Annotated in this window: 54 protein-coding genes, 5 tRNA genes and 1 pseudogene (1 of these 60 cut by a window edge); 43 read left to right on the forward strand and 17 right to left on the reverse strand. The window is 70.8% G+C overall.

Annotated elements, in window-relative coordinates; genetic code table 11:
• The first annotated feature begins 217 nt into the window (after positions 1-217).
• From OG472_RS30540 to OG472_RS30550, 3 genes are all read left to right on the forward strand, one after another.
• Positions 218-346, forward strand: a complete 129-nt coding sequence (locus OG472_RS30540; protein ID WP_327416609.1) for a hypothetical protein — start codon at positions 218-220, stop codon at positions 344-346.
• Positions 347-424: 78 nt separating this feature from the next.
• Entirely contained in the window at positions 425-1,465 is a 1,041-nt protein-coding gene (locus OG472_RS30545; protein WP_401612167.1) for a 3-isopropylmalate dehydrogenase, read from the forward strand.
• A gap of 229 nt (positions 1,466-1,694) precedes the next feature.
• The gene (locus OG472_RS30550; RefSeq protein ID WP_327416611.1) at positions 1,695-2,780 is read left to right on the forward strand and encodes a branched-chain amino acid aminotransferase; all 1,086 of its coding nucleotides are present in this window, start codon (positions 1,695-1,697) and stop codon (positions 2,778-2,780) included.
• A 71-nt stretch (positions 2,781-2,851) separates the two neighbouring features.
• Here OG472_RS30550 and OG472_RS30555 read toward each other — a convergent pair whose 3' ends face one another.
• The gene (locus OG472_RS30555; RefSeq protein ID WP_405942272.1) at positions 2,852-4,279 is read right to left on the reverse strand and encodes a cytosine permease; all 1,428 of its coding nucleotides are present in this window, start codon (positions 4,277-4,279) and stop codon (positions 2,852-2,854) included.
• A gap of 155 nt (positions 4,280-4,434) precedes the next feature.
• Between OG472_RS30555 and ureA the strand changes: the two genes are divergently transcribed.
• From ureA to OG472_RS30585, 6 genes are all read left to right on the forward strand, one after another.
• Positions 4,435-5,145, forward strand: coding sequence for an urease subunit gamma (ureA, locus tag OG472_RS30560; RefSeq protein ID WP_405942273.1), 711 nt, complete (start codon positions 4,435-4,437; stop codon positions 5,143-5,145).
• Positions 5,142-6,875, forward strand: a complete 1,734-nt coding sequence (locus OG472_RS30565; RefSeq protein ID WP_405942274.1) for an urease subunit alpha — start codon at positions 5,142-5,144, stop codon at positions 6,873-6,875. Before ureA ends, OG472_RS30565 begins: the two co-directional genes overlap by 4 nt.
• Before the next feature lie 34 nt (positions 6,876-6,909).
• On the forward strand, positions 6,910-7,956 hold the full coding sequence (locus OG472_RS30570) for an agmatine/peptidylarginine deiminase (protein ID WP_401613358.1): 1,047 nt from the start codon (positions 6,910-6,912) through the stop codon (positions 7,954-7,956).
• A gap of 29 nt (positions 7,957-7,985) precedes the next feature.
• Positions 7,986-8,606 carry a TetR/AcrR family transcriptional regulator gene (locus OG472_RS30575; RefSeq protein ID WP_401613356.1) on the forward strand — a complete coding sequence of 207 codons (621 nt, stop codon included), beginning with the start codon at positions 7,986-7,988 and terminating at the stop codon, positions 8,604-8,606.
• A gap of 419 nt (positions 8,607-9,025) precedes the next feature.
• The gene (gene cimA, locus OG472_RS30580) at positions 9,026-10,654 is read left to right on the forward strand and encodes a citramalate synthase (RefSeq protein ID WP_401613354.1); all 1,629 of its coding nucleotides are present in this window, start codon (positions 9,026-9,028) and stop codon (positions 10,652-10,654) included.
• A 59-nt stretch (positions 10,655-10,713) separates the two neighbouring features.
• Positions 10,714-12,060 carry a hypothetical protein gene (locus tag OG472_RS30585; protein WP_405942275.1) on the forward strand — a complete coding sequence of 449 codons (1,347 nt, stop codon included), beginning with the start codon at positions 10,714-10,716 and terminating at the stop codon, positions 12,058-12,060.
• A gap of 29 nt (positions 12,061-12,089) precedes the next feature.
• Here the strand turns inward: OG472_RS30585 and OG472_RS30590 are convergent, their stop codons facing one another.
• Positions 12,090-12,713, reverse strand: a complete 624-nt coding sequence (locus OG472_RS30590) for a YceI family protein (protein ID WP_401613350.1) — start codon at positions 12,711-12,713, stop codon at positions 12,090-12,092.
• A gap of 279 nt (positions 12,714-12,992) precedes the next feature.
• On the opposite strand from OG472_RS30590, the gene OG472_RS30595 reads away from it, so the two are divergent.
• Complete coding sequence (locus OG472_RS30595) at positions 12,993-14,576, forward strand: acyl-CoA carboxylase subunit beta (RefSeq protein WP_362813625.1); 1,584 nt, start codon at positions 12,993-12,995, stop codon at positions 14,574-14,576.
• A 23-nt stretch (positions 14,577-14,599) separates the two neighbouring features.
• Positions 14,600-14,800, forward strand: coding sequence for an acyl-CoA carboxylase subunit epsilon (locus OG472_RS30600; RefSeq protein ID WP_351287646.1), 201 nt, complete (start codon positions 14,600-14,602; stop codon positions 14,798-14,800).
• 162 nt (positions 14,801-14,962) lie between these two features.
• Here OG472_RS30600 and OG472_RS30605 read toward each other — a convergent pair whose 3' ends face one another.
• From OG472_RS30605 to OG472_RS30640, 8 genes are all read right to left on the reverse strand, one after another.
• Positions 14,963-15,550, reverse strand: coding sequence for an ATP/GTP-binding protein (locus OG472_RS30605; protein WP_215149809.1), 588 nt, complete (start codon positions 15,548-15,550; stop codon positions 14,963-14,965).
• Positions 15,531-16,073 (reverse strand): DUF742 domain-containing protein, encoded by a 543-nt coding sequence (locus OG472_RS30610; protein ID WP_383563521.1) that lies wholly within the window; start codon positions 16,071-16,073, stop codon positions 15,531-15,533. The genes OG472_RS30605 and OG472_RS30610 overlap by 20 nt, the downstream gene beginning before the upstream one ends.
• A gap of 93 nt (positions 16,074-16,166) precedes the next feature.
• A complete protein-coding gene (locus tag OG472_RS30615) occupies positions 16,167-16,580 on the reverse strand; it encodes a roadblock/LC7 domain-containing protein (RefSeq protein ID WP_030037347.1) in 414 nt (137 codons plus the stop codon).
• 10 nt (positions 16,581-16,590) lie between these two features.
• A complete protein-coding gene (locus tag OG472_RS30620) occupies positions 16,591-19,773 on the reverse strand; it encodes a nitrate- and nitrite sensing domain-containing protein (RefSeq protein ID WP_401613345.1) in 3,183 nt (1,060 codons plus the stop codon).
• A 334-nt stretch (positions 19,774-20,107) separates the two neighbouring features.
• Positions 20,108-20,692, reverse strand: coding sequence for an ATP/GTP-binding protein (locus OG472_RS30625; protein ID WP_383563527.1), 585 nt, complete (start codon positions 20,690-20,692; stop codon positions 20,108-20,110).
• Positions 20,673-21,065, reverse strand: coding sequence for a DUF742 domain-containing protein (locus tag OG472_RS30630; protein WP_030014827.1), 393 nt, complete (start codon positions 21,063-21,065; stop codon positions 20,673-20,675). The genes OG472_RS30625 and OG472_RS30630 overlap by 20 nt, the downstream gene beginning before the upstream one ends.
• A 152-nt stretch (positions 21,066-21,217) precedes the next feature.
• A complete protein-coding gene (locus OG472_RS30635) occupies positions 21,218-21,631 on the reverse strand; it encodes a roadblock/LC7 domain-containing protein (protein WP_030708442.1) in 414 nt (137 codons plus the stop codon).
• 9 nt (positions 21,632-21,640) lie between these two features.
• Entirely contained in the window at positions 21,641-25,267 is a 3,627-nt protein-coding gene (locus OG472_RS30640) for a nitrate- and nitrite sensing domain-containing protein (RefSeq protein ID WP_405942276.1), read from the reverse strand.
• A 579-nt stretch (positions 25,268-25,846) separates the two neighbouring features.
• On the opposite strand from OG472_RS30640, the gene OG472_RS30645 reads away from it, so the two are divergent.
• From OG472_RS30645 to OG472_RS30690, 10 genes are all read left to right on the forward strand, one after another.
• Positions 25,847-26,032, forward strand: a complete 186-nt coding sequence (locus OG472_RS30645) for a hypothetical protein (RefSeq protein WP_373918621.1) — start codon at positions 25,847-25,849, stop codon at positions 26,030-26,032.
• Positions 26,033-26,128: 96 nt separating this feature from the next.
• Positions 26,129-26,917 (forward strand): fumarylacetoacetate hydrolase family protein, encoded by a 789-nt coding sequence (locus OG472_RS30650; protein ID WP_030708445.1) that lies wholly within the window; start codon positions 26,129-26,131, stop codon positions 26,915-26,917.
• Positions 26,910-28,385 (forward strand): glutamate--tRNA ligase, encoded by a 1,476-nt coding sequence (gltX, locus tag OG472_RS30655; RefSeq protein ID WP_401613340.1) that lies wholly within the window; start codon positions 26,910-26,912, stop codon positions 28,383-28,385. Before OG472_RS30650 ends, gltX begins: the two co-directional genes overlap by 8 nt.
• A 158-nt stretch (positions 28,386-28,543) precedes the next feature.
• Positions 28,544-29,209 carry a DUF4241 domain-containing protein gene (locus OG472_RS30660; protein WP_401613370.1) on the forward strand — a complete coding sequence of 222 codons (666 nt, stop codon included), beginning with the start codon at positions 28,544-28,546 and terminating at the stop codon, positions 29,207-29,209.
• A 10-nt stretch (positions 29,210-29,219) separates the two neighbouring features.
• On the forward strand, positions 29,220-29,948 hold the full coding sequence (locus tag OG472_RS30665; RefSeq protein WP_405942277.1) for an HAD family hydrolase: 729 nt from the start codon (positions 29,220-29,222) through the stop codon (positions 29,946-29,948).
• Between the two features lie 86 nt (positions 29,949-30,034).
• Positions 30,035-30,106: transfer RNA gene (locus OG472_RS30670), tRNA-Gln, on the forward strand.
• A 27-nt stretch (positions 30,107-30,133) separates the two neighbouring features.
• Positions 30,134-30,206: transfer RNA gene (locus OG472_RS30675), tRNA-Glu, on the forward strand.
• Positions 30,207-30,267: 61 nt separating this feature from the next.
• Positions 30,268-30,340, forward strand: a tRNA-Glu gene (locus OG472_RS30680).
• Positions 30,341-30,364: 24 nt separating this feature from the next.
• Positions 30,365-30,436: transfer RNA gene (locus tag OG472_RS30685), tRNA-Gln, on the forward strand.
• A gap of 23 nt (positions 30,437-30,459) precedes the next feature.
• Positions 30,460-30,532: transfer RNA gene (locus OG472_RS30690), tRNA-Glu, on the forward strand.
• 197 nt (positions 30,533-30,729) lie between these two features.
• Here the strand turns inward: OG472_RS30690 and ndgR are convergent.
• Positions 30,730-31,446 carry an IclR family transcriptional regulator NdgR gene (gene ndgR, locus OG472_RS30695; RefSeq protein WP_007266782.1) on the reverse strand — a complete coding sequence of 239 codons (717 nt, stop codon included), beginning with the start codon at positions 31,444-31,446 and terminating at the stop codon, positions 30,730-30,732.
• A gap of 184 nt (positions 31,447-31,630) precedes the next feature.
• Between ndgR and leuC the strand changes: the two genes are divergently transcribed.
• From leuC to OG472_RS30715, 4 genes are all read left to right on the forward strand, one after another.
• On the forward strand, positions 31,631-33,055 hold the full coding sequence (leuC, locus tag OG472_RS30700; RefSeq protein WP_401613336.1) for a 3-isopropylmalate dehydratase large subunit: 1,425 nt from the start codon (positions 31,631-31,633) through the stop codon (positions 33,053-33,055).
• 3 nt (positions 33,056-33,058) lie between these two features.
• Positions 33,059-33,652 (forward strand): 3-isopropylmalate dehydratase small subunit, encoded by a 594-nt coding sequence (leuD, locus tag OG472_RS30705; RefSeq protein ID WP_319722185.1) that lies wholly within the window; start codon positions 33,059-33,061, stop codon positions 33,650-33,652.
• Between the two features lie 137 nt (positions 33,653-33,789).
• Positions 33,790-34,017, forward strand: a complete 228-nt coding sequence (locus tag OG472_RS30710; protein ID WP_030009267.1) for a hypothetical protein — start codon at positions 33,790-33,792, stop codon at positions 34,015-34,017.
• Positions 34,018-34,161: 144 nt separating this feature from the next.
• Positions 34,162-34,842 carry an HU family DNA-binding protein gene (locus OG472_RS30715; RefSeq protein WP_383563549.1) on the forward strand — a complete coding sequence of 227 codons (681 nt, stop codon included), beginning with the start codon at positions 34,162-34,164 and terminating at the stop codon, positions 34,840-34,842.
• Positions 34,843-35,139: 297 nt separating this feature from the next.
• Here the strand turns inward: OG472_RS30715 and cofC are convergent.
• A pseudogene (gene cofC / locus OG472_RS30720) lies at positions 35,140-35,745 on the reverse strand (2-phospho-L-lactate guanylyltransferase); the annotation flags it as partial.
• A 269-nt stretch (positions 35,746-36,014) separates the two neighbouring features.
• On the opposite strand from cofC, the gene OG472_RS30725 reads away from it, so the two are divergent.
• The 3 genes from OG472_RS30725 to OG472_RS30735 are packed head-to-tail and all read left to right on the forward strand — an operon-like array spanning position 36,015 to position 38,971.
• A complete protein-coding gene (locus tag OG472_RS30725; RefSeq protein ID WP_383563552.1) occupies positions 36,015-36,767 on the forward strand; it encodes a lysophospholipid acyltransferase family protein in 753 nt (250 codons plus the stop codon).
• On the forward strand, positions 36,764-37,774 hold the full coding sequence (locus OG472_RS30730; RefSeq protein ID WP_401613333.1) for an NAD(P)H-dependent glycerol-3-phosphate dehydrogenase: 1,011 nt from the start codon (positions 36,764-36,766) through the stop codon (positions 37,772-37,774). The genes OG472_RS30725 and OG472_RS30730 overlap by 4 nt, the downstream gene beginning before the upstream one ends.
• Before the next feature lie 39 nt (positions 37,775-37,813).
• Positions 37,814-38,971, forward strand: coding sequence for a D-alanine--D-alanine ligase family protein (locus OG472_RS30735; RefSeq protein WP_351593031.1), 1,158 nt, complete (start codon positions 37,814-37,816; stop codon positions 38,969-38,971).
• 95 nt (positions 38,972-39,066) lie between these two features.
• Here the strand turns inward: OG472_RS30735 and OG472_RS30740 are convergent, their stop codons facing one another.
• Both OG472_RS30740 and OG472_RS30745 read right to left on the reverse strand, forming a co-directional pair.
• Positions 39,067-39,558, reverse strand: coding sequence for a DUF3515 domain-containing protein (locus OG472_RS30740; protein WP_401613330.1), 492 nt, complete (start codon positions 39,556-39,558; stop codon positions 39,067-39,069).
• Between the two features lie 23 nt (positions 39,559-39,581).
• Complete coding sequence (locus OG472_RS30745) at positions 39,582-39,815, reverse strand: Lrp/AsnC ligand binding domain-containing protein (protein WP_351287705.1); 234 nt, start codon at positions 39,813-39,815, stop codon at positions 39,582-39,584.
• Between the two features lie 245 nt (positions 39,816-40,060).
• Between OG472_RS30745 and OG472_RS30750 the strand changes: the two genes are divergently transcribed.
• Both OG472_RS30750 and thiD read left to right on the forward strand, forming a co-directional pair.
• Positions 40,061-41,044 (forward strand): thiamine-phosphate kinase, encoded by a 984-nt coding sequence (locus OG472_RS30750; RefSeq protein ID WP_401613328.1) that lies wholly within the window; start codon positions 40,061-40,063, stop codon positions 41,042-41,044.
• On the forward strand, positions 41,041-41,841 hold the full coding sequence (thiD, locus tag OG472_RS30755; RefSeq protein WP_405942278.1) for a bifunctional hydroxymethylpyrimidine kinase/phosphomethylpyrimidine kinase: 801 nt from the start codon (positions 41,041-41,043) through the stop codon (positions 41,839-41,841). Before OG472_RS30750 ends, thiD begins: the two co-directional genes overlap by 4 nt.
• 88 nt (positions 41,842-41,929) lie before the next feature.
• Here thiD and rpmB read toward each other — a convergent pair whose 3' ends face one another.
• On the reverse strand, positions 41,930-42,115 hold the full coding sequence (gene rpmB, locus OG472_RS30760; RefSeq protein ID WP_007266795.1) for a 50S ribosomal protein L28: 186 nt from the start codon (positions 42,113-42,115) through the stop codon (positions 41,930-41,932).
• A gap of 240 nt (positions 42,116-42,355) precedes the next feature.
• Between rpmB and OG472_RS30765 the strand changes: the two genes are divergently transcribed.
• The 9 genes from OG472_RS30765 (at position 42,356) to mutM (ending at position 51,313) form a co-directional block, all read left to right on the forward strand.
• Entirely contained in the window at positions 42,356-44,017 is a 1,662-nt protein-coding gene (locus OG472_RS30765; protein ID WP_401613324.1) for a DAK2 domain-containing protein, read from the forward strand.
• A gap of 26 nt (positions 44,018-44,043) precedes the next feature.
• On the forward strand, positions 44,044-46,239 hold the full coding sequence (recG, locus tag OG472_RS30770; RefSeq protein ID WP_401613322.1) for an ATP-dependent DNA helicase RecG: 2,196 nt from the start codon (positions 44,044-44,046) through the stop codon (positions 46,237-46,239).
• A 73-nt stretch (positions 46,240-46,312) separates the two neighbouring features.
• Positions 46,313-46,891: a 16S rRNA (guanine(966)-N(2))-methyltransferase RsmD gene (gene rsmD / locus OG472_RS30775; RefSeq protein ID WP_401613320.1), complete on the forward strand. Its 579-nt coding sequence runs from the start codon at positions 46,313-46,315 to the stop codon at positions 46,889-46,891.
• A 14-nt stretch (positions 46,892-46,905) separates the two neighbouring features.
• Complete coding sequence (coaD, locus tag OG472_RS30780; protein WP_401613368.1) at positions 46,906-47,385, forward strand: pantetheine-phosphate adenylyltransferase; 480 nt, start codon at positions 46,906-46,908, stop codon at positions 47,383-47,385.
• Positions 47,386-47,488: 103 nt separating this feature from the next.
• Entirely contained in the window at positions 47,489-48,517 is a 1,029-nt protein-coding gene (locus tag OG472_RS30785; protein WP_405832132.1) for a cell division initiation protein, read from the forward strand.
• A 111-nt stretch (positions 48,518-48,628) separates the two neighbouring features.
• Entirely contained in the window at positions 48,629-49,297 is a 669-nt protein-coding gene (locus OG472_RS30790; protein WP_383563581.1) for a YceD family protein, read from the forward strand.
• Between the two features lie 2 nt (positions 49,298-49,299).
• The gene (gene rpmF, locus OG472_RS30795; RefSeq protein ID WP_003965982.1) at positions 49,300-49,473 is read left to right on the forward strand and encodes a 50S ribosomal protein L32; all 174 of its coding nucleotides are present in this window, start codon (positions 49,300-49,302) and stop codon (positions 49,471-49,473) included.
• Positions 49,474-49,492: 19 nt separating this feature from the next.
• Entirely contained in the window at positions 49,493-50,338 is an 846-nt protein-coding gene (rnc, locus tag OG472_RS30800; RefSeq protein WP_327416644.1) for a ribonuclease III, read from the forward strand.
• 114 nt (positions 50,339-50,452) lie between these two features.
• Positions 50,453-51,313, forward strand: a complete 861-nt coding sequence (gene mutM, locus OG472_RS30805) for a bifunctional DNA-formamidopyrimidine glycosylase/DNA-(apurinic or apyrimidinic site) lyase (RefSeq protein WP_405832133.1) — start codon at positions 50,453-50,455, stop codon at positions 51,311-51,313.
• Here the strand turns inward: mutM and OG472_RS30810 are convergent.
• Positions 51,286-51,690: a winged helix-turn-helix transcriptional regulator gene (locus OG472_RS30810; RefSeq protein WP_405832134.1), complete on the reverse strand. Its 405-nt coding sequence runs from the start codon at positions 51,688-51,690 to the stop codon at positions 51,286-51,288. The genes mutM and OG472_RS30810 overlap by 28 nt on opposite strands.
• Positions 51,691-51,829: 139 nt before the next feature.
• Here OG472_RS30810 and OG472_RS30815 point away from each other — a divergent pair, with 139 nt between their 5' ends.
• The gene (locus tag OG472_RS30815) at positions 51,830-52,435 is read left to right on the forward strand and encodes a flavodoxin family protein (protein ID WP_383563588.1); all 606 of its coding nucleotides are present in this window, start codon (positions 51,830-51,832) and stop codon (positions 52,433-52,435) included.
• An 81-nt stretch (positions 52,436-52,516) separates the two neighbouring features.
• Here OG472_RS30815 and OG472_RS30820 read toward each other — a convergent pair whose 3' ends face one another.
• Positions 52,517-53,458 (reverse strand): CAP domain-containing protein, encoded by a 942-nt coding sequence (locus OG472_RS30820; protein ID WP_405832136.1) that lies wholly within the window; start codon positions 53,456-53,458, stop codon positions 52,517-52,519.
• Between the two features lie 137 nt (positions 53,459-53,595).
• Here OG472_RS30820 and OG472_RS30825 point away from each other — a divergent pair, with 137 nt between their 5' ends.
• The 3 genes from OG472_RS30825 to OG472_RS30835 form a co-directional block, all read left to right on the forward strand.
• Entirely contained in the window at positions 53,596-53,877 is a 282-nt protein-coding gene (locus OG472_RS30825) for an acylphosphatase (RefSeq protein WP_361951456.1), read from the forward strand.
• A gap of 348 nt (positions 53,878-54,225) precedes the next feature.
• Positions 54,226-54,444: a hypothetical protein gene (locus OG472_RS30830; protein ID WP_030708500.1), complete on the forward strand. Its 219-nt coding sequence runs from the start codon at positions 54,226-54,228 to the stop codon at positions 54,442-54,444.
• Positions 54,445-54,652: 208 nt separating this feature from the next.
• Positions 54,653-56,709, forward strand: partial view of an AAA family ATPase gene (locus OG472_RS30835; RefSeq protein ID WP_405832137.1) — the start only. 2,125 nt of this gene lie beyond the right edge of the window; only the first 2,057 of its 4,182 coding nucleotides appear in the window; the start codon lies at positions 54,653-54,655; the stop codon falls past the right edge of the window.

Consider the following 56,709-nt stretch of genomic DNA (forward strand, 5'->3'; position numbering starts at 1 on the left):
AGATAGTAGGAAGTCCGAGTAATTGCCGAGACATACAGCGAGACCTGCCCTAGCTTTGTAGGAGCCGAACGTCTCGCCGATCCGGCGAATGGCGGTCGAGAGCGCGCGCCCCTGGCAGGCAACCCCTGCGGCGCACTGCTCCCCGCCTCTTCCGGCGCCTTGAAGGAACCCCTCATCCGTGGCCCGGCCACGCCGTGATCTCAAGGAGTCGATCACCATGAACGCAACCACCGCCGTCCGTCGCGTCCGCCACACCTCCGCCTCGGCCGCAGACCGCAAGAACGCCGCCGCCGCCCTCCAGCGCGCCCTCGACCGCCGTGACAACGGCGGGTCGACCGGCCACTGAGCCCCTCCGGCGGACATATTGCGTCCAGATGATGGACGCAATATGTCTGAGGGCTGGGACAGGGAGTACGGTTTCGCCATGTCGACCAGCATCAATCTCGCAGTGATCCCCGGTGATGGCATCGGCCAGGAAGTCGTGGCTCAGGGACTCAAGGTCCTTACCGCGGTCCTGCCCCAGGATGTGAAGCTGGAGACCAAGCAATACGATCTCGGCGCCCAGCGCTGGCACCGCACCGGTGAGACCCTCCCGGACGAGGAACTCGAAGCGCTCAAGCACCACGACGCGATCCTCCTCGGCGCGATCGGCGACCCGTCGGTCCCGTCCGGCGTGCTGGAGCGCGGCCTGCTGCTGAAGCTCCGCTTCGCCTTCGACCACTTCATCAACCTGCGCCCGTCGAAGCTGTTCCCCAACACCGCCACCCCGCTGGCCGGCCGCCCGGACATCGACTTCGTCGTGGTCCGCGAGGGCACCGAGGGCCCGTACACCGGCAACGGCGGCAGCCTGCGCACCGGCACCCCCGCCGAGGTGGCCACCGAGGTCAGCCTCAACACCGCGTACGGCGTGGAGCGCGTGGTCCGCGACGCGTACGAGCGGGCCAACTCCCGCCCCCGCAAGAAGCTGACGCTGGTCCACAAGAACAACGTCCTCGTGTACGCCGGTCACCTGTGGAAGAACATCTTCGACAGGGTCGGCCAGGAGTACCCCGAGGTCACCACCGACTACCTGCACGTCGACGCCGCGACGATCTTCTTCGTCACCCAGCCCGACCGCTTCGACGTCATCGTCACCGACAACCTCTTCGGTGACATCCTCACCGACCTGGCCGCCGCCGTGACCGGCGGAATCGGCCTCGCCGCCTCCGGGAACATCAACCCGACCGGCGCCTTCCCGTCCATGTTCGAGCCCGTCCACGGCTCGGCCCCGGACATCGCCGGCACCGGCAAGGCCGACCCGACCGCGACGATCCTCTCCGTCGCCCTCCTGCTGCGCCACCTCGGCTACGAGGCCCAGGCCGCCCGCATCGAGGACGCGGTCTCCGCCGACCTGGCGGAGCGCGACGGCACCTTCCGCTCCACCGACGCGATCGGCGACGCGCTCGCCGCTCGAGTAGCCGGCTGACCCGGCAGCTCCACCTCAGGAAGGCAGCCGCCGGGTCACAATGGGACCTGGCGGCTTTTCCTGTGCGGCCCCGGGTGCCACCATCTCCCCTGGGCCGCAGTCCCCGCTTCTCCGTAGCCTCCTCGCGCGCGATAATCGAACGCGAGGCCGCGGAATGCGGGGAAGCTCGGACGTCCTAGTACGCCGTGAGCGCGGTCCGCCATACACAACCGGTGAAGGACAAGCACTCATGACGACGCCCACGATCGAGCTCAAGCCCTCCTCGAACCCGCTGTCCGATGCGGAGCGCGAGGCGATCCTGGCCAGCCCCGGCTTCGGCCGCCACTTCACCGACCACATGGTGACGATCAAGTGGACCGAGGGCCGCGGCTGGCACGATGCAGAGCTGGTCCCGTACGCGCCGCTCTCGATCGACCCGGCGAACATGACCCTGCACTACGCGCAGACGATCTTCGAGGGCCTCAAGGCCTACCGCCAGCCCGACGGCACCGTGGCCACCTTCCGCCCCGAGGCCAACGCCGCGCGCTTCCAGGCCTCCGCCCGCCGCATGGCGATGCCGGAACTGCCGGCCGAGCTGTTCATCGAGGCCTGCGACGCGCTCATCAAGCAGGACCGCGCCTGGGTGCCGGACTCCGGCGAGGCCTCCCTGTACCTGCGTCCGTTCATGTTCGCCTCCGAGGTCGGCCTCGGCGTCCGCCCGGCCAACGAGTTCCTCTTCATCGTCATCGCCTCGCCCGCCGGTGCCTACTTCCCCGGTGGCGTCAAGCCCGTCTCCGTCTGGCTCTCCGAGGACTACGTCCGCGCGGTCAAGGGCGGCACCGGCGCGGCCAAGACCGGCGGCAACTACGCGGCCTCGCTGGTCGCGCAGGCCCAGGCGGCCTCGCACGGCTGTGACCAGGTGGTCTGGCTCGACGCCGTCGAGCACCGCTGGATCGAGGAGATGGGCGGGATGAACCTGTACTTCGTGTACGGCGACCGCATCGTCACCCCGGAGCTCACCGGCTCGCTCCTTCCCGGCATCACCCGCGACTCCCTCCTCACCATCGCCCGCGACCTCGGCTACACCGCCGAGGAGGGCCGCCTGACCACCGAGGACTGGCAGCGCGACAACGCGAACGGCACCCTCACCGAGGTGTTCGCCTGCGGCACCGCCGCCGTCATCACCCCGGTCGGCTCGGTCAAGTCCGAGCGCGCCAACTGGACCCAGGGCGACGGCGAGCCCGGCGAGGTCACCATGCGGCTGCGCAAGGCGCTCCTGGAGCTCCAGACCGGCCACAGTGCCGACACCCACGGCTGGATGCACCCGCTGGGCTAGTCCCCACGCGCCGTACGCAGGCCCGCGCCCCGGAACGTCCGGGGCGCGGGCCTGTGTGCGTACGGGGGTGCTCAGGCGTTCGCCGGCTCCTCGGCGGCGGAGACCGCCGGGACCGGGGCGGGGGAGCGGCGGGCGGTGAGCGCGGTGTACACGAGCCCGCCCGCCAGGCCGGAGAGGACGAAGGAGCAGTCCACGCCGCCGGTGAGGGCGAGCAGCGGGCCCTCGTAGAAGGGGGTGGTCACGGCGAGCAGGCCGACGCCCGCGCCGATCGCCCAGGAGGCGGTGGCCGCGACGTTCCAGCCGGAGCGGTACCAGTAGATCCCGCCCACCGAGCGGCGGTTGAAGACCTGGAGCGCGTCGGAGTCGTAGACCCCGCGGCAGCGCACGTACCCGATGAGGGTGATGACGGCCCACGGGGTGCCGATCGCGGTCAGCAGCAGCACGAAGGAGGTCATCGCGGACTGCACGTCCCACTCGAAGGAGCCGAAGAAGACGAAGGCGGTGGCGACGGCCGCGGCGACCAGGGTGGCGGTGGTGCGGGTGGCCTTGGGGACGATCGCGTCGAGGTCCAGGCCCATGGAGTAGAGCATCAGCCCGGCATTGCCCACCGAACCCGCCGCGGCGGCGACCAGCAGCGGGACCAGGTACCAGAACGGCGCGGTCTCGACGAGCGGGCCGGCGTAGTCCAGCCCGGCCCTGGCGGCCAGCGCGGTGTACGTACCGAACAGCTGCGGTATCAGCAGGCCGATCAGCAGGCCGAAGGCGGTCGCCCAGAACACCTTGCGGGAGCCGTGCCGGCGCGGGGAGATGTAGCGGGTGTAGTCGCCGAGCAGGGTGATGAAGGCGACCGGCCCGCTGAGTCCGGCGGCGACGGCGGCCAGCAGCCACGTCGGCCAGAAGGAGCCGAGCAGGTACGGGGTCTCCGGCGGGGCGGCGGTGGTGAAGTCCGGGGCGTAGGCGAAGAAGCCGACGGCCAGCAGGACCACCATGCCGATGGAGAGCACCTTGCTCATGCGCAGCAGCAGCCGGTAGCCGAAGACGGCCCCGACGACGGTACAGGCGGCGAGCACGCCGTACATCGCCGCCCGCGAGACGCCGGTGTCCGGCAGCCCGGTGAGCCGGGAGAGGGCGCCCACCATCACGTCGCCGCCGATCCACAGGGTGAGTGCCGTGTAGCCGAGCGAGAGCAGCAGGCCCACCACCGAGCCGACGAGCCGGCCGCGGACACCGAACTGGGCGCCGCTGGAGGTGGAGAGGTTGGTCGCGGTGCGCAGGGAGACGAGCGCCAGCGGCGCGGTGAAGGCGATACCGACGAGCGTGCCGGTCACGATGGCGGTGACCGAGGGCCACAGGCCCAGTCCGAAGGACGGGGGCAGCCAGCCGAAGACGATCACACCGAGGCAGAGGTTGGAGCCGAGGAGGATCGAGATCAGGTCACGGGGACCGCTCGTCCGCTCCTCCTCCGGGATGGTGTCGACTCCGCGCTGTTCGATGGGCATGGGGGACTCCCTTGGCAGGGCGGGGGGTGGTTCGCATTTGTTTGAGCGACACTCAATGTGACTCAAGCCCATGTCCCAGGTCAATGATTCCCTACAACGAAATGAAGAGTTAGAGTGATGCTCTAACCCATCGACTCAAGAGGTGGTGGATCGGCGTGCGGCTGACCCCTACGGAGCGCGACCGGCTGCTGCTCCGCAGCGCAGCGGAACTGGCCAGGGCCCGGCGGGCCCGTGGCCTGAAACTCAACGTCCCGGAGGCCACCGCGCTGATCGCGGACACGGTCTGCGAGGCCGCGCGCGACGGCAAGCGGCTCGCGGAGGCCATCGAGGAGGCCCGCAGCGTGCTGGGCCCCGGCGACGTCCTGCCGGGCGTCTCCGACGTGGTCACCGAGGTACACGTGGAGGCCGTCTTCGACGACGGATCCCGCCTCGCGGTGGTCGCGTCACCCATCCGGGGCGCGCAGCCGCTGGGCGACGACGCCCCGGGCGCGGTCGTCCCCGGCCCCGGCGTCCCCCAGCCGGAACCGGTGGTGCGCCTGCGCGTGCGCAACACCGCCGCCGTGCCGGTGAGCGTCACCTCCCACTTCCACTTCTTCGAGGCCAACCCGCGGCTCGACTTCGACCGCGCCGCGGCCTACGGGATGCGGCTGTGCGTGCCGGCGGGCTCGTCCGTACGGTTCGACCCGCACGGCGAGGGCGAGGTCGGCCTCGTCCCCATCGGCGGCGACCGCATCGCGATCGGCTTCGCCGGCCTGGTCGACGGCCCGCTGGACGCCCCCGGAGCCAAGGACGAGGCCCTGCGGCGCGCGGCGGCCTGCGGCTACCTCGGAGTAGCCGAAACCGGTAGCGAAGGAGCACAGGCGTGAGCCGTCAGACCCCCCACAGCGACCACTGCGCGCCCGGCAGCCGGCACATCGACCCGCACGAGTACGCCTCCGTCTTCGGCCCCCGCGCCGGGGACCGGGTCCGGCTCGGCGATTCGGGGCTGACCGTCCGGGTGGAGTCGGATGCGCAGAAGCCGGGTGACGAGTTCCTGGCCGGTTTCGGGAAGACCGCCCGTGACGGTCTGCATCTGAAGGCGGCCGCGGTCCGCGAGACCTGTGATGTGGTGATCAGCAACGTGCTGGTCATCGATGCGGTCCTGGGCATCCGCAAGGTGTCGATCGGTATCCGCGAGGGCCGGATCCATGCGATCGGGCGGGCGGGCAACCCCGACACCCTCGACGGCGTGGACGTCGTCGTCGGCACCGGCACGTCGATCGTCTCGGGCGAAGGCCTGATCGCCACCGCCGGCGCCGTCGACACCCATGTCCACCTGCTCTCCCCGCGCATCATGGAAGCCTCCCTCGCCGCGGGCGTCACCACGGTCATCGGCCAGGAGTTCGGCCCGGTCTGGGGTGTCGGCGTCAACTCCCCGTGGGCACTGAAGCACGCCTTCAACGCCTTCGACGCCTGGCCCGTGAACATCGGCTTCCTCGCCCGCGGCTCCTCCTCGGACGCCGCCCCCCTCGTCGAGGCCCTCGCCGAGGGCGGCGCCTCCGGCTTCAAGGTCCACGAGGACATGGGTGCGCACACGCGTGCGCTGGACACCGCGCTGCGGGTGGCGGAGGAGCACGACGTACAGGTCGCCCTGCACAGCGACGGCCTGAATGAATGCCTCTCCGTCGAGGACACGCTGCGGGTGCTGGACGGGCGGACCATCCATGCCTTCCATATCGAGGGCTGTGGTGGCGGGCACGTGCCCAACGTGCTGAAGATGGCGGGCGTGGAGAATGTCATCGGTTCCTCCACCAATCCCACCCTGCCCTTCGGCCGGGACGCGGTGGCCGAGCACTACGGGATGATCGTCTCCGTCCACGACCTCAAGCCGGACCTGCCGGGTGACGCGGCCATGGCCCGTGACCGGATCCGGGCCGGCACGATGGGCGCCGAGGACGTGCTGCACGACCTCGGGGCGATCGGCATCACCTCCTCCGACGCGCAGGGCATGGGCCGGGCGGGGGAGACCATCCGCCGGACCTTCGCGATGGCCGCCAAGATGAAGGGCGAGCTCGGGCCGCTGGCCGGTGACGGGGAGGGCGACGACAACGCCCGCGTGCTGCGCTACATGGCCAAGCTGACGATCAACCCGGCCATCGCCCACGGCCTGGCCCACGAGATCGGTTCCATCGAGGTCGGCAAGCTCGCCGACATCGTGCTCTGGCGCCCCCCGTTCTTCGGCGCCAAGCCCCAGCTCGTCCTCAAGTCCGGCTTCCCCGCGTACGGCGTCACCGGCGACCCCAACGCCGCCACCGACACCTGCGAACCGCTGGTACTCGGCCCGCAGTTCGGCGCGTACGGGGCCACCGCGGCCGACATCTCCGTCGCCTTCGTCTCCGCCGCGGCCGCCGCGCTCGGCTCCGACGAGATGCCGACCCGCCGGCGCCGGGTCGCCGTCTGCGGCACCCGCGGCATCGGCCCCAAGGACCTGCTCCTCAACTCCCGGGTGGGCGCGGTCGATGTGGACGCGCGCAGCGGGCTCGTCTCCCTCGACGGGGAACCCCTGCGCTCCGAAGCCGCCGAGTCGGTCTCCCTCAACCGCCTGTACTTCCTGTAAGTGCACAGTCCGTAAGCCCGTTAGGACCCCTGCCATGACTGCACAGCCCGCCAAGCCCGCGAACGACGGCTTCCGGATGCCCGCCGAGTGGACCCCCCACGAGCGCACCTGGATGGCCTGGCCCAGCCCCAACCCCACCTTCACCAACGAGCAGGAGCTCGCCGAGGCCCGCGAGGCCTGGGGCGCCGTCGCCCGCGCGGTCCGTTCGTACGAGCCCGTGACCCTCGTCGTCTCGCCCGGCGACGCCGAGAGCGCCCGCGCGATCGTCGGCGACGACGTACAGCTGGTCGAGCAGGAGCTCGACGACGCCTGGATGCGCGACATCGGCCCGACCTTCGTCACCAACGACGCCGGCGAGATCGCCGCCGTCGACTGGACCTTCAACGGCTGGGGCGCCCAGGAGTGGGCCCGCTGGGACCACGACTCGAAGATCGCCCGGCACGTCTCGGACGTGGCCGGCACCCGGACGTACAGCACCGAGCTCGTCAACGAGGGCGGCGCCATCCACGTCGACGGCGAGGGCACCGTGCTCCTCACCGACACCGTGCAGCTGGGCGAGGGCCGCAACCCCGGCTGGACCCGCCAGCAGGTCGAGGCCGAGATCCACGCCCACCTCGGCACCACCAAGGCGATCTGGCTGCCGTACGGCCTGGCCGGCGACTACGGCACCTACGGCACCCAGGGCCACGTCGACATCGTCGCCGCCTTCGCCCGCCCCGGCGTCGTCATGGTGCACACGCAGCCCGACCCGGCCCACCCCGACCACGAGCGCTGCAAGACCATCGCCGCCATCCTGCGCGCCTCCACCGACGCGCGGGGCCGGCAGCTGGAGGTCGTGGAGGTCCCCGCGCCGACCGTGCTGGAGGAGGACGGGGAGTGGGTGGACTACTCCTACATCAACCACTACCTGTGCAACGGCGGCGTGGTCCTGTGCTCCTTCGACGACCCGCGCGACGAGGAGGCGGCGGAGATCTTCCGCGGACTGTTCCCCGAGCGGACCGTGACACTCGTTGACGCACGTACGATTTTCGCCGGGGGTGGCGGTATCCACTGCATCACCCAGCAGCAGCCGAAGGCCTGACCTTCGGGAAACGGACAAGGAGTGGGCCCATGGTGGCGGGTGGAGTACCGGTACGGGCGGCGCGCAAGAACGCGCCCCCGCGCGAGGACGTACTCGTCGCCGCCATGGCCACGATCGCGGAGCGCGGCCTGGAAGGCCTGACCATGGCCGGTCTGGGCCGCGAGGTCGGCATGAGCAGCGGACACCTCCTCTACTACTTCCGCAGCAAGGACGAGCTCCTGCTGCAGACCCTGGAGTGGAGCGAGGCGGCACTGGGCAGCGAGCGGCGGGCCCTGCTCTCCCGCCGCGGTCCGGTCGCCGAGCGCCTGCGGGCGTACGTCGACCTGTACGTGCCCACGCAGGCCCGCGACCCGCACTGGACGCTGTGGCTGGAGGTCTGGAACCGCTCCCAGAACGCCGGACCCCAGGAGCGCGAGCGGCAGGCGGCCATCGAGGGCGCCTGGCACCGCGACCTGGTGGCACTGCTCGCCGAGGGCATCTCGCGCGGGGAGTTCCGCCCGGTGGACGCCGAGCGCGTGGCGACCCGCATCAGGGCCCTGCTCGACGGCTTCAGCATCCAGCTGGCGGTGGGTCTGCCGACGGTGGACCGGCAGGAGATCCTCGACCACGTCCGCGAGTTCCTGACGGACACCTTGTCGCTCCGGCCGTAGCAGTCTCAGCCCCGCCGGCGTTTGAGGCGCGGGGGCTCGGGGCGGAGCCCCCGCAACGGCGCCGCAGTCGCCCACGGTTCCCACACCCCGAACGCCCGCGCGAGCCCGCTGCCCGCATGCTGAGATCCCTGTCCATCCGCGGCGAGCGGTGTGGCACACTGCCAGCGTGCCTGCTCAGCTCATGATTATCGCCAGCAGCGCGCCGGTCCCCAGTGGCCGCTGAACCGCGGAAGAACTTCGCGGAAGCGGCCACCGTGCCTCGGACCCGCGCGCAGACCTCTCGCTACCCGCGAGAGGTTTTTTCGTTTCCCGGACCATCCGAGCCGGGAACGGACCGCGCGCGATGATGGGGGCAGTGACGGCGGCCTGCCCCTTTGGCAGGCATCCGGAACCACTCATCCGACAGGAGTCAGATCAGCATGACGACGACACCAGAGGCGGCAACTGTGCGCTCAGGGGACCTGGACGACAGCTTCCACGTCTTCGACACCACCCTGCGCGACGGCGCGCAGCGCGAGGGCATCAACCTCACGGTCGCCGACAAGCTGACGATCGCCCGGCACCTGGACGACTTCGGAGTGGGCTTCATCGAGGGCGGCTGGCCCGGCGCCAACCCCCGGGACACCGAGTTCTTCGCCCGCGCACGCGCCGAGATCGACTTCAAGAACGCCCAGCTGGTCGCCTTCGGCGCGACCCGGAGGGCGGGCGGCACGGCCGCCGCGGACCCGCAGGTGCGGGCCCTGCTGGAGTCCGGCGCCCCCGTGATCACGCTCGTCGCCAAGTCCCACGACCGCCACGTCGAACTCGCCCTGCGCACCACCCTGGACGAGAACCTGGAGATGGTCCGCGACACCGTCTCCCACCTGGTCGGCCAGGGCCGCCGCGTCTTCGTCGACTGCGAGCACTTCTTCGACGGCTACCGGGCCAACGCCGAGTACGCGAAGTCCGTCGTGCGCACCGCGTACGAGGCCGGCGCCGACGTCGTCATCCTCTGCGACACCAACGGCGGCATGCTGCCCGCCCAGGTGACGGCCACCGTCGCCACCGTCCTCGCAGACACCGGCGCCCGCCTCGGCATCCACGCCCAGGACGACACCGGCTGCGCCGTCGCCAACACCCTGGCCGCCGTGGACGCGGGCGCCACCCACGTCCAGTGCACGGCCAACGGCTACGGCGAGCGCGTCGGCAACGCCAACCTCTTCCCCGTCGTCGCCGCCCTGGAGATCAAGTACGGGCGCAAGGTGCTCCCCGAGGGCGCACTCGCCGAGATGACCCGCATCTCGCACGCCATCGCCGAGGTCGTGAACCTCACCCCGTCCACGCACCAGCCGTACGTCGGCGTCTCCGCCTTCGCGCACAAGGCGGGCCTGCACGCCTCGGCCATCAAGGTCGACCCGGACCTCTACCAGCACATCGACCCCGAGCGGGTCGGCAACACCATGCGGATGCTGGTCTCCGACATGGCCGGCCGCGCCTCCATCGAGCTCAAGGGCAAGGAGCTCGGGGTCGAGCTCGGCGGGGACCGCGCACTGATCTCCCGGGTCGTGGAGCGGGTCAAGGAGCGGGAGCTCAAGGGCTACACGTACGAGGCCGCCGACGCCTCCTTCGAGCTGCTGCTGCGCGCCGAGGCCGAGGGCCGGGCCCGCAAGTACTTCCGCATCGAGTCCTGGCGGGCCATCGTCGAGGACCGGCCGGACGGCACCCACGCCAACGAGGCCACGGTCAAGCTGTGGGCGAAGGGCGAGCGGATCGTCGCGACGGCCGAGGGCAACGGCCCGGTCAACGCGCTGGACCGGGCGCTGCGGGTGGCGCTGGAGCGGTTCTACCCCCAGCTGGCCAAGTTCGAGCTGGTCGACTACAAGGTCCGCATCCTGGAGGGCACGCACGGCACGGAGTCCACGACCCGCGTGCTGATCGCCACGACGGACGGCGTCCGCGAGTGGTCCACGGTGGGCGTCGCCCCGAACGTGATCGCCGCTTCCTGGCAGGCCCTGGAGGACGCGTTCACGTACGGCCTCCTGCACGCGGGTGTCGAACCGGCCGAGTAGTCGCAGGCCCTTATGTCCTGCTCACACGGGAAAGTCCCGGTTCCGGTAGCGTCATCCGTATGAGGACCAGGCTTATATCCGTACGTTTTGGATCAATGCTGGCCGGTCTGCTGCTGGCCCTGTCGGGGACCGCGCTCGCGGCCGCCCCGCAGGCGTCGGCGGCGACCGGGGTCGCCGCCGTGGGGGAGGCCCTCAAGGACGGGCCCGTCTACGTGGACCCCCGGATGCAGGCGCAGCTGCCGCACGCCGAGGCCGACGCGCTCGCGAAGAAGATCAAGGATGCCGGGAAGCCGGTGTTCGTCGCCGTGCTGCCCGCGACGGACGAGTTCCCCGCCGACAAGGTGTTCGGTGCCGTCAGGGCCGAGACCGGTATCACCGGGCTCTACGCGATCCGGCTCGGCGACGGCTTCAGCGCCCGCGCCGACCAGTCGGTCATGCCGGCCAACGCCGTGCGCAACCTGTCCGACGCGGTGAAGGTGGGGACGCCCGACGCGGCGACCCAGCTCGACAACTTCGTCGACCAGGCCCTGAGCCAGGCCAAGGGCAGTGCCCCGGCCTCCTGGGGCACCACGGGCGCTGACACCGGCGCCCCCGTCGGCGGGCTGATCGCCCTCGGCGCGGTGGCCGCCATCGGCGGCGGTGGCGCGTACGCGCTGGTCCGGCGCAACCGGAAGAAGAAGGAAGAGGCCCGGCACGCGGCCCTGGAGCGCCTCAGCGTGGTCGTCGACGAGGACATCACGGCCTTCGGCGAGGAGCTGGACCGGCTCGACTTCCACCCCGGCGAGCCCGGCGCCGACGACGCCATGCGCAAGGACTTCGAGCAGGGGCTCGACTCGTACGACAAGGCCAAGCAGATCATGGGCTCGGTGCGGTACCCCGAAGAGGTCACGGGCGTCACCCAGGCCCTGGAGGACGGCCGGTACGCCCTGGCCTGCCTGGACGCGCGCCGCCAGGGGAAGCCGGTGCCCGAGCGCCGGTCGCCCTGCTTCTTCGACCCGCGCCACGGGCCGAGCACCGGGGATGCCACCTGGGCTCCGGCCGGCGGGGCGGCCCGTACCGTGCCCGTCTGCACGGCGGACGCCGTGCGGCTGCGCGACGGCCTGGACCCGGCGGTCCGCACGGTCGACACCGAGCACGGTCCGCGGCCGTACTACGACGCCGGCCCGGCGTACGGTCCCTGGGCCGGCGGCTACTTCGGCGGCGGCATCCTGCCCGGTCTGCTCGTGGGCACGATGCTCGGTTCGATGATGTCCAGCCCCGCCTACGCCTCGGACCTCGGCGGCGGCTTCGACGGCGGGGACGTCTCCGGGGCCGACTTCAACCCGTCCGACTTCGGCGGCGGGGACTTCGGCGGCGGTGGCGGTTTCGACGGGGGCGGTGGCTTCGACGGCGGGGGCGGCTTCTAGCCGCCCCCGGGGTTCGCCGGATCCGGCTGTCAGCCCTGCTTGATGGCCGAGATGTCGAAGGTCAGCTTCACCTTGTCGCTGACCATGACACCGCCGGCCTCCAGGGCGGCGTTCCAGGTCAGGCCCCAGTCGGAGCGCAGGATCTCGGCGGAGCCCTCGAAGCCGACGCGCTCGTTGCCGTAGACGTCCGTGGCGGAGCCCGTGAACTCCAGGTCGATGGAGAGCGGCCGCGTGACGTCCTTGATCGTCAGCTCGCCGGTGATGCGGTAGGCGTCGCCGCCCAGCTGGCGCGCCTCGGTGGAGCGGAAGGTCATCAGCGGGAACAGCTCGGCGTCGAAGAAGTCGCTGCCCAGCAGGTGGGCGTCGCGGTCGGCGATGCCGGTGCTGACCGACGGGATCTTGACGTCGATGGCGGCCGTGGAGCGGGCCGGGTCGGCGCCGTCCAGGTGCAGGGTGCCCTCGTGCTCCGCGAAGGAGCCGCGGACGTTGGTGACCATGGCGTGGCGGACGGTGAAGCCGATGCTGCTGTGGGCGGCGTCGATGACGTAGTCGCCGGTGAGTGCGGCGAGCGCCGGGTCCACGACCAGCGTGGTGACGGCGGCGCCGCCGTTCTGGTGGTCGGCGGTCTGGCTGCGGCGGGTGAAGAGACCCATGGCCTGCTCCTCGGTAGTGTCGGGGGTTCTGCTCGGTCGGAAGAGTCTGTTGAATCTTCAACGACTTCAACGAGAACGACGCTAGACCCATTCCGTTTAAATTTCAACATCTAGGCGGAGTGTCAAGTCATTTTGTGAAGGTCCTACAACGGACGAAGGCCCCGTCTGGCGGAGTCCCTGCATCCTCCGGTCGTACTGTGCGGGCCACACAGCGGAAGACTCCCGAGACTGTGCGGAATGAACGGAGGTTTTTCATCGCGATCTTCGTAAGGTCGGTACATGACCGTTGTGGACCAGACCCCGAGCGAGCCGACGGACGCCCGTGGGCGCGTGGCCGAGCTGCACTCCCTGCGCGAGCAGGCGCGGCGCGGCCCCAGTGACCGCGCGACCGAGACCCAGCACGCCAAGGGCAAGCTGACCGCCCGTGAGCGCATCGCGCTGCTCCTCGACGAAGGTTCCTTCAAGGAGGTCGAGCAGCTCCGCCGCCACCGGGCGACCGGGTTCGGCCTGGAGGCCAAGAAGCCCTACACGGACGGTGTGATCACCGGCTGGGGCACGGTCGAGGGCCGCACGGTCTTCGTCTACGCGCACGACTTCCGCATCTTCGGCGGCGCGCTGGGCGAGGCCCACGCCACGAAGATCCACAAGATCATGGACATGGCCATCGCGGCCGGTGCCCCGCTGGTCTCCCTGAACGACGGCGCCGGCGCCCGCATCCAGGAGGGCGTCTCCGCCCTCGCGGGCTACGGCGGCATCTTCCAGCGCAACACCAAGGCCTCGGGCGTCATCCCGCAGATCTCGGTCATGCTCGGCCCCTGCGCGGGCGGCGCCGCCTACTCCCCGGCCCTGACGGACTTCGTCTTCATGGTCCGGGAGACCTCGCAGATGTTCATCACCGGCCCGGACGTGGTCCGCGCGGTGACCGGCGAGGAGATCACCCAGAACGGCCTCGGCGGCGCCGACGTCCACGCCGAGACCTCGGGCGTCGCGCACTTCGCGTACGACGACGAGGAGACCTGCATCTCCGAGGTCCGCTACCTCATCTCGATGCTCCCCTCCAACAACCGCGAGAACCCGCCCGTCCACGAGACGAGCGACCCCGCGGACCGCCGCAGCGAGGTCCTGCTGGACCTGGTCCCCGCCGACGGCAACCGCCCCTACGACATGCTCAAGGTCATCGAGGAGATCGTCGACGAGGGCGACGTCCTGGAGATCCACGAGCGCTGGGCCCGCAACATCATCTGCGCCCTGGCCCGGATGAACGGCCAGGTCGTCGGCATCGTCGCCAACCAGCCCGGGCACCTCGCCGGAGTCCTGGACATCGAGGCCTCCGAGAAGGCCGCGCGCTTCGTCCAGATGTGCGACGCCTTCAACATCCCGATCGTCACCCTGCTGGACGTCCCCGGCTTCCTGCCGGGCGTCGACCAGGAGCACGGCGGCATCATCCGCCACGGCGCCAAGCTGCTGTACGCGTACTGCAACGCCACCGTCCCGCGGATCTCGCTGATCCTGCGCAAGGCCTACGGCGGCGCGTACATCGTCATGGACTCCCAGTCCATCGGCGCCGACCTCACCTACGCGTGGCCCACCAACGAGATCGCCGTGATGGGCGCCGAGGGCGCCGCCAACGTCATCTTCCGCAAGCAGATCGCGGACGCCGAGGACCCCGAAGCCATGCGGGTCCGCATGGTCAAGGAGTACAAGGCCGAGCTGATGCACCCGTACTACGCGGCCGAGCGCGGCCTCGTCGACGACGTCATCGACCCCGCCGAGACCCGCGAGGTCCTCGTCAGCGCCCTCGCGATGCTCCGCAACAAGCACGCCGATCTGCCGTCCCGCAAGCACGGCAACCCGCCGCAGTAACCGCGAAGGAGACCTGCCACCACATGACCACCGCCACTGACACCCTGCTGCGCGTCGAAAAGGGCAACGCCGCGCCGGAGGAGCTGGCCGCGATCACCGCGATCCTGCTCGCCCGCGCCGCCGCCACTCCCGAGGAGACCGCGGTCCGCACGCCCCGCCAGGCCGGCTGGCGCCGTCTGGAGCGCACCCCGGGCTTCCGCGCCCCGCACAGCTGGCAGGGCTGAGTCCCCGAGCCCGGCGCAAGGCCCCGCACCCGAACAGGGTGCGGGGCCTTCCGCGTACCCGCTCCGGGCGCGGGGGCCGTCCCGTACGGCCGGACCCGGACACGCCGAAGGCCCCCGCGTCGTACGACACAGGGGCCTTTCGGATGCTGCGGGCCGCTGCCGCTACCGCAGGCGCGCCATGAGGGCGTGCTCCACGAGCGTGATGAGCGCGCTCTTGGCGTCCGCGCGGTGGCGGGCGTCGGTGGTGATGATGGGGGCGTCCGGGCCGATCTGCAGGGCCTCGCGGACTTCCTCCGGGGTGTAGGCCTGGTTCCCGTCGAAGCCGTTGAGGGCCACGACGAAGGGCAGGCCGCTGTTCTCGAAGTAGTCGACGGCCGGGAAGCAGTCGGCGAGGCGGCGCGTGTCGACGAGGACGACGGCACCGATGGCGCCGCGGACCAGGTCGTCCCACATGAACCAGAAGCGGTCCTGGCCCGGGGTACCGAAGAGGTACAGGATCAGGTCCTGGTCCAGGGTGATGCGGCCGAAGTCCATGGCGACCGTGGTGGTCGTCTTGTCACCGGTGTGGGTGAGGTCGTCGATCCCCGCGCTCGCGGACGTCATGACGGCTTCGGTGCGCAGCGGGTTGATCTCGGACACGGCTCCGACGAACGTGGTCTTGCCCACGCCGAAGCCGCCCGCCACCACGATCTTCGCGGAGGTGGTGGAGCGAGCAGGAGCCGCTCCGCCGTTAGAGCTTGCGAAGTCCACTGAGCACCCTTTCGAGCAGTGTCACATCTGGCTGGCCACCGGCAGACTCGTCGCCGCCGGGCTGGTGAATGGCGACAAGGCCCGCCTCCGCCAGGTCGGCGACGAGGATGCGGGCGACACCAAGAGGAATGGAGAGAAGTGCCGAGATCTCCGCGACGGATTTGATCTCCTGGCACAGGCGGCAGATGCGCTGGTGCTCGGGCAACTGCCCTTGCAGGCGCGCGGGATCGGCCGTGGTACTGACCAGCGCCTCGATGGCGAGCTGGTAGCGCGGCCGCGTACGGCCGCCGGTCATCGCGTACGGGCGCACCAGCGGGTTGTGGGCCTTCGGCGCCGGCTGCCGCGCGGCGCGCGGAGGCTGCTGGTACTGAGGCTGCTGGGGCTGTCCGTACGGCTGCTGCTGGTAGGGGTTCTGCTCCGGCACGGGCCGGCTGGGAGCGGAGGGGAAGTTGAAGCGGTTCTGGTCGTGCCCACCCTGCGGCTGCTGCGCGCCGCCATAAGGATGTCCTCCGGGTGTTGTCACGTTTCCTCCTCCGACTCCAAGTACGCAGTACTCCCTGTGGAACCGCGCCACCGCACCCTATGGTGCGATGGCGCGAAACGCACTGCCTGTTTGCTAGTTGAGAAGACTTCCCTGCAGTTCGGCGCGCAGATCCGGGGTGAGGACACTGCCCGCACGATCCACCAGAAGGGCCATCTCGTAGCCCACGAGGCCGATGTCGCACTCCGGGTGCGCGAGCACCGCGAGGGACGATCCGTCCGAGACGGACATGAGGAAGAGGAATCCCCGGTCCATCTCGACCACGGTCTGGTTGACGGCGCCACCCTCGAAGATGCGGGAGGCCCCGGCGGTCAGCGAGGTCAGACCGGAGGCCACGGCCGCCAGCTGATCGGCGCGGTCGCGCGGAAACCCGTCGGACATCGCCAGAAGAAGGCCGTCGGCGGAGACCACCACGGTGTGGGACACCCCTGGGGTGTTGTCCACGAAGTTGGTGATCAACCAGTTCAGGTTCTGTGCCGCCTGGCTCATCGGGCTCACACTAACGCTCCTGGTCATAGCTGTTACTTGACTGCTCAGAACCCGCGTTGCGTCCCTGCTGGACACCCCGCCGCAGATTGCTCAACCTGCCGCGGACGTCCTCCGGAGCGCGGGAGACCTGGGGGCCGCCCTGCGGGGTCGTCTCCGCTGCGCCCTCGACCAGGTTGGCCTTGGGCACGCGCCGAGGGAGACCGGACGGGGTGACCCCGCCCGCCTTCGGCTCACGGAGTTTGGCGGCCTGCTGCCAGCGCTCGTCGTTACCCGAGCGCCAGTCGGTGCCGCCTTCCTTCCCCTGCTCCGGAGCGGCGGGCTGCTGCTGACGCGGCGACCGCTGTTCGAAGAGGGATCCGGTGGACTCCGCTTCCTGCTGTGCCGGCTGCCACTGCTGCTGGCTGCCGCGGCGCGGCAGGCCCGCTCCGGTCATCACGTGACCGGTGTCGGCAGCGGCGCCCGGACGGTCGAAGCCTACGCGTTCCGCGGCCGGTTCGGGGACGGCCTGGGATTCCGATTCGGTCCCGTAATCCTGCTGGTAGGCAGCCGGATACGTGTTCTGCTCGGGCCACTCGGCCTGCTCCGACCGGGCTTCGTAACCATTGTCGTAGCCCTGGGCGGCCGGCTGCTGGTCCGGGTAGCCGTCTTCCGTATAGCCGTAGTCCTGCTGCGGGTACGCCTCGTAGCCCTGCTGTGCCTGCTGAGCCTCGTAGGAGGTGTCGTAGGCCTGTCCGGACTGCTGCTCGTAGCCCTGGTACTCCTGGTACCCGTGCTCCGGCTGCGGTTCCGGATACTCCTGGGAGGGCTGGTCGGCGTACTGCTGCTGGTCCTGCGGGTAGCCCACCTGGGCCGCCAGCGCGGCCCGGCGCTCCTGCTGTCCCAGGGACCGGCCGAGCGGGTCGGCCGGAAGGCCGTCGGGGCCCTGCTGGTCGTAGCGCGAGTCGTCGAAACCGAGCTCGGCGGCGGTGCGCAGCGGGGCGGCCTGCTGGGCCTTCTGCTCCGGGATGATCTGGGAGACCGTGAAGTCGTCGTCCGGAACGCCCTCGCCACCGCCACCGTGGGTGATGGCGTCGGGGAGCATGACCAGCGAGGTGGTGCCGGCCGCCTCGCCCGAGGGGCGCAGCTGGACGCGGATGCTGTGGCGGTCCGCCAGCCGGCCGACCACGAACAGACCCATGCGCTGCGAGATCGCGGCGTCCACGGTCGGCGGGTTGGCCAGCTTGTGGTTGATGTCCGCGAAGTCCTCGGCGGTGAGGCCGATGCCCTTGTCGTGGATCTCGACCATCACGCGGCCGTCGGGCAGACGGGTCGCGGTGACCTTGACCTTGGTCTGAGGGGAGGAGAACGTGGTGGCGTTCTCCAGCAGCTCGGCGAGCAGGTGCACGAGGTCGGTCACGGCCTGGCCGTGGATTTCGGCCTCGGAGACGCCCGAGAGCTCGATGCGCTCGTACTGCTCCACCTCGGAGGAGGCGGCGCGCAGCACGTCGACGAGGGGCACCGGCTGGTCCCAGCGGCGGCCCGGTTCCTCACCCGCGAGGATGAGGAGGTTCTCGCCGTTGCGGCGCATGCGGGTGGCCAGGTGGTCCAGGCGGAAGAGGTTCTCCAGCTGGTCCGGGTCGGCCTCGTTGTTCTCCAGGTCGGTGATGAGGGTCAGCTGGCCCTCGATCAGCGACTGGTTGCGCATGGAGAGGTTCGTGAAGATCGCGTTGACGTTCCCTCGCAGGAGCGCCTGCTCGGCGGCGAGCCGTACGGCTTCCCGGTGGACCTGGTCGAAGGCGCGGGCGACCTCGCCGATCTCGTCCTGGGAGTCGATCGGGATCGGCAGGACACGGGTGTCGACCTTGCCCGGATCGGTGCGCGAGAGCTGGTCGACGAGCATCGGCAGGCGCTGCTCGGCGATGTCGAAGGCCGAGCTGCGCAGGCGGCGCATCGCGCGGCCCATCTGGCGGGCCATGAGGCCGGCCATGATGAAGGCGGCGAGCAGGGCCACGACGACGATGGCGCCGTTGACGATCGCGTCGGTGCGGGCCTCGTCGGAGACCGCGACGGCGTCGTTGACGGCCTTGTTGAGGAGTTCCTTCTCGATCTCGTCGTAGCCGTCGAACTTGGCGGTGGCGGCGGCCTGCCAGAACAGGGGGTTCGTCCCGTTCTCGGCGAGCTTCTTCTTGTTCTCGCCGCTGGCGATCGCCTCGGTCATGCCGAGGAGCGGGTTGCCGTTGGGGGCGGGCGGCGGCACGAAGCGGGCACCGGTCTGCTCGGCCTGGTGCTTGGCGTCGGCGAGCTTGGCCTTGCCCTCCTCCGACTTCTTGCCCATGACCTCCTTGAGGCGGTTCACGTCGTCCTCGGTGCCGGCCGCGACGTACTCGCCGATGGCGATTTCCTCGAGGTAGGCGTAGGAGGAGAAGGCGACGAGCTGGGCCTTGCGCACGTTCTCGTCCGTGCTGGGACGGACGAGCAGGTGGGTGCCGACGGAGCGCTGCAGCGAGTTCGCCGCCTTGGCCAGCTGGACCGCGTAGACCATGCGGCCGTACGAGGTCACGTTGCCGGTGCCGAGGCCGAGCTCGTTGGCGAACTGCATGAGGTAGTGCTCGACCCCGACGTAGCCCTCTTCGGTCGGGATGGGGCCGGCCGCGGAGGGGAGGTTCTTCTTGGGGGTCTCGAAGGCGGCCTGGTAGGCCTTCTCCCGGACGTCCTTGAGCTTGGGCTCTTCGGCGCGGAAGAGGTCCAGACGCCGTTCCAGGCCCTGGTTCTTCGGCATGTCCTGGACGGCCTTGTCGAACTTCTCCTTGGCCTCGGTCGTGACCGCGTAGGCCTTGGTGACCTGCTGGGAGTTGGTCTGGCCGTTCAGGAGGGGCTCGGCCGTCAGGTCACGCTCGTTGAGCAGTGCCTGGCTGTACTCCGAGGCCGCCTGGACGACCCGGGCTATCTGCTCGGCGTCCTTGGCCTCGTTCCACTGGTCGACGGAGCCCTTCACCTGGAAGCCGCCCATGACCAGGCCCACGAGGGCCGGCACGAGGAGGATGGCGTTCAGGCGGGTCGGCACGCGCCAGTTGCGGGGCGAGAATTTGCTGGTGCTCCCGGGGCGCGCCGGTGGCTCCACGGGCACGTCGACGGGCGACGCGGCCGCTCGCGGCGGCGGGGTGAAGTTGCCGCGCGCGGGTTCAACCGCGGGGCTTGCGTTGCTTCGCCTCACTCGACCAACAACCTTCCGGCGGTGCTACTAGCTAGTTCGTTGAATTCCAGCACGGTTAACGGCCGTGTTCCAAACAGTTGGAATCAGCCATTCCGAGATCCTTATGCCCCACGTAAATCGGACATAAAGAGCTTCCTGCGGCAAAAATAGGGGAAGTTGTGCGCGTAGCGGCACCAACCGAACGCACCCCGTGGTCAACTGACGGCAATTGTCTGTCGAAACGTTATGAACCGAGAGGGCGGGCCGTGTCCTATGACACAGCCCGCCCTCTCATGTTGTGAAGAACCCGTGGGACTTGAGTGGTGCCGCTTGAGCCGGGCTGCCTGCGTGGGTGTTACTTGAGACGCGCCATGAGGGCGTGCTCCACGAGCGTGATGAGCGCGCTCTTGGCGTCTGCCCGGTGGCGGGCGTCCGTCGTGATGATGGGGGCGCCGGGGCCGATCTGCAGGGCCTCGCGGACCTCATCCGGCGTGTACGGCTGGTGTCCCTCGAAGCCGTTGAGGGCCACGACGAAGGGCAGGCCGCTGTTCTCGAAGTAGTCGACGGCCGGGAAGCAGTCGGCGAGGCGGCGCGTGTCCACGAGCACGATCGCACCGATGGCGCCGCGGACCAGGTCGTCCCACATGAACCAGAAGCGGTCCTGGCCCGGGGTACCGAAGAGGTACAGGATCAGGTCCTGGTCCAGGGTGATGCGGCCGAAGTCCATGGCGACCGTGGTGGTCGTCTTGTCACCGGTGTGGGTGAGGTCGTCGATCCCCGCGCTCGCGGACGTCATGACGGCTTCGGTGCGCAGCGGGTTGATCTCGGACACGGCTCCGACGAACGTGGTCTTGCCCACGCCGAAGCCGCCCGCCACCACGATCTTCGCGGAGGTGGTGGAGCGAGCAGGAGCCGCTCCGCTAGATGTTCCGAAGGCCACTGAGCACCCTTTCGAGCAGCGTTACATCCGGCGTGCCGCCGGCCTCTCCATTGCCCGGCTGGTGGATGGCCACCATTCCGGCCTCTGCCAGGTCGGCGACGAGGATCCGGGCCACACCGAGCGGCATCGACAGCAGCGCGGAGACCTCCGCGACCGACTTGACCTCGCGGCACAGGGTGCAGATGCGCTGGTGCTCAGGGAGCAGGCCGGACAGGTGCATCGGATCGGCGGTGGTGCTGACCAGCGCCTCTATCGCGAGCTGGTAGCGGGGCCGGGTCCGGCCGCCGGTCATCGCGTACGGACGCACCAGCGGCTGATCGCCTTCCGAGTACGAGTCTCCGTACGAATCGGAGTAGGCGGGGGGCGGGGTCATTGATCCTCCGGGCTGGACAGCAGTGGTCAGCGTGCCGTCTGACGGGGCGGCCGGTGGGGGGGACTGTATGACGGCCTGGCGGGGGTACTGGATTCCGGGGGCGGGGCCCCGGTCTCCCGGCCGGAAGTACCGTCCGGCCGGGAGGGGGGAAGTCAGCCGAGCAGGCTGCCCTGCAGTTCGGCGCGCAGGTCCGGGGTGAGGACACTGCCCGCGCGATCCACAAGAAGAGCCATCTCGTAGCCCACGAGGCCGATGTCGCACTCGGGGTGCGCCAGTACGGCCAGCGAGGATCCGTCCGAGACGGACATGAGGAAGAGGAATCCCCGGTCCATCTCGACCACGGTCTGGTTGACGGCGCCGCCCTCGAAGATGCGGGAGGCCCCGGCGGTCAGCGAGGTCAGTCCGGAGGCCACGGCCGCCAGCTGATCGGCGCGGTCACGGGGGAATCCTTCGGACATCGCCAGAAGGAGTCCGTCGGCGGAGACCACCACCGTGTGGGACACCCCTGGGGTGTTGTCCACGAAGTTGGTGATCAACCAGTTCAGGTTCTGTGCCGCCTGGCTCATCGAACTCAACTATCGCTCCTGCTGGTAAGTGGGGTCGATGTGGTAACTGCCGGTCGCCGGTCCGTTGTTGCCGGCCTGACGGCCCTGCTGGATACCGCGTCGGAGGTTGGTCAGACGGCCGCGGACGTCGTCCGGGGCACGCGAGACCTGGGGACCCGGCTGCGCATCGGCCTGCTGCTGCGCCGTGCCGGCCACGAGGTTCGCCCGTGGGACCCGGCGGGGCAGCCCCGAGGTCGTGATGCCGCCGGCGGCGGGCTGGCGCACGCGCTCGGCCTGGCGCATCAGCTCGTCGTTCGGCGAGGACTTCCAGCTGACGGTCGGCATGCTGCCGGTCGCCGCCGCGGCGGGCTCGGCCGCCTGCTCCCGGCCGCGCTGCGGCAGCTGCTGCTGCGGCGCCGGGGCCGCCGGAGCGGACTGCTGCGGCTGCTGGGGTACGCCCGGTCCCTGCGCGGGGGGCTGCTGCCCCTCCTCACGGAACCAGTTCGACTCCAGCGTGTCGAATATCGGGCTGCGGCCGTCGCCGGAGCTCTGGGCCGGCGGCAGCGCCTCCGGCCGGTGAGCCTGCGGCAGGCGCGGGGTCTCCGGGCGCGCGGGCGGTACGGGTGCGTACCCGCCGCCCGGCTGCTGAGCCTGCGGCTGCTGCGGGGCCTGGGGCTGCTGACGGGCGAATCCGCCGACACCGGGGCCGCCGGGCCGCTGGGGCTGGTAGCCCGGGCGCTCGAACTGTCCGGTGGTGGACGGGTCCACGGGGCCCCGCACGTCCGGACGCTCGAACTGTCCGGTCGTGCTGCCCAGCCCGTCACCCTGCGGCATCGGGGCGTTGAAGTCCGGACGGGCGAACTCCGCCGTCGAACCGGGGCCCGAGAGCTCGTCGTGGCCGCGGGCCTGATCGGCACCCCAGCTGGTGGCCTGCGGGCCGGGAAGCTCGGCACGCGGGGCACCGCCGCGCGGCGGCAGCTGCGGGCGGGCACCGTTGGGGGCCTGACCGCCCGGCTGCTGCTGGGGCTGCTGCTGCTGCTGGGCCTGCTGCGGCTGCTGCGGTCGCTCGAAGCCGTTGCCCTGCGGGAACCCGGACGGACCGGACACCGAGGGCGACGAAGCCGGACGGGCCTGCGGGCCGCCGCCGAATCCGCCGTTGGCGACCGGACCGCGGGCCGGCAGCGGCCCACCGGCACCGAAGCCACCCTGGCCCTGGCCCGCGGTGGTCGGACCCTGCTGCGGACGGGCACCGGGAGCACCGGGGCCGCCCTGCTGCGGAGGCCGCCCGCCCTGCGGGCCCTGCGGACGCTGACCGGCGCCGTCGCGGCCCGGGAGGGCGGCACGCTGGCCGCCCGCACCGACCTGACCGCGCTGCGGGCCCGCGCCCACGGGCGGCCGTGCGGCCGCACCGGGCACGGAAGCCTGTCCGCCGGGGGCACCCTGGGCGCCACCGGGGCCGCCCTGGCCCGGTATCGGACCAGGCTTCTTGCCGCCCTGGGCGACGTCCACCGGCAGCATGACGAGGGCCGTCGTACCGCCCGAGTCGGAGGGGCGCAGCTGGATGCGGATGCCGTGTCGCAGGGACAGGCGGCCGACCACGAACAGACCCATGCGCCGGGAGACGGAGACGTCCACGGTCGGCGGCGACGCGAGTCGCTCGTTGATCGCGGCGAGGTCCTCGGGGGAGAGGCCGATACCGGTGTCGTGGATCTCGACGAGCACACGGCCGTCGGGCAGCGCGTGACCGGTGACCTTGACCTTGGTCTGCGGGGAGGAGAACGAGGTGGCGTTCTCCAGCAGCTCGGCGAGGACGTGCACGAGGTCGTTGACGACGCGGCCGGCGACATCGGTGCCGGGCACCGAGGACAGCTCGACACGCTCGTACTGCTCCACCTCGGAGGCGGCGGCACGGAGCACGTCGACCAGCGGGACGGGGCGGGTCCACCGGCGGCCCGGCTCCTCGCCCGCGAGGACGAGGAGGTTTTCGCCGTTACGGCGCATGCGGGTCGCGAGGTGGTCGAGCTTGAAGAGCGAGGACAGCTGGTCCGGGTCGGCCTCGCGCGACTCCAGTTCGGAGATGAGCGACAGCTGACGCTGGATGAGGCCCTGCGAGCGGCGCGAGAGGTTGGTGAACATCGCGTTGACGTTGCCTCGCAGGAGGGCCTGCTCGGCGGCGAGTCGGACGGCCTCGCGGTGCACGTCGTCGAATGCCGCGGCCACCTGGCCGATCTCGTCGCGGGTGTGCACACCGACCGACTCCACGGACGTGTCCACGTCCTGCGGGTCGGACTCGGAGAGCTGCTTGACGAGCTCGGGCAGCCGGTCCTGGGCGACGCGCGTCGCGGTGTCCTGCAGGCGGCGCAGCGAGCGGATCATCGAGCGGGCCATGACGAAGGCGCCGACGAGGGAGACACCGAGGACGAGGAGGATCAGGGCACCGTTGACGATGGCGTCCTGCTGGGCCTCGTTCTTCAGCTCGCGGGCCTTCTGCTCCATCTCCTCGAGCAGGGTCAGCTCGATGACCTTCATGGCCGCGAGCTTGGTGCCGTCGGCGTCGTACCAGTCCAGCCACGAGCGGTTCTTCTCGCGGAGGAAGGCGTCCTGGCTGGTCAGCACGCGGCGCGCGTAGTGGTCGGCGGTGGAGATCTCCGAGTTGCTGTCGCCCAGACCCGCGAGGAGTTCCTCGGTCCGGCCCTGATAGACGAGCTCGAAGGTGGTCTTCGCCTGCGTCTCGCCCTTCTGGGCGGAGAGGGCGTAGAGCCGGTCGTTCTCCTCCAGCTTGCCCTGGCGCTCGTTGGTGTCCGGGAGAGAGGCGGCGATGATCGCGCGCTGGATCGAGGCGTACTCCTTGGCGGCGGAGAAGGCCGCCAGGGCGCGCGTGCGCTTGATCATCTCCGGGTTGGAGGTGGCCTGCGCCATGTCCTGGGAGAGCGAGAGCAGCGAGACGATCATCGCGTTGTACTCGCTGACGGTCTGCTGGGCGCCGTTGACGTACGCCTTGTCGCGGACCGTCTGGATGTTCGCGATCTGACGGCCGATCTGCAGCACGTTGTTGCGGATCGACTTGAGGGTGTCGTCCTTCGCGCCCGTGCTGTCGACCTTGTCGGTCGCGGCGGCGAAGGCCTTGGCGGCGGTGTCGGTCTGCTGGCGGACCACGTCGACGCTGCTGGTGCTCTTGCCCTTGGAGAGTGAGAGCGGACCTGCGGAGAGGTCGCGCTCCTCCTGGAGCATGGCGGCCAGGTTGGTGGCCTGCCGGGTCATCGTCGTGAGCAGCTGCATGTGCTCCAGCTGCGCGATGTCGTTGAGCGAGTCGTTGATGCGGAAGCCACCGAGCGTGGTGGCGGCGACGACCGGCAGGGTCAGCAGCGACACGAGTCGCGTGCTGATGCGCCAGTTCTGCATGGCGAGGCGAGAGCCGGGCCCACTGGGGGCCTTCGGTATCGCCACGTCCTGCTCGGCCGGCCCGGCCTTGGCCTTGCCCGCCTTGGCGGTCTTCCCACGGCCCTTCGCCTTCACCGCGGCGGAGGAGTCGGGGCTTGCGCCCTCGACAGCCGGCCCGCGGTTCTGGGCGTGCTGGGGCGAGGAGCCACGGTCGGTCCCGCCGCGCGGCTCCTGCTCCGCCGCAGCGCTGCCATCCCTCTTGAATCGTCCCTGCACTAGCGTCGCAACCTCTGGACCAGGCGTCCCGCCGGGCGACCGGTGGGACGGTGTCGAGTCGTGGGGCACGTGCGGCCCCATGGTGGTCGTCGGTGACCGGCGCGTCTCCCTCTCCTTGCCGCCGCGCTCGGCGCTGAGTCGCGCCACCTGCGCGCCGTCTGATTCCCGCGGCGGTCCCGCGAATTCCAGCACAGTGGAGGATCTCCAACAAGGTGCGCGCGTCGGGCCGGAGAGTCGGTCACGTGGGGTGACGGAAGCGCTACGCGATGTGCGACCGCATTCGGTAGAAACCGGACTTACGTCATCCAAACAACATGGCTGGCAAGGTGTCCCAGTCGCGATGATCAGGAGCGGAATGGCGCATTCAGTGGCGCAATGTCCGTTTCGAGGGGTGTGGTTGGCTGTCCATTTTGCCGTGAATGTCTGCTCACTGGTGAGCAAACTCACACAGCCATGGCCATTACTTCCTGGTTCGGCGGGGGATTCAGATGTTTAGCCTTGCCCCTTAAAGGGTTGGCGCCAGGGTTGGTGCATCGACAGCCGACACTCACAAGATCGAACCGAGGACCCCGAACTCCCATGAAGACGACGATGATGTTCCGCAACATAGCCAACCCCCGCCGCACCACCCTCGCGCACCTCAAGGACGCCGAGGAGCTGCAGGCGGCGCCGGCCACCCCGGAACACTCCGTCGAGCTGCCGACGCAGACCGCCAACCCGCGCCGCACGGTCCTGATGGACGCACCGGTCGCCGCCGCGCAGTAGCCGCACGACTGCGTAACGCGAAGCGTCCCTGCCCGCCGCGTTAGCCTGGGTCCGCAGACTCCAGCCAGCGGACATACAGAGGGGCAGACGCAACACGTGCGCATCGCCAGGTTCTCGATCGACGGCAATGTCGCGTTCGGCGCGGTCGAGGGCAGCACCGCCCCCGGCGACGAAGCGACGCTCGTGCTCGACATCATCAAGGGCATCCCGTTCGCGGACTTCGAGCTCTCGGGCACGAAGGTCCCGCTGAGCAAGGTCCGGCTGCTGCCGCCCGTGCTCCCGAACAAGGTCGTGGCCATCGGCCGCAACTACGCGGAGCACGCGGCAGAGCTCGGCAACGAGGTCCCGGACGCCCCCATCACCTTCTTCAAGCCCTCCACCTCGGTGGTCGGCCCGGGCGACCCGATCACGTACCCCTCCTTCTCCCAGGACGTCCACCACGAGGCGGAGCTCGCCGTGGTCATCGGACGCATGTGCCGCGAGGTCCCCAGGGAGCGCGTCAAGGACGTGATCCTCGGCTACACCTGCGCCAACGACGTCACCGCGCGCGACGTCCAGCAGCGGGAGAAGCAGTGGGCCCGGGCCAAGGGCTTCGACAGCGCCTGCCCCCTCGGCCCCTGGATCGAGACCGACCTGGACCCGGGCGACCTGACCATCCAGTGCACCGTCAACGGCGAACAGCGCCAGCTCGGCCGCACCAGCGACATGGTCCGCTCCATCGAAGACCTCGTCGTCCACATCACCGAGGCCATGACGCTGCTCCCGGGCGACGTCATCCTCACGGGGACCCCGGCCGGAGTCGGCCCCCTGAACGTCGGCGACGAGGTCGCCGTCACCATCGAAGGCATCGGCACTCTCACCAACAAGGTGATCAAGCGTGGTTAACGGACCTGTCCGCGTACGTTTCTGTCCCTCCCCGACCGGCAACCCCCACGTGGGCCTGGTCCGCACCGCCCTGTTCAACTGGGCGTTCGCCCGCCACCACGGCGGCACGTTCGTCTTCCGCATCGAGGACACCGACGCGGCCCGCGACTCCGAGGAGTCGTACGACCAGCTGCTCGCCTCGCTGCGCTGGCTCGGCTTCACCTGGGACGAGGGCCCCGAGGTCGGCGGCCCGCACGCCCCGTACCGCCAGTCCGAGCGCATGGACATCTACAAGGACGTCGCGAAGAAGCTGCTCGACGGCGGCTACGCGTACCACTGCTACTGCACCACCGAGGAGCTCGACGCGCGCCGCGCGGCCGCCCGCGCCGCCGGCAAGCCCTCCGGCTACGACGGCCACTGCCGCGAGCTCACCACCGTGCAGGTCGAGGCGTACCAGGGCGAGCACCGCCCGGCGATCGTCCGCTTCCGGATGCCCGACGAGCCGATCACCTTCACCGACCTGGTCCGCGGCGAGCTGACCTTCACCCCGGAGAACGTGCCGGACTTCGGCATCGTCCGGGCCAACGGCGCCCCGCTCTACACGCTGGTCAACCCGGTCGACGACGCGCTCATGGAGATCACGCACGTCCTGCGCGGCGAGGACCTCCTCTCGTCGACCCCCCGCCAGATCGCCCTCTACAAGGCGCTGATCGAGCTGGGCGTCGCCAAGTCCACCCCCGCCTTCGGCCACCTGCCGTACGTGATGGGCGAGGGCAACAAGAAGCTCTCCAAGCGCGACCCCGAGGCCTCGCTCAACCTGTACCGCGAGCGCGGCTTCCTCCCCGAGGGCCTGCTGAACTACCTCTCGCTCCTCGGCTGGTCCTTCTCCAAGGACCAGGACGTCTTCTCGATCGAGGAGATGGTCCAGAAGTTCGACATCGACGGCGTGAACGCCAACCCGGCGCGCTTCGACCTGAAGAAGGCCGAGTCGATCAACGGCGACCACATCCGCCTGCTCGACCCGAAGGCCTTCGCGGACGCCTGCGCCCCGTGGCTGCAGGCCCCGCACGCCAACTGGGCGCCCGAGGACTTCGACGCCGAGGCCTGGGAGCGCATCGCCCCCTACGCCCAGACCCGCGTCACCGTGCTGTCGGACATCACGGCCAACGTCGACTTCCTCTTCCGCAAGGAGCCGGTCGAGGACCAGGCCTCGTGGGACAAGGCGATGAAGGGCGAGCCGGCGGCCCTCCTGACGACGGCGCGCGAGAACCTGGCGAACGCCGACTGGACGGACCCCGAGTCCCTCAAGCAGGCCGTCCTGACCGCCGGCGAGGCCCACGGCCTCAAGCTCGGCAAGGCCCAGGCCCCGGTCCGTGTGGCGGTCACCGGCCGCACGGTCGGCCTGCCGCTGTTCGAGTCCCTGGAGATCCTGGGCAAGGACCGCTCCCTGGCCCGCATCGACGCGACGCTGGCCAAGCTGGCCGCGTAGTACTCCCGTACGCCCCCGGCCACCGCCGGGAGGGGCCTCCACCGCAGGGGGCGGCAGCCGAACTCCGGCCGCCGCCCCCTGCGGCGTTGTCGGAGGCGGGCCCTACTCTCCGGGAGAACGATCACCGCTCTCCCCGCGCTCCGGAGGCCCCCGTGCCGATGACCCCTCCCGACTACTCCTGGCACTTCGCCCAGGGCTCCGCCTTCGCCTACGAGGACGGCATGACGGGGACCCTCGTCCCGGTCGTCATCGGCGACGTGACCCTGCCCACGGGCCGCGTCGTCGCCTGTGACCCCTTCGTCTGCCTCGGCGAGGGCGAAGCCGAGCCGTTCAGCGTCGTGGTGGACCCGGGCCGCTACCGGGCGGAGGCCGCGATCGCCACGCTGGTGCGCCCCGGTGTCCCGGAGGGGCCCCGCCCGCACACCCGGGTCGCCGCCGCCCGCCTCGTGATCCGGGACACGCCGACCGTGAGCTGGGAGATGGCCGTCGAGGAGGGCCAGGACCCCGCCGTCCTCGGCGAGGACGAGTTCTACGGCTACGGCGTGGACGCGGGCACCGGCTGCTTCCACGACGCCGCCGCCGACGGCTCGTTCCCCGGCACCGGGGACGAGGAGGGGGCGGTGTGGGCCGCCATGGACGCGGTCGGCGACGGCCCTTCGGTCTTCCTGGCCGAGGGAGAGGACGGTCACACCCTCGCGGGCTTCACCTCCGGATGGGGCGACGGCTGCTACCCGACCTGGGTCGGGCGCGACACCGAGGGCCGGGTCACCTGTTTCGTGACGGACTTCATGATCGTGCCCACGGCGCAGGTGCCCGCGGCGTAGGCTCGGCCCCATGCCGATCCGCGCCGTGCTGTGGGACATCGACGACACCCTCTTCGACTACACGGGGGCCGATGCCGCCGGGCTCGCGCGGCAGCTGGAGACCGAGGAACTCGCGGACCGGTACGGGACCCCCGCGCAGGCGCTCGCGCTGTGGCGGGAGATCACCGACCGGCACTGGGCGCGCTTCGCCGCGGGTGAGGGAACGTTCCAGGGGCAGCGGCAGGACCGGGTGCGGGAGTTCCTGGAACAGCCCGGCATGACCGCGGACGAGGCCGACGCCTGGTTCGACCGGTACATCGAGCACTACAAGGCCGCCTGGGCCGTCTTCCCCGACGTGGTCCCCGTCCTGGACGCCCTCGCGGCCGGCTACCGGCACGGGGTGCTCTCCAACTCCTCCACCGTCAACCAGGACCCCAAGCTGCGCCACCTCGGGCTGCGCGACCGCTTCGAGGTGCTGGTCTGCGCGGTCGAACTCGGGGTCAGCAAGCCCGAGGCGGCGGCCTTCCTGGCCGCGTGCGAGGCACTCGGACTGCCGCCGGCCGAGGTGGCGTACGTGGGGGACCAGCCCGAGATCGACGCGCGCGGCGCCCGTGACGCCGGACTGCTGGCGGTCTGGATCGACCGCGACGGCGGTCGCGGGCCCGGTCCCGACGGGGCGCACCGCATCGAAGGGCTTGACCAGCTTCCGGAGCTGCTGGCCGGGGATACCCGTTTTGGAGCACGGTCAGGCATCCGGTAATGTTCTTTCTGCGCCGCCGGAGCGGGCCGAAAGGCCGGACGGAGGCGCCACCCAAAGAAAAGCCCCCGCAAAGGGTTGACTTTTGGTGGGGTATAGTGTAATTGGCAACACGAGGGTTTCTGGTTCCCTTATTCTAGGTTCGAGTCCTGGTACCCCAGCGCAGTGCAGCAGTAACGCAGTGCTTTGCCCCCGTTGTGTAGCGGCCTAGCACGCCGCCCTCTCAAGGCGGTAGCGCCGGTTCGAATCCGGTCGGGGGTACAGATCCTTCCCGCGAGATCTCCAGGGTCGCACCCGGACGTCTTGATGCAGGATCGCTAGGGCCCCCGTTGTGTAGCGGCCTAGCACGCCGCCCTCTCAAGGCGGTAGCGCCGGTTCGAATCCGGTCGGGGGTACTGTTGGTCTGGTCTAGACCACTTTGGGCTATAGTGTAATTGGCAACACGAGGGTTTCTGGTTCCCTTATTCTAGGTTCGAGTCCTGGTAGCCCAGCGCAGTAACAGCAGCACCAGCTAGCCCCCGTTGTGTAGCGGCCTAGCACGCCGCCCTCTCAAGGCGGTAGCGCCGGTTCGAATCCGGTCGGGGGTACGCATCGAAGAGGCCCTCCGCGTTCATCGCGGAGGGCCTCTTCGCTTTGTGTCCACGCGGTCGTGAGCCCGGAGCCGGCGGACGTGTACGCGGATGTAAGTGCGGGCCCGGAGGCGCGTGTTCGGACGTGTGCGGCGTCGTACGCGCCCCCGGACCCGGGGGACGGATAAGGGGAAGGCCTTCGGGCCGGGAGGTGCTCAGCCGGAGCGGCGCAGGGCCTCCGTGAGGCGTGCGGCCGCGTCGATGACGGCCTGGGCGTGCATCCGGCCCGGGTGGCGGGTCAGCCGCTCGATCGGTCCGGAGACCGACACGGAGGCCACCACGCGGTTCGACGGCCCGCGCACCGGCGCCGAGACGGAGGCCACGCCGGGCTCCCGCTCGCCGATCGACTGCGCCCAGCCGCGGCGCCGTACGCCCGAGAGCGCCGTCGCCGTGAAGCGCGCGCCCTGCAGCCCGCGGTGGAGCCGCTCGGGCTCCTCCCAGGCCATCAGGATCTGCGCGGCCGAGCCGGCCTTCATCGGGAGCGTCGAGCCCACCGGGACGGTGTCCCGAAGGCCCGACAGCCGCTCCGCGGCCGCCACGCAGATGCGCATGTCTCCCTGACGGCGGTAGAGCTGCGCGCTCTCGCCCGTCACGTCGCGGAGGTGGGTGAGTACCGGTCCCGCCGTGGCCAGCAGGCGGTCCTCGCCGGCCGCGGCGGCGAGCTCCGCCAGCCGCGGACCGAGGATGAACCGGCCCTGCATGTCCCTCGCCACCATCCGGTGGTGTTCCAGTGCCACGGCAAGGCGATGTGCCGTGGGTCGTGCGAGCCCTGTCGCCGCGACCAGCCCGGCGAGGGTGGCCGGACCGGACTCCAGTGCGCTCAGTACCAGAGCTGCCTTGTCGAGAACGCCGACGCCGCTAGAGTTGTCCATGAAACGATATTCGCGTCTCACACTGTGAAACGCAAGTTCAATTTTTCCAAGAACCAGCGAGTCTGTATGTGCGGGTCCACGAACCACTGGGTCCGAGCCGTCGTCCAGGACGTGGGGTACGGACGACACGGCGCACAAGATCTCTATGAAGCGCCGGCACAACCGGCCGGCCGGAGGGAAAGCGATGGGTAGGACACTCGCGGAGAAGGTCTGGGACGACCATGTCGTCCGGCGCGCCGAAGGCGAGCCCGACCTCCTCTTCATTGATCTGCACCTGCTGCACGAGGTGACCAGCCCGCAGGCCTTCGAAGGCCTGCGTCAGGCCGGCCGCAAGGTCCGACGCCTCGACCTCACCATCGCGACCGAGGACCACAACACCCCCACCCTCGACATCGACAAGCCGATCGCGGACCCGGTCTCCCGGGCCCAGCTGGAGACGCTGCGGGCGAACTGCGCCGAGTTCGGCGTCCGCCTGCACTCGCTGGGCGACGTCGAGCAGGGCGTCGTCCACGTCGTGGGACCGCAGCTGGGCCTGACCCAGCCCGGCACCACCGTCGTCTGCGGTGACTCGCACACCTCCACGCACGGCGCCTTCGGCGCGCTGGCCTTCGGCATCGGCACGAGCCAGGTCGAGCACGTGCTGGCGACGCAGACGCTGCCGCTGGCCCGCCCGAAGACGATGGCGATCACCGTCACCGGCGCGCTGGCCGAGGGTGTCACCGCGAAGGACCTGATCCTGGCGATCATCGCCAAGATCGGCACCGGCGGCGGCCAGGGCTACATCCTGGAGTACCGCGGCGAGGCCATCGAGCAGCTCTCGATGGAAGCCCGCATGACCATCTGCAACATGTCGATCGAGGCCGGCGCCCGCGCGGGCATGATCGCCCCCGACCAGACCACCTTCGACTACCTGCAGGGGCGCGACCACGCCCCCGAGGGCGAGGACTGGGACGCGGCGGTCGCGTACTGGAAGACCCTGCGCACCGACGACGACGCGGTCTTCGACGCCGAGGTCGTCATCGACGGCACCACGCTGGCGCCGTTCGTCACCTGGGGCACCAACCCGGGCCAGGGCGCGCCGCTGTCGGCCAACGTCCCCGACCCGGCTTCGTACGAGGACGCTTCGGAGCGCCTGGCCGCCGAAAAGGCCCTGGAGTACATGGGGTTGACCGCCGGGCAGCCGCTGCGCGACATCAAGGTCGACACCGTCTTCGTAGGTTCCTGCACCAACGGCCGCATCGAGGACCTGCGCGCCGTGGCCGGGATCATCGAGGGCCGCAAAGTCGCCGACGGCGTACGGATGCTGGTCGTCCCGGGCTCGGTCCGCGTCGCCCTGCAGGCCGTGGAAGAGGGCCTGGACAAGGTCTTCAAGGAGGCCGGCGCCGAATGGCGGCACGCGGGCTGTTCGATGTGCCTGGGCATGAACCCCGACCAACTGGCGCCCGGTGAACGCTCCGCGTCCACCTCCAACCGCAACTTCGAGGGCCGGCAGGGCAAGGGCGGGCGCACCCACCTGGTCTCCCCGCAGGTGGCCGCCGCCACCGCGGTGCTGGGCCATCTGGCCTCGCCCGCCGACCTGTCCGCCGCCGACGCGACCGCCGGAGTCTGAACCATGGAAGCCTTCACCACCCACACCGGCCGGGCCGTCCCGCTGCGCCGCAGCAACGTCGACACCGACCAGATCATCCCGGCCCACTGGCTGAAGAAGATCACCCGTGACGGGTTCGAGGACGGGCTCTTCGAGGCCTGGCGCAAGGACCCGGAGTTCGTCACGAACCGCCCGGAGCGCGCCGGCGCGACCGTGCTGGTCGCCGGCCCCGACTTCGGTACCGGTTCCTCGCGCGAGCACGCCGTCTGGGCCCTGCAGAACTTCGGCTTCAAGACGGTCATCTCCTCCCGCTTCGCCGACATCTTCCGCGGGAACTCGCTGAAGAACGGTCTGCTGACGGTCGTGCTCCCGCAGGAGACCGTCGAGCAGCTGTGGAAGCTGACCGAGGCCGACCCCACCGCCGAGATCACGGTCGACCTGGTCGACCGCCAGGTGCGAGCGGAAGGCGTCGTCGCGGAGTTCGAACTCGACGACAACGCCCGCTGGCGTCTGCTGGAGGGCCTGGACGACATCTCGCTCACCCTTCAGAACGAAGCGGACATTGCTTCGTACGAAAGCGCCCGCCCGGCCTTCAAGCCGCGCACGATTCAGGCCTGATTCCTGCCTGATCAGCGCTTATTCACCCCCGGGTGATCACATCGACAACACTGTGCCCCCCGCCTTCCGGCGGGGGGCACAGCCGTTTGTTGAGGCCCCGTGAGGCGACAACTCGCCCCAGATGGCACAATCTGTGCATGGAACGCGACAGTCAACTCGAGCTCTACGAACTCGTCGCGGACCGGCTGAAAGAAGCACACACACGGGTGCGCTCACTGCAAGTCCCGGAGGGCGTAAGGATGGCGCTGTCCCGGAAGCTGTTGGTCGTCACGGCCGCGGCGAAGCACGATCTCGCCGATGCGGCAAGGCGCCTGGACAGGTTGATGAAGGACCTCGACGAGGGTCGATTCCCTGAAGGCGACTGATGCGAAGGAACTCCGTAACGGCCTCCAGCGTTGCGGCACTAGGGTGATTAGCCCGTTTCGTGTTTGATTTGCGGTATATATCCGCCTAACGTGCGAAATAAGCTTGAACACATTCGTTCTGGCGAAGTCTCCGAAGGGGAAGACGTGAACAAGGCGCAGCTCGTAGAAGCGATTGCCGACAAGCTGGGCGGCCGCCAGCAGGCCGCGGATGCTGTCGACGCGGTACTGGACGCCATCGTCCGCGCTACCGTCGCGGGCGACCGGGTCTCGGTCACGGGCTTCGGCTCGTTCGAGAAGGTCGACCGTCCGGCCCGTTACGCCCGCAACCCGCAGACGGGAGAGCGCGTCCGGGTCAAGAAGACCTCGGTGCCCCGATTCCGCGCCGGCCAGGGCTTCAAGGACCTGGTCAGCGGCACCAAGAAGCTGCCCAAGGGCGGCGAGGTGTCGGTGAAGAAGGCGCCCAAGGGCAGCCTCACCGGTGGCGCCTCCGCGACGGTCAAGAAGGCCGCCGCGAAGAAGGCCACCACGGCCAAGAAGGCCGCGGCGAAGACCGCGGTCGCAAAGAAGGTCGTCGCCAAGAAGACCACCGCGACCGCCAAGAAGGCGGCGGTGAAGAGCACGGCCACGGCGAAGAAGGCCACGGCCACCGCCAAGAAGGCGACGGCCACCGCCAAGAAGGCCACGGCCACGGCGAAGAAGACCACCGCCGCCGCGAAGAAGACCGCCCCGGCGGCCAAGAAGGTCACCGCCGCGACGAAGGCGCCCGCCAAGAAGACGGCGACGCGCAAGGCCACCGCGAAGAAGACCACGGCCCGCAAGAAGTAGGGACACGGGTCACACACGACGGGCCGGCTTCCCCCTGCTGGGGAAGCCGGCCCGCGGTGCGTTGTGCGTTCAGTCGCAGGTCAGAGGGGCATCGGGTCAGAAGGTCTGCAGCGTCACCAGGGTGATCCGCAGGCCCGCGCCCTCGCCGTCCGTCTCGATCCGCACCCGCTGCCCGGGCCGCAGCAGCCGCAGGCCGCCCGCGTCGAAGGCCGGGGCCTCGAAGGGCACCGGGGTGCCGTCGTCCAGCAGCACACTGCCGCTGCGGGTCTGGGAGTCGTACGTGTACGCGGTCGCCTGCATACCGGCACTGTATCGGGCCGTGTGACGCCCCACACCGAGGGTGAGCGCCGTCCGCAGGTCCGCCGCGGTGTCCACGTCCCGGCGCACGCTGTCCACCCCCGCCAGGGCGATTTCCACCGCCCCGGAGGCCGAATGCCTGGCCCGCGACGGACCGCCGAAGGAGGGGGCCAATTCCACGTCCGGCGCAGCGGAAAGCAAGGTCGTCCCGATTCCGGCCGCATCCGCCAGAAATGCCCGTGGAAATATCGAGGCGTTTTCGAGCACGCGTAGCAATTCGGGGGGCCGCAGCGCCGGCAGGTCGGCGTTCATGGCGGCCACCGCGGCACCGGGCCGCCCCGAGCGCACCGCCCGCGCCCCGTGGGCCAGCGCCGCGTTGAGTCCGGCCGCCGGGGCGTCCGGCACGATCCGCGCGCCCAGCCGGGACAGTTCCGCACCGGCCGACGCGTCGTCCGTGACGACCACCACATCCGCGACCGCCGTACAGGCCAGGGCACCCGCGACGGTGTCCTGGGCGAAGGCCAGCGCGAGCCCCGGGCGGGAGGCGCCCACGGCCGCCGCGAGACGGCTCTTGGCCACCGCCAGAGGCTTCAGCGGGACCACCAGACTCCAGACGGCGTTCGTGACGGACCCCTTCCCTCCGGTGCGCTCCGGCCCAACCCCGGACCATGGTCGGGTCACGGCCGGGTCATGTGTCGGCTCATTGTCACCTCCGCCCGGGCGACCCGGGAGCCCGGTGGCGTGAGCGGGGCGTACGGTGTTCTCGACAGAGACCGGGCCCGGGGCGACACTTGTCCGGCCGACGAGGGGCCCAAGCTCCCCCAGCCACCGCTGGGAGGTACCCCCGCCCACCGGTCCAGAGGAAAGGTGTCCGAGTGTCCCGCCGCAGAATCGGCTTCTGGTACCGCCTGGCGGCGGTCATCGCAAAACCGCCGCTGGTAGTGCTCTTCAAGCGGGACTGGCGGGGAATGGAGCACATTCCGGCCGAGGGCGGATTTATCACCGCCGTCAATCACAACTCGTATCTGGACCCGCTCTCCTACGCGCACTTCCAGTACAACACCGGCCGCGTACCCCGATTGCTCGCGAAGGCCGCCCTCTTCAAGGTCCCCATTGTCGGGTCGATCCTGCACGGCTCCGGCCAGATCCCCGTCTACCGGGAGAGCACCAACGCCCTGGACGCATTCCGGGCCGCGGTGGACGCGATCGAGCGCGGCGAATGCGTGGCCTTTTACCCGGAAGGCACCCTCACCCGGGACCCCGACATGTGGCCCATGGCCGGCAAGACCGGCGCCGCCCGTGTCGCGCTGATCACCAAGGCACCCGTCATTCCGGTGGCCCAGTGGGGCGCGAACCTCGCGATGCCGCCGTACGCCAAGGAGAACAAGGTCCGGCTCTTCCCGCGCAAGACCCTCCAGGTGCTCGCCGGACCGCCGGTGGACCTCTCCGCCTTCTACGACCGGGAGCCCACTCCGGACGTGCTCAAGGAGGTCACCGAGGTCATCATGGCCGCCATCACCGGGCTGCTGGAGGAGGTGCGGGGAGAGACCGCACCCGAGCAGCCGTACGACCATCGCAACGCCAGGGCGGAACAGCGGCGCAAGGCCGCAGGGGAGGGCAAGAAGTGACACGTCCCGTGAAGGCGACCGTCTTCGGAACAGGCTCCTGGGGCACGGCCTTCGCCATCGTGCTCGCCGACGCCGGGTGCGAGGTGACCCTCTGGGGCCGCCGCCGGGAGGTGGTCGACGCCATCAACACCGGCCGGACCAACCCGGACTACTTCCCCGACGTCGAACTCCCCGCGAACCTCCGGGCCACCACCGACCCGGCCGAGGCCGCGGCCGGCGCCGACTTCACCGTCCTCGCCATCCCCTCCCAGACCCTGCGCGAGAACCTCGCCGCGTGGGCCCCGCTGCTGGCCCCCGACACGGTGCTCGTCTCCCTCATGAAGGGCATCGAACTCGGCACCGCGAAGCGGATGAGCGAGGTCATCGAGGAGGTGGCCAAGGTCCCCGCCGAGCGCATCGCCGTGGTCACCGGCCCCAACCTGGCCGCCGAGATCGCCGCCCGCCAGCCCGCCGCCTCCGTCGTGGCCTGCGTGGACGAGACCGTGGCGCAGCGCCTCCAGGCCGCCTGCCACACCCCGTACTTCCGCCCGTACACGAGCACCGACGTCACCGGCTGCGAGCTCGGCGGCGCCGTCAAGAACGTCATCGGCCTCGCCGTCGGCATCGCGGACGGCATGGGCCTGGGCGACAACACCAAGGGCTCGCTCATCACCCGCGGACTCGCCGAAGCCACCCGGCTGGGCGTGGCGATGGGCGCCGACCCGCTCACCTTCTCCGGCCTCGCGGGCCTCGGCGACCTGGTCGCCACCTGCTCCTCGCCGCTCTCCCGGAACCACACCTTCGGCACCAACCTGGGCCGCGGGATGACCCTGGAGGAGACCATCGCGGTCACCAAGCAGACCGCCGAGGGCGTCAAGTCCTGCCAGTCGGTGGCCGATCTGGCCCGCCGGCACGGGGTCGACATGCCCATCACCGACACCGTGGTGGACATCGTCCACCACGGCAAGCCGACCCTGGTCGCGCTGAAGGAACTGATGGGCCGCAGCGCCAAACCGGAACGTCGCTGACTCCATTCCGGACGCATGAGCGGGTACTCTCGTGGCGATATGAGCAGCGAGAACCTCCCCCAGACCCCTGAGCAGCAGGGCCGCAAGCCCCGCGTGGCCGTCGTGTTCGGCGGCCGCAGCTCGGAACACGCCATCTCGGTCGTCACGGCGGGCGCCGTGCTGCGCTCCATCGACCGGTCCAAGTACGAGGTGCTGCCCATCGGCATCACCACGGACGGCCGATGGGCGCTGACCGCCGACGAGCCCGAGCGGATGGCCATCGCCGACCGCCGGCTCCCGAGCGTCGAGGAGCTCGCCGACTCCGAGGACGGCGCCGTCGTGCTCTCGGTCGACCCCGCGAGCCGCCAGGTCGTCTACACCGAGCCGGGCGCCGTTCCGAAGGCCCTCGGCGAGGTCGACGTCGTCTTCCCCGTCCTGCACGGCCCGTACGGCGAGGACGGCACCCTCCAGGGCCTCCTGGAGCTGTCCGGCATCCCGTACGTCGGTTCGGGCGTCCTCGCCTCGGCCGTCGGCCAGGACAAGGACTACATGAAGCGGGTGTTCACCTCCTTCGGGCTGCGCGTCGGCCCGTACGTGACCATCCGCCCGCGCGAGTGGGAAGCCGACCGGGACGCCGCCAAGGCGAAGATCCTCGACTTCGCCGCCGAGCACGGCTGGCCGCTCTTCATCAAGCCCGCCCGGGCCGGCTCCTCCATCGGCATCACCAAGGTCGACGACGCCTCCGGCCTGGACGCCGCGGTCAAGGAGGCCCGGCGCCACGACCCGAAGATCATCGTGGAGGCGCTGCTGCGCGGCCGCGAGATCGAGTGCGGGGTCCTGGAGTTCGAGGACGGGCCGCGCGCCAGCGTGCCCGCCGAGATCCCGCCGGTCTCCAGCCACGACTTCTACGACTTCGAGGCGAAGTACATCGACTCCGCCTCCGGGATCGTGCCCGCCCCGCTCACCCCGGAGCAGACCGCCGAGGTGCAGCGGCTCGCGATCGAAGCCTTCGAGGCCGCGTCCTGCGAGGGCCTGGTGCGCGCCGACTTCTTCCTCACCGAGGACGGCACCTTCGTCATCAACGAGATCAACACGATGCCGGGCTTCACGCCGATCTCCATGTACCCGCTGATGTGGCAGAAGACGGGCGTCGCGTACCCGGAGCTGGTGGACCGCCTGATCCAGGCCGCCCTGAGCCGCTCCACCGGACTGCGCTAGACCGGACCGCGACAGAGCAGCGACCGCCCGCCGGGATGCCCGGCGGGCGGTCGCTGTGAGTCGGAGCGGTCCTCCCGCCGGGGGGCGGGGGAGGATCAGTACGAGGAGAAGCCCACGGGCACCGTCTTGGCGATGGCCGTGGACAGCCCGACCAGCATCCCCGCGTCCGTGGCATGCTCCTTGTCGACCAGGACCTCCGTGTACGCCTTCCTCATCCCGGAGACGAAACGGAACCCCCCGTCGGGGCGCTTGTCCAGCAGCCAGGCGACGTCGTTGACGTGGACGCCCTCCTGCTTCTCATCCAGCATCTCGGGGGGCCTGGGGACACCGCACCGCAGTACGATCGCCGAGCCGCCCCACGCGGCCGTCAGAGCGGACTCCGGTTCGGCCCGGGTCCGCTCCAGGCCGGCCACCGTCTCCGGAAGCTCCTCGTGCAGTGCTGCACAGAGCTCACCGATGGCGGCGGGCGGCGTGGGCGGCGGATCCACCCGGGCCTCGGAATCGCCCGGTGAGCACGCCGCGAGGCCCAGCAGGGCCAGCGCGGCGGGCAGGGCCAGGACACGGAGGGGCCGGCGGTGAGAGGTCATCACCGGCCAAGAGTAGACGGGGGCTACAGATGGACCACCGGGCAGGTCAAGGTGCGGGTGATCCCGTCCACCTGCTGGACCTTGGCCACGACCATGCGGCCGAGGTCGTCCACGGTGTCGGCCTGGGCGCGCACGATCACGTCGTACGGGCCCGTCACGTCCTCGGCCTGGATCACCCCCGGGATCTGGCCGATGGACTCGGCGACGAACGACGCCTTGCCCACCTCGGTCTGGATAAGGATGTACGCCTGTACCACGGAACCTCCAGGGCGGCCACGAGGATCATTTCCCCTAACCTTCGGATGGGCCCCACGCGAACGACAGGGCCGGGGGAAGAAGGGACGCCACGGTACCGCGTCGCCGTGCGCCGCGGGGAGACCTGCGGGCCCGGCGCCACGCACAGCGGGGCGTACGGAGAGCAGAAGTTGACGTATCTGTTGACGGTACCCAGAGCTGTGACGGCTCGCGACCGCAAGCGGACTGGGCAAGAAGGGGCACAGCGATGAAGGGCACTGTGGGCGAGCTGGGGGAGTTCGGGCTGATCAGGGAGCTCACCTCACGGCTCACCACCACCCCGGCGGTCCGGCTCGGACCGGGCGACGACGCCGCGGTGGTGTCGGCCCCCGACCGGAGGGTCGTGGCCAGCACCGACATCCTGCTCGAAGGCCGGCACTTCCGGCGCGACTGGTCCACGGCCTACGACGTCGGCCGCAAGGCCGCCGCACAGAACCTCGCCGACATCGCCGCCATGGGCGCGGTGCCGACCGCGCTGCTGCTCGGCCTCGTCGTGCCCGCCGAACTCCCGGTCACCTGGCCCACCGAGCTGATGGACGGCATCCGCGACGAGTGCCAGGTCGCCGGCGCGGCCGTGGTCGGCGGGGACGTGGTCCGCGGCGACGTCATCACCGTCGCCATCACCGCCCTCGGCGACCTGCGCAACCACGAGCCCGTGCTGCGCTCCGGAGCCCAGCCCGGCGACGTCGTCGCCGTCACCGGCTGGCTGGGCTGGTCCGCCGCCGGCTTCGCCGTCCTCTCGCGCGGCTTCCGCTCCCCGCGGGCGTTCGTGGAGGCGCACCGGCGCCCCGAGCCGCCGTACCACGCGGGCCCCGCGGCCGCCGGACTCGGCGCCACCGCCATGACCGACGTCAGCGACGGCCTGATCGCCGACCTCGGGCACATCGCCGAGGCCAGCAAGGTGCGGATCGACCTGCACTCGGGGGCCGTCGACATCCCGACCCAGATGCACGACATCGGTCAGGCCGTCGGCGTGGACCCGCTGCAGTGGGTGCTCACCGGGGGAGAGGACCACGCGATCGTGGCGACCTTCCCGCCCGACGTGAAGCTCCCCGCCCGCTGGAAGGTCATCGGCGAGGTCCTGAACCGCTCCGCGCTGCCCCAGGTGACCGTGGACGGGGCTCCCTGGACCAGCACCGGCGGCTGGGACCACTTCGGGGCCGACCCGGCCGCCCAGGACGGCGCGCTGTGAGCGTCGCCCCGCCGCTGTGCCTGACCGTCGCCGGATCCGACTCCGGCGGCGGCGCGGGCATCCAGGCCGACCTCAAGACGATGCTCGCCCTCGGCGTGCACGGCATGAGCGTCGTGACCGCCGTGACCGCACAGAACTCACTCGGGGTGCGGGGAGCCTGGGAGCTGCCAGCCGAGGCCGTCACGGCCCAGTACCGGGCCGTCGTGGACGACATCGGCGTCCAGGCGGTGAAGACCGGGATGCTCTCCTCCGCCGTGCTGGTGGAGACGGTGGCGGCGCTGCTCGCCGACACCCCCGCCCCGGCCGTAGTGGACCCGGTGGGCGTCTCCAAGCACGGGGACCGGCTGCTCGCCGCCTCGGCGCTGGACGCCGTACGCAAGGAGCTGCTGCCGCGGGCCACCGTGGCCACGCCCAACCTGGACGAGGTGGCGCAGCTCACGGGTGTGGTGGTGGAGACCGAGGACGACATGCGGTGGGCCGCCGACGCGATCCTCGGACACGGGCCGCGGTGGGCGCTGATCAAGGGCGGACACCTCGCGGCGCACGGCGACGAGGCGGTGGACCTGCTCACCGACGGGACCGAGGAGCGGTGGCTGCGCGCCCCCCGCCACGACAACCGGCACACCCACGGCACGGGCTGCACCCTCGCCAGCGCGATCGCGGCGGGCCTGGCCAAGGGGCTGGCCGTCCCGGAAGCCGTCACGGCCGCCAAGGAGTACGTCACGGGCGCCATCGCCGCCGGCTTCGCGCTCGGCGGGGGCATCGGCCCGGTGGATCACGCCTGGCAGTGGCGCTGAGCCCCGCCGGACAAGGCAAAAGGCCGGTTCACCAGAGGTGAACCGGCCTTTTTGGCAACCGGAAAGGGCTGCGCTACGACGGGAGGCGTCAGCGCGAGACCTTGCCGGCCTTGATGCACGAGGTGCAGGCGTTGAGGCGCTTCGGCGTCCCATTGACCACGGCACGGACGCGCTGGATGTTCGGGTTCCAGCGACGCGAGGTGCGGCGGTGCGAGTGGGAGATGTTGTTGCCGAAGCTCGGCCCCTTGGCGCAAACGTCGCAGTTGGCAGCCACAGGTCACTCCAAGACTTCAGATGCAATTACAGTGAAACCGGCGCACCGGATTCAGAGGTCTGAAGTGGTTTGCCGGGGGAATGGCCCGACTCTCGTCGGGCAACCGGAGCAGCATACAACGACTGCGTCCGTCCAAGAAAACTACCATGACAGCCGCTGCCCCCGCCCCGCGGTCCGGACGCCCGGGCAGACCTTGGCTACCCTGCGGTGAACCCTGGCCCGCACAAGGAGGAACGCCCGGTGCCGCACGAGCAGCAGCCGCAGCCCCTCGACGAGCTCCACGAGCTCGACGCCCAAGCGGTGCGCACCTGGAGCTCGCTGGCCCTGGCCGCACTGGGCCGGGCCCGCGAGGACATCGACGCGATCAACGTCTACCCGGTCGCCGACGCGGACACCGGCACCAACCTCTACCTCACCGCCGAATCGGCCGACCGCGCGCTGGACGACGCCTTCGCGAAGGTGACCGAGGGCACAGCGCCGGCCTCCCTGGCCCACGCCGTACGGGCCTGGGCGCACGGCGCGCTCGTCGGGGCCCGGGGCAACTCCGGGACGATCCTGGCGCAGCTGCTGCGCGGAGTGGCCGACGTACTCGGCGGCGAACCCGCGGAGCGCAGCTCCGGTGCGCTGCTGGCACAGGCGCTCACCCGGGCCGCGGAGGAGGCCTACGCGGCCGTCTCGCACCCGGTGGAGGGCACCATGCTCACCGTCGCCGGCGCCGCGGCACGGGCCGGCGAGGCCGCCGGAGCCGCCGCCGGGACCGCCGCCGACGTGGCCCGCGCCGCCTACGACGGGGCCCGCGCCGCCCTGGCCGAGACCCCCGGGCAGCTCGCCGCACTCGGCCGGGCCGGAGTGGTCGACGCCGGGGGGTGCGGGCTGGTCGCCGTACTCGGGGCCCTGTGGCAGGCCCTGTCCGGCCAGGAGCCGGCCGCCGAACCCGTGCGCGGCCGCGCGGTGCCCGTGCCGCAGACCTCGGACCCCTGCGAGCAGGAGGAGGACGGGCCCGCGTACGAGGTGATCTACCTGCTGGAGGCCTCCGACGCGGCGGTCGGGGAACTGCGCGAACGGCTCGACGGGCTCGGCGACTCCCTGGTCGTGGTCGGCGGCGACGGGCTGTGGAACGTCCACGTGCACGTCGACGACCCCGGCGCGGCCGTGGAGGCCGGGGTCGTCGCCGGGCGGCCCTACCGGATACGGATCACGCACTTCGGTGACGAGCGGCGCCGCGGCCGGGGCGAGCGCGCCCAGCGGGCCGTGGTCGCCGTGGTCCCCGGCGAGGGACTGGCCGGGCTGTGCGGGGAGGCGGGAGCCACCGCCGTGCTCGTACGCTCCGGAGAGGTCCCCGCCGCCCCCGAACTGCTCGACGCCATCCGCCGCGCCCACGCCCGCGAGGTGGTCCTGCTGCCGGGCGGCGCCGAACTGCGCGCCGCCGCGGCCGCGGCGGCCGAACAGGCCCGCGCCGAAGGCGTACGGGTGGCCGTGATCCCCACCCGCTCCGCGGTCCAGGGGCTGGCCGCCCTCGCCGTGCACGACCCGGACGGCAGCTTCGACGAGGACGTGGTCGCCATGACGGCGGCGGCCGGCGCCACCCGGTACGGGGAACTGGCCGTCGCCGAACGGCAGTCCTTCACCTCCGCCGGCATCTGCCAGGCCGGCGACGTGCTCGGCCTCATCGACGGGGACGTCGCCGTGATCGGCTCGGGCCTGGCCGAGACCGCCGAGGCGGTCCTGGAACGGATGCTCGGCTCCGGCGGCGAACTCGTCACCCTGGTCCTCGGACCCGAGGTGCCGGACGCGGTCGCCGAGCGACTGGAGGCCTACGTCCAGCACGGCCACCTGGCCGTGGACACCGTGACCTACCGGGGCGGCCGGTACTCGGCGCCGCTCCTCATCGGGGTGGAATAGCGGGCTTGTCAGCGCCATGGTGTGCAATGGAACACGTGCCCGCGCTCGACGAAGACCTCAAGAAGACGCTCGGACCCGCCACCGCCAAGGTGCTGGCCGAGCAGCTCGGCCTGCACACGGCCCTGGACCTGCTCCACCACTACCCGCGGCGGTACGCCGAGCGCGGTGAGCTGACCTCGCTGGCCGAGCTCGCCGACCAGATCGACGAGCACGTGACCGTCGTCGCGCAGGTCGCCGACGCCCGGATCCTGACCTTCAACGGGGGCCGGGGCAAGCGCCTCGAAGTGACCATCACCGACGGCAGCGGACGGCTCCAGCTGGTCTTCTTCGGCGCGGGCGTCCACAAGCCGCACAAGGAGCTGCTGCCCGGCAGCCGTGCGATGTTCGCCGGCAAGGTCTCCAAGTTCAACCACAAGCTGCAGCTCGCCCACCCCGCGTACGAGCCGCTCGGCGCGGACGCCTCCGACCGGGACGCCGCCACCGCCTTCGCCAGCCAGCTCATCCCGATCTACCCGGCCTGCGCGAAGCTGGAGTCCTGGAAGATCGCCAAATGCGTGGACGCGGTGCTGCCCAGCGCCCGGGAGGCCGTGGACCCGCTGCCGCCCGCCCTGCGCGAGGGCCGCGGGCTGGTCCCGCTCACCGAGGCCCTGCTGAAGATCCACCGGCCCGCCACCAAGGCCGACATCGAGGACGCCCGCCAGCGCCTGAAGTGGGACGAGGCCTTCGTCCTCCAGGTCGCCCTGGCCCGCCGCCGCCACGCCGACTCCCAGCTCCCGTCCGTCCCCCGCCGCCCCGCACCCGGCGGCCTCCTCGACTCCTTCGACGCGAAGCTCCCCTTCACCCTCACCGAGGGCCAGGTCGGCGTCTCGAAGGAGATCTTCGACGACCTGGCCACCAGCCACCCCATGCACCGCCTCCTCCAGGGCGAGGTCGGAAGCGGTAAGACGATGGTGGCCCTGCGGGCCATGCTCGCCGTCGTGGATTCCGGCGGGCAGGCGGCGATGCTCGCGCCCACCGAGGTGCTCGCGCAGCAGCACCACCGCTCCATCGTCGAGATGATGGGCGAACTGGCCGAGGGAGGCATGCTCGGCGGCTCCGACCAGGGCACCAAGGTGGTGCTCCTCACCGGGTCGATGGGGATGCCCGCGCGCCGGCAGGCCCTGCTCGACCTGGTCACCGGCGAGGCCGGGATCGTGATCGGCACGCACGCGCTGATCGAGGACAAGGTGCAGTTCCACGACCTCGGGCTGGTGGTCGTGGACGAGCAGCACCGGTTCGGCGTCGAGCAGCGCGACGCCCTCAGGTCCAAGGGGAAGCAGCCCCCGCACCTGCTGGTGATGACCGCCACCCCGATCCCGCGCACGGTCGCCATGACCGTCTTCGGCGATCTGGAGACCTCGGTCCTCGACCAGCTGCCCGCCGGCCGCTCGCCGATCGCCACCCACGTGGTGCCGGCCAAGGACAAGCCGCACTTCCTCGCCCGGGCCTGGGAACGGGTCCGCGAGGAAGTGGAGAACGGCCACCAGGCGTACGTGGTGTGCCCCCGCATCGGCGACGGCGAGGACGAGCCCAAGAAGAAGAAGGCGGCCGAGGAGGACGGGGACAAGCGGCCCCCGCTGGCCGTCCTGGAGATCGCCGAGCAGCTGACGCGCGGCCCGCTCGCCGGGCTGTCCGTGGAGGTGCTGCACGGCCGGATGGACCCGGCCGACAAGGACGACGTCATGCGGCGCTTCGCCGCGGGCGAGATCAAGGTGCTCGTCGCCACCACCGTCATCGAGGTCGGTGTGAACGTCCCGAACTCCACCGTCATGGTGATCATGGACGCGGACCGGTTCGGCGTCTCCCAGCTCCACCAGCTGCGCGGCCGCGTCGGCCGAGGCTCCGCGCCCGGTCTGTGCCTGCTGGTCAGCGAGATGCACGAGGCCAGCCCCGCCCGGGCCCGGCTGGCCGCCGTCGCCGCCACCCTCGACGGCTTCGAACTCTCCCGGATCGACCTGGAGCAGCGCCGCGAGGGCGACGTACTGGGCCAGGCCCAGTCGGGCGTGCGCTCCTCGCTGCGCATGCTCGCCGTCATCGAGGACGAGGAGGTCATCGCGCAGGCCCGCGAGGAGGCCACCCGGGTCGTCGCCGAGGACCCCGCGCTGGAGCGGCTGCCCGGCCTGCGGACCGCGCTCGACGCCCTGCTCGACACCGAGCGCGAGCAGTACCTGGAGAAGGGCTGAGCGGCACGACCTATCGTTGGAGTGCCGCGGCAGCCCCGCGGCGCCCCCCTACCGTCGTACCGAAGGACCCCAGATGACCCGCGTGATCGCCGGCAGCGCCCGCGGGCGACGGCTGGCCGTGCCCCCCGGCACCGGCACCCGGCCGACCTCGGACCGGATGCGCGAAGGCCTGTTCTCCACCTGGGAGTCGCTGCACGGCGTCGAAGGGGCCCGGGTGCTCGACCTGTACGGCGGCTCCGGCGCCGTCGGCCTGGAGGCCCTCTCCCGCGGCGCGGCCCACACCCTGCTCGTGGAGGCGGACGGCAAGGCCGCCAAGGCGATCCGGGACAACATCAAGACGCTGGGCCTGCCCGGTGCGGAGTTCCGGGCGGGCAAGGCCGAGCAGATCGTGGCGGCCAGGGCCGCCGGGGACCCGTACGACATCGTCTTCGTGGATCCGCCGTACGCCGTGGACAGCGCCGACCTGCGGGAGATCCTGCTCACACTCCGGTCCAATGGCTGGATCACGGACGATGCGCTCGTCACCGTGGAGCGCAGCACCCGCAGCGGCGCCTTCCCGTGGCCCGAGGGCTTCGAGCCGCTCCGGTCGCGCAAGTACGGCGAGGGCACTCTTTGGTACGGCCGCGCCGCTTTCACCAGCGAAGACTCATGAACGAGGGAGTTCAGTTGCGCCGCGCCGTCTGTCCGGGGTCCTTCGATCCCATCCACAACGGGCACCTCGACATCATCGGGCGCGCCTCCAGGCTGTACGACGTCGTGCACGTCGCCGTGGGGATCAACGAGTCGAAGCGGGGCCTGTTCACCGTCGAGGAGCGGATCGAGCTGATCCGCGAGGCGACGGCCGGCTACGGCAACATCCAGGTCGAGGCCTTCCGCGGACTGCTCGTCGACTTCTGCAAGGAGCGCGACATCCCGGCCATCGTCAAGGGGCTGCGCGCGGTCAGCGATTTCGACTACGAGCTTCAGATGGCCCAGATGAACATGGGCCTGTCGGGCGTCGAGACGCTGTTCGTCCCGACCATCCCCACCTACAGCTTCCTGTCCTCCTCGCTGGTCAAGGAGGTCGCGACCTGGGGCGGCGACGTCGCCCACCTGCTGCCGGCGCACGTGCACGCGGCGCTCCTGGAGCGGCTGCGCAACCGCTGACCGACTGACAGGGCGTCAGGCGGTGTCGGGGGTCCGCCCGGTGGCCTTACAGTCGTCCCGTCCGTCTCAGGAACCGCCTGAGGCCGAGAGAGTGCGAGCCCCCATGGACGTGCAGAAGAAGCTCGACGAGATCGTCGCGGCCGTCGGCGGTGCCCGGTCCATGCCCATGTCGGCCTCCTGCGTGATCAACCGCGCCGAGCTGCTCGCCCAGCTCGAGGAGGTGCGCCAGGCGCTCCCCGGCTCGCTCGCGCAGGCTCAGGAGCTCATCGGCGGCCGGGAGCAGATGGTCGAGGAGGCCCGCCGGGAGGCGGAGCGGATCATCGACGCCGCCCACAACCAGCGCGGTTCGCTGATCTCCGACACCGAGATCGCGCGGCGTTCGCAGGCGGAGGCGGACCGGATCCTCGAAGAGGCCCGCCGGGAGGCCGAGGAGATCCGGGCCGAGGCCGACGACTACGTCGACAGCAAGCTCGCGAACTTCGAGGTCGTGCTGAGCAAGACCATCGGCTCGGTGGACCGGGGCCGGGAGAAGCTCCTGGGCCGCGGTCCCGGCCTGGACGAGCACGGCTACCCGGACATGGACGCGCCCGAGCGCAGCCACGACCCGGAGACGCAGCGGCAGCAGGCGGACGCGTACGTGGACACCAAGCTGGCGACCTTCGAGGCGGTGCTCTCCAAGACCCTGGAGGCCGTGGGCCGCGGCCGCCAGAAGCTGCTGGGCCGGGTCCCGTCGGACGACCTGGGCGTGCACATGGCCGCCCAGGACGCGGCGGGGGGCCAGCAGTCCCGCTCCGCGAGCGACGCGGACTTCCTGGCGGGCCTGGCGGAACCGGAGCCCCTCCAGGTGCAGGCGCCGATCCCGGCGCAGGCGGAGCCCGTGTACGACTCGTACTCCTACCAGCAGCCCGCCGCGCAGCAGCAGGACGCGTACGGCTACCAGGATCCGTACGGCGGCTACCCGCAGCAGCAGCCGGACCCGTACGCCGCCTACCAGCAGCAGCAGCAGCCCGACCCCTATGCCGCGTACCAGCAGCAGCCGCAGGCCCAGCAGCCCTCGCTCGACGAGACCAGCCTCTTCGACACGAGCATGATCAACCTGGACCAGCTGCGCCAGTACGAACAGGGGCGCTAGGACCGGATTGGGCGCTGGGCGCCGCTCCGGGTATCCTGGCTGTTCGGTCGCGCGTATGCACCGCGATCCATGCTGCCCTAGTGCGGCGGAATCTTTGATCTTCAGCGATCTGTGAAAGCAGGAACGGCCCTGAATACCCGCCTCGACCACCGCAACCCCCTCGTGTTCGACACGCACGAGCTGGGCCGGCGTCCTGGTGCCATGCAGCGGCTGTCCCGTGAGATCGCGGCACCGGCGGACTTCGGTCTCGTCGGCGTCATCGGAGTGCCGGAAGGCGCCCCGGTGAAGCTCAGCCTCCGCCTGGAGTCGGTCATGGAAGGGGTGCTTGTCACAGGCACCGCCCGTGCGTCGGCCGTAGGGGAGTGCGTAAGGTGTCTGGAGTCCGTCGAGCGTGAGCTCAAGGCGGACTTCCAGGAGATGTTCTCGTACCCTGACGCCGACGACCGGAGCCGCTCCAAGGCGGAACCGGCCGACGACGCCGAGGACGACGAGGACACGCTCTTCCTCGAGGACGGTTTGTTCGACCTCGAACCCGTGCTGCGGGATGTGGTGGTGCTCGCACTGCCCATGCAGCCGGTGTGCCGGGAGGACTGTCTCGGACTGTGCCCCGATTGCGGGCTCAGCCTGAACGACGACCCGGAACACCACCATGACGCCGTCGACATCCGTTGGGCGGCATTGCAAGGACTCGTCGTGACCGATCAGGACGGCGAGAAGGACAACATGAGCGGCACTGCCTCTGACGGAGTTCAGGGCGCCGCCGAGAAGCAGGAGAAGTAGCCGTGGCTGTTCCGAAGCGGAAGATGTCGCGCAGCAACACGCGCCACCGCCGGTCGCAGTGGAAGGCTGCGGTCCCCACCCTGGTTTCGTGCGAGCGTTGCCAGGAGCCGAAGCTCCAGCACATTGCGTGCCCGAGCTGCGGCACCTACAACAAGCGCCAGGTCCTCGAGGTCTGAGCGGCTGGTGAGAGGCGCAATGTCTGAGCTGTCCAACGCTGAGAAGCAGGCAGACAGTAACAACGCGGCCTCGTCCCACACGCTTCTGGAAGGGCGGCTCGGGTATCAACTCGAGTCCGCCCTTCTGGTGCGTGCACTGACCCACCGCTCGTACGCGTACGAGAACGGCGGTCTGCCCACCAACGAACGGCTGGAGTTCCTCGGGGACTCCGTGCTGGGCCTGGTGGTCACGGACACGCTGTACACGACCCACCCCGATCTTCCCGAAGGCCAGCTGGCCAAGCTTCGGGCCGCGGTGGTCAACTCGCGCGCACTGGCGGAGGTCGGGCGCGGCCTCGAACTCGGCTCCTTCATCCGGCTCGGCCGGGGCGAAGAGGGCACGGGCGGCCGGGACAAGGCCTCCATCCTCGCCGACACCCTTGAAGCGGTGATCGGCGCGGTCTACCTCGATCAGGGCCTCGACGCGGCCTCGGAGCTGGTCCACCGGCTCTTCGACCCGCTCATCGAGAAGTCCTCGAACCTCGGGGCCGGCCTGGACTGGAAGACCAGTCTCCAGGAGCTCACGGCGGCCGAAGGTCTTGGCGTACCGGAATATCTGGTCACCGAGACCGGTCCGGACCACGAGAAGACCTTCACTGCTGCCGCCCGCGTCGGTGGTGTCTCGTACGGCACCGGCACCGGCCGCAGCAAGAAGGAAGCGGAACAGCAGGCTGCGGAGTCCGCATGGCGCGGAATCCGCACCGCGGCGGACGAGCGGATCGCGGCGGCTGCCGTGGCCGCCGCCGCTCCGGCCGAGGTCCCGGCTTCGGCCGGGTCCGAGGACGGCGGGGTGCCGACCCCCGCCGAACCGGCGCCGGACGCCTGACCCTTCCTTCCGGATTTCCCCGCCCGCCCCTGCCTCGCAGGGGCGGGCGATTCCGTTTCCGGGGGCCGGTACGCTCGCCGGGAGCGCCCAGATCCGCATCCCCGGAGGTATACCGTGCCCGAGCTGCCCGAAGTCGAAGTCGTGCGGCGGGGGCTGGAGCGCTGGGTGGCCGGACGGACCATCGAGGCCGTCGAGGTCCTGCACCCGCGGGCGGTGCGGCGCCATCCGGGCGGCGGGGCCGACTTCGCGGCGCGGCTGCGCGGCGAGACCGTCGGAGTGCCGCAGCGGCGCGGGAAGTACCTGTGGCTGCCGCTGGAGGGACGGGACCTGTCCGTGCTCGGGCACCTGGGGATGAGCGGGCAGCTGCTCGTGCAGCCGCAGGACGCACCCGACGAGAAGCACCTGCGGATCCGGGTGCGGTTCGACGATAACGCCGGGACCGAGCTGCGCTTCGTGGACCAGCGGACCTTCGGCGGGCTCTCACTGCACGACAACACGGCCGACGGACTGCCGGACGTCATCGCGCACATCGCCCGGGACCCGCTCGACCCCCTCTTCGACGAGGGGGCCTACCACCTCGCACTGCGCGCCAAGCGGACCACCGTCAAGCGGGCGCTGCTCGACCAGTCCCTGATCAGCGGGGTCGGCAACATCTACGCGGACGAGGCGCTGTGGCGCGCCAAGCTGCACTACGAGCGCCCCACCGCCAACCTCACGCGCCCCCGCAGTGCGGAACTCCTCGGCCATGTCCGGGACGTCATGAACGCCGCCCTCGCCGTCGGCGGCACCAGCTTCGACAGCCTGTACGTCAACGTGAACGGTGAGTCGGGGTACTTCGACCGCTCGCTCGACGCCTACGGGCGCGAGGACGAGCCCTGCCGCCGCTGCGGTACGCCGATGCGCCGGCGCCCCTGGATGAACAGGTCGAGCTACTTCTGCCCGCGCTGTCAGCGGCCGCCGCGCGTGGCGTCGTAGGACGTCCGGGCGGTGAGCACCGCCGGCATGTTGCCCTCCAGGCAGTGGATGAGCGAGAGCAGCCGATCCGCGACCTCGATGCCGAGCGGGGTCAGCTCGTAGTCGACGCGCGGCGGATTCGTCGGCTGGGCCTCGCGGTGGACTATGCCGTCGCGCTCCAGCGCGTGCAGCGTCTGGGAGAGCATCTTCTCGCTCACGCCCTCCACCCGGCGGCGCAGCTCGTTGAAACGGCACGGGCCTTCGCGCAGGGCGCCCACGGTGAGGCTGCCCCAGCGGCCGGTCACGTGCTCCAGGGTCTCGCGGGACGGGCAGGCGCGCGCGAAAACGTCGAACGGTTGCTCGATGTCGGCGGCTTCTGTGTGGACAGGGGTCTCCATAAGGAGAGCGTACTCCCCTGCAGCGCTAACTCGAGGGTTGCGCTTTCTAAAAGTTAGTGCTTCTCTTGGTGGCGTCACCGTCCTGCTCCCCCGCACCGCGTCCGTGCGGCGGAGGGAGTCTTCCGAGGGAGAGAACACCTTGTCCGGTATCGCGCACACCCCCGTCGTCTCCATCGCCTACCACTCCGGCTACGGCCACACCGCCGTGGTCGCCGAGGCAGTCCGCAGCGGCGCCGTCGACGCCGGGGCGACCGTCCACCTGATCAAGGTCGACGAGATCGACGACGCGCAGTGGGAGCTGCTCGACGCGTCCGACGCGATCGTCTTCGGCTCCCCGACCTACATGGGCACCGCTTCCGGCGCCTTCCACGTGTTCGCGGAGGCCACCTCGAAGCGCTGGTTCGGCGACGCCTGGCAGGACAAGGTGGCCGCCGGCTTCACGAACTCCGCGTCCAAGAGCGGCGACAAGCTGCACACCCTGCAGTTCTTCCAGATCCTCGCCGCCCAGCACGGCATGAGCTGGGTCAACCTGGGCCTGAAGCCGGGCTGGAACAGCAGCACCGCCTCCGAGAACGACCTCAACCGCCTCGGCGTCTTCGCCGGCGCCGCCGCGCAGAGCAACTCCGACGAGGGCCCGGACGCCGTCCACAAGGCCGACATCGCGACCGCCGAGCACCTGGGCCGCCGCGTTGCCGAGCAGACCCGCATCGTCATCGCGGGCCGCGCGGCCCTTGCCGCGGCCTGAGCCCCGGGCGGTCGAGGCGCTCGCGCCGGGGTCGGCCGGAGGCTGTCGGCCGCTGCGCGCGGCCGGCCGTGGCGGTCGGCGTCAGAAGCCGAAGTCCTGGGTCCACCAGGGGCCGCCGTCGGCGAAGTGGGCGCCGACGCCCAGCGTGCGGAACTCGCAGTTGAGGATGTTCGCCTTGTGGCCCGGGCTGTTCATCCAGGCCTTCATCACGGCCTCGGCGTCGCCCTGGCCGCGCGCGATGTTCTCGCCGCCGAGGCCTGAGAGGCCGGCCTTGGCGGCGCGGTCCCACGGGCTGTTGCCGTCGGGGTCGTCGTGGCTGAAGAAGCCCCGGGTGGCCATGTCCTTGCTGAAGGCCCCGGCCAGCGCCGCCAGGGGCGGATTGGCCCGGACGGGACCGCATCCGGCCATCGCGCGCTCCTGGTTCACCAGGGCGACCACGGCGTCCTCCTCGGCGGAGTGCCCGTCCAGAGACGGCCGGGTCGCGGGGGCGGCCGGTGCCGAGGGTGCCGCGGCCGGCTTCGAAGGCGCCGGAACCGGCTTCGAAGGTGCCGGAACCGGCTTCTTCTCCGGAGCCTTGCGGGCGGGGGCGGGCGTGGCCGAAGGCGAGGGCGAGGGCGGGGCGCTCGGCGGGGCGGACACCGTGGCGCTCGGCGAAGCGGACACGGAGGGGCTCGGCGAGGCCGAGGAGGAGGCCGTCGGGGACGGCGAGGCCGAAGGGCTCTTGGAGGGGGAGGCCGAGCCGGTGCCCGTGGTGGCGCGCCCCGACAGGCTGGCGAGGCCGCCCTGCTGCTCCGGTGCGGGGTCCGGGGTGGAGAAGGCCTTGGCCTTGGCCACCGGCGTGCCGGTGGCACCCGTACCGCTGACGCCCACATAGGGGAACGCGCTGCCGACCGGCACCATGCCGGTGGTCACGGCCGCCGTGCCCAGGGCCACGGCCACCGAGACGGCGAGCAGGCCGGTGCGCAGGACGGTGCCGCGCTTGCCGCCGCTGTGCGGCGCGGCGGGGAGTCGGTGACGTCCCATCGCTGTCGTGCCCTTCCTTGCCGGATCAAGATCATCCCTTACGCACCCAAATGGGTGAGTTCGTTGCTGCGCGACTGTACGCCATGGGGCCAGGGGGCGATGTGTCCGGAAAGTCATCGCCCGGTTAGCGTTCACGCATGAATGAAGAGGTCCGTCTGACCGCCTGGGTGCGCGGCCGTGTGCAGGGAGTCGGCTTCCGCTGGTTCACCAGGGAGAACGCCCTGGAGATCGGCGGTGTAGTCGGCTTCGCGCTCAACCTCGACGACGGGCGAGTACAGGTGGTCGCCGAAGGTCAACGTGAGAATTGCCACCGGCTGCTCGACTGGCTGCGCTCCGCCGACACGCCCGGCCGGGTGGACGGAGTGACAGAGATCTGGGGCACACCGCGCGGTGGCTACGACGGATTCGGGATGCGGTGACCGATCGACTGATCATGCACTCATCACACCTCTGGTCGTCCGCACACGGTCGGAACTGCGCATTCGTCGCCGACGCGTTGCCGACGGGGGTGAATCGTGGAAGGCTCGGAGATGAGGATGATCTCCACGCCCGTCGTCGGGGCCGGGGCGCCCGCCGATACGGGGTGTGATCGTGTTGACCGTCAAACTTTTTGGTGAGACGCTGGAAGCCCCGCGCACCTGAGCTGTTTGGCAGTGTTGGCAGTAGTAAGCGCAGTGACTGTCAGTCGCTGCCGGACATCCGCGGGTGCGATTCCCTCACGACCCACACCGCTTCGGTCGGTCACTCAGTGTGGAGGACCATCCATCATGGCAAAGGCGCTTCTCGGTTACGTCGGCGGTTCCGATCCGCGACTCCTCGCCGAGATGCGACGGCTTCAGCAGCGCGTCCAGGACCTTGAGTCCGAGCTCGTACGGATTCAGTCCGAAAATGACGCGCTGAACGCGGCCGCCGCTCAGCACGACGGAGACTCGCTGCTGGACCGCATCGACATCGACGTACCCCAGGCGGAGCCTGCGCTCACCTGATCCGCGCTCATTCGTCGCTCGACTCCAGCCCCGTTTGATCTGCAAGGGACGCTTCGGCGTCCCTTCTTTCTTTGACCGTCCCCTCCGCCCCCTCTGCCCTTCGCGCCACGGTTCCAGAGGGCCAGGTGGGGGGCGTGATGCCTTTAGCGTCAGTGGTGCCCTGCACCTTCATGGGTGAAACCGAACGTGAAAGGTAGAGTCCGGCGGCGTGCACCTCAAGTCCCTGACCCTGCGCGGCTTCAAATCCTTCGCCTCCGCCACCACCCTGCGCTTCGAACCCGGCATCACCTGTGTCGTGGGTCCGAACGGCTCCGGCAAGTCCAATGTGGTGGACGCGCTGTCCTGGGTCATGGGAGAACAAGGGGCCAAGTCCCTGCGCGGCGGGAAGATGGAAGACGTCATCTTCGCCGGGACCACCGGACGGCCGCCGCTCGGGCGCGCCGAGGTATCGCTGACGATCGACAACTCCGACGGCGCTCTCCCCATCGACTACGCCGAAGTCACCATCACCCGGATCATGTTCCGCGGCGGCAGCAGCGAATACCAGATCAACGGTGACACCTGCCGGCTGCTGGACATCCAGGAGCTGCTCTCCGACTCCGGCATCGGCCGCGAGATGCACGTCATCGTCGGCCAGGGCCAGCTGGACTCCGTCCTGCACGCCGATCCCATGGGCCGCCGCGCCTTCATCGAGGAGGCGGCGGGCGTACTGAAGCACCGCAAGCGCAAGGAGAAGGCGCTGCGGAAGCTCGACGCGATGCAGGCCAACCTCGCGCGCGTGCAGGACCTCAACGACGAGCTGCGCCGCCAGCTCAAACCCCTGGGACGGCAGGCCGCGGTCGCCCGTCGGGCGGCCGTGATCCAGGCGGACCTGCGCGACGCGCGGCTGCGGCTGCTCGCCGACGACCTGGTCACGCTGCGGCGGGCGCTCGACGCGGAGATCGCGGACGAGGCGGCGCTCAAGGAGCGCAAGGAAGCGGCCGAGGCCCAGCTGGCGCTCGCGCTGCGGCGCGAGGCCGAGCTGGAGGAGGCGGTACGGGAGCTCGCGCCGCGGCTGCAGCGGGCGCAGCAGACCTGGTACGAGCTGTCGCAGCTCGCCGAACGGGTACGGGGCACCGCGTCCCTGGCGGACGCGCGGGTGAAGAGCGCGACGGCCCCGGCGGAGGACGAGCGCCGGGGCCGCGACCCCGAGGAGATGGAGCGGGAGGCCGCGCGGATCCGCGAGCAGGAGGCGGAACTGACGGCGGCCCTGGAGGCGGCCTCGCGGGCGCTGGAGGACACGGCCGAGCACCGGGCCGAGCTCGAACGGGCGCTGGCCGAGGAGGAACGGCGGCTGCGGGACGCCGCACGGGCCATCGCCGACCGGCGCGAGGGGCTGGCCCGGCTGACGGGGCGGCTCGGCGCGGCCCGCTCCCGCGCGGGGGCGGCGCAGGCCGAGATCGACCGGCTCGTCGCGGCGCGGGACGCGGCGCAGTCCCGGGCCGCCGCCGCGCAGGCGGAGTACGAGGCGCTGGCGGAGGAGGTCGGCGGGCTGGACGAGCCGTCGGCGGACGCGGACCACGAGGCCGCGCGCGCCGAGCTGGCGGCGGCCGAGGCGGCCCTGTCCGCCGCGCGCGACGCGCTGTCCGGGGCGGAGCGCTCGCGGGCGGCGGTATCGGCGCGGCGGGACGCGCTCGCGCTCGGGCTGCGCCGCAAGGACGGTACGGGGGCGCTGCTCGCGGCGCGGGAGAAGCTCGCCGGCCTGCTCGGCCCGGCGGCGGAGCGGCTGACGGTGACCCCGGGCTACGAAGCCGCGGTGGCCGCTGCGCTGGGCTCGGCGGCCGATGCCCTGGCGGTGTCCACCCCGAACGCGGCGGCCGCCGCGCTCCGCCACCTCCGAGACACGGACGCAGGCCGCGCCACCCTCCTCATCACCCCGCCCCCACCCACGGTCCCGGGCCAGGCCCAGTCCCTTACGGACCCATCCGCCGTCGCGGGCCAGGCCCATGCTCTTGCGGGCCCGCCCGCCGTCGCGGGCCAGCCCCACACCCTTGCGGACGCCTCCGCAGTCCCGGACCAGGTGTCCGCCCCCGCGGACCAGTCGCCCACCCCCGCGGGCGAACCCGCCCCCGCGGACCAGACCCACACCCCTGCGGACCCACCCGCTGTCCCGGATCAGGCGTCCGCTCCCGCGGGCCCAGACATCGACCTTGCGGGTCTGCCGGCCGCTCGGGGCAGGGTGTCCACTCCCGTGGACCCGCCCGCCCTCCCGGGCCAGCCCTCCGA

It is taken from the genome of Streptomyces sp. NBC_00207 (assembly GCF_045160965.1).
Taxonomy (GTDB): domain Bacteria; phylum Actinomycetota; class Actinomycetes; order Streptomycetales; family Streptomycetaceae; genus Streptomyces.

Coding starts and splice junctions, on each gene's coding strand:
- OG472_RS30575 (WP_401613356.1), top strand. CDS start 7,986: ATGGTGGCGGGTGGAGTACCGGTACGGGCGGCGCGCAAGAACGCGCCC.
- OG472_RS30615 (WP_030037347.1), bottom strand. CDS start 16,580: ATGAGCCAGGCGGCACAGAACCTGAACTGGTTGATCACCAACTTCGTG.
- OG472_RS30710 (WP_030009267.1), top strand. CDS start 33,790: ATGGAACGCGACAGTCAACTCGAGCTCTACGAACTCGTCGCGGACCGG.
- OG472_RS30660 (WP_401613370.1), top strand. CDS start 28,544: ATGACCCCTCCCGACTACTCCTGGCACTTCGCCCAGGGCTCCGCCTTC.
- OG472_RS30665 (WP_405942277.1), top strand. CDS start 29,220: ATGCCGATCCGCGCCGTGCTGTGGGACATCGACGACACCCTCTTCGAC.
- rnc (WP_327416644.1), top strand. CDS start 49,493: ATGTCTGAGCTGTCCAACGCTGAGAAGCAGGCAGACAGTAACAACGCG.
- OG472_RS30750 (WP_401613328.1), top strand. CDS start 40,061: ATGAAGGGCACTGTGGGCGAGCTGGGGGAGTTCGGGCTGATCAGGGAG.
- OG472_RS30830 (WP_030708500.1), top strand. CDS start 54,226: ATGGCAAAGGCGCTTCTCGGTTACGTCGGCGGTTCCGATCCGCGACTC.
- recG (WP_401613322.1), top strand. CDS start 44,044: ATGGAACACGTGCCCGCGCTCGACGAAGACCTCAAGAAGACGCTCGGA.
- OG472_RS30545 (WP_401612167.1), top strand. CDS start 425: ATGTCGACCAGCATCAATCTCGCAGTGATCCCCGGTGATGGCATCGGC.
- OG472_RS30820 (WP_405832136.1), bottom strand. CDS start 53,458: ATGGGACGTCACCGACTCCCCGCCGCGCCGCACAGCGGCGGCAAGCGC.
- ndgR (WP_007266782.1), bottom strand. CDS start 31,446: ATGGACAACTCTAGCGGCGTCGGCGTTCTCGACAAGGCAGCTCTGGTA.
- rsmD (WP_401613320.1), top strand. CDS start 46,313: ATGACCCGCGTGATCGCCGGCAGCGCCCGCGGGCGACGGCTGGCCGTG.
- OG472_RS30590 (WP_401613350.1), bottom strand. CDS start 12,713: ATGGGTCTCTTCACCCGCCGCAGCCAGACCGCCGACCACCAGAACGGC.
- OG472_RS30585 (WP_405942275.1), top strand. CDS start 10,714: ATGAGGACCAGGCTTATATCCGTACGTTTTGGATCAATGCTGGCCGGT.
- OG472_RS30540 (WP_327416609.1), top strand. CDS start 218: ATGAACGCAACCACCGCCGTCCGTCGCGTCCGCCACACCTCCGCCTCG.
- leuC (WP_401613336.1), top strand. CDS start 31,631: ATGGGTAGGACACTCGCGGAGAAGGTCTGGGACGACCATGTCGTCCGG.
- OG472_RS30740 (WP_401613330.1), bottom strand. CDS start 39,558: ATGACCTCTCACCGCCGGCCCCTCCGTGTCCTGGCCCTGCCCGCCGCG.
- OG472_RS30810 (WP_405832134.1), bottom strand. CDS start 51,690: ATGGAGACCCCTGTCCACACAGAAGCCGCCGACATCGAGCAACCGTTC.
- OG472_RS30570 (WP_401613358.1), top strand. CDS start 6,910: ATGACTGCACAGCCCGCCAAGCCCGCGAACGACGGCTTCCGGATGCCC.
- OG472_RS30785 (WP_405832132.1), top strand. CDS start 47,489: ATGGACGTGCAGAAGAAGCTCGACGAGATCGTCGCGGCCGTCGGCGGT.
- OG472_RS30825 (WP_361951456.1), top strand. CDS start 53,596: ATGAATGAAGAGGTCCGTCTGACCGCCTGGGTGCGCGGCCGTGTGCAG.
- OG472_RS30595 (WP_362813625.1), top strand. CDS start 12,993: ATGACCGTTGTGGACCAGACCCCGAGCGAGCCGACGGACGCCCGTGGG.
- OG472_RS30645 (WP_373918621.1), top strand. CDS start 25,847: ATGAAGACGACGATGATGTTCCGCAACATAGCCAACCCCCGCCGCACC.
- cimA (WP_401613354.1), top strand. CDS start 9,026: ATGACGACGACACCAGAGGCGGCAACTGTGCGCTCAGGGGACCTGGAC.
- OG472_RS30555 (WP_405942272.1), bottom strand. CDS start 4,279: ATGCCCATCGAACAGCGCGGAGTCGACACCATCCCGGAGGAGGAGCGG.
- OG472_RS30735 (WP_351593031.1), top strand. CDS start 37,814: ATGAGCAGCGAGAACCTCCCCCAGACCCCTGAGCAGCAGGGCCGCAAG.
- OG472_RS30630 (WP_030014827.1), bottom strand. CDS start 21,065: ATGACCCCGCCCCCCGCCTACTCCGATTCGTACGGAGACTCGTACTCG.
- OG472_RS30635 (WP_030708442.1), bottom strand. CDS start 21,631: ATGAGCCAGGCGGCACAGAACCTGAACTGGTTGATCACCAACTTCGTG.
- leuD (WP_319722185.1), top strand. CDS start 33,059: ATGGAAGCCTTCACCACCCACACCGGCCGGGCCGTCCCGCTGCGCCGC.
- OG472_RS30550 (WP_327416611.1), top strand. CDS start 1,695: ATGACGACGCCCACGATCGAGCTCAAGCCCTCCTCGAACCCGCTGTCC.
- OG472_RS30600 (WP_351287646.1), top strand. CDS start 14,600: ATGACCACCGCCACTGACACCCTGCTGCGCGTCGAAAAGGGCAACGCC.